Origin of the sequence: Collimonas sp., from assembly GCF_035566375.1 — a bacterium.
Taxonomy (GTDB): domain Bacteria; phylum Pseudomonadota; class Gammaproteobacteria; order Burkholderiales; family Burkholderiaceae_D; genus Collimonas.
Genome location: NZ_DATMRK010000042.1, coordinates 1 through 49885, shown reverse-complemented (window position 1 = coordinate 49885; position 49885 = coordinate 1). Strand labels below are relative to the sequence as shown.

Here is a 49885-nt window from a genome sequence, read left to right as displayed (position 1 = left end):
GCAATTCCATTCTGTTTACCCCAATCAAGCATTGCCCCCTCTTTTTCAGTTGCAGGAACTTGATCGTCTTCCATGTCATCAGCAGTCGGCTGCACAAAAAAATGCAACGTCACAATGGCAGATTTTTCAGATTGGGATTTGGAAGCGAACAGAGGTTTCGCCGTGAACTTTTTCTCATTTATGGAAAAAGCTATATCTTCAAATTGCTCGTTGAATAGCAGCACTGTCGGATCGGATTCCAGCTGAACCCATAGGTCATAGGCACTGTGTCCGTAGCAATACACGCGTCGATGTACCTTACGGGAATATGGAATATAGAGATGGCTACTAAAATTCTCCCGCTGACTGCTAGGCAGTACGCAGAACAATTCTTCAATTAGCTCGGAAGAGTTTCGCCGTGCCATGGATGGTCCGTCAAAAAAACTCGAAACTTCTTCCATTATGTACGTAAATTTTGGTAATTCAAGTTTTACCAAAGTTTACGTACATCACCTCAAATATCTTGACGAATCAATAGCTTACAAGATCATTCCTGTTCGTGGATTTTGGTAAGAACGCGAAAGTCCGTCGAGTTTTAATAACGTCTGTCTAGAACGCGGCGCTCTAAAGTAAATCTATGTCGTTTTGGATAGTAAAGGCATTCGTTGGAGTGAAATCAAGGATCAGGCCTTCCGTGGGCGGTCATGCTTATGGCCACCCACGGCAAGATCAAGGCGCCGCGAGCGCGACATCTGCACCAGCAGCACTAATGTTCCCAGACCAGCAACTCCGGCGCCGGCCAATCCGACGAACGAAATGCCCACCGTGCCGATCGTAGTTGCCCCCAGCAGCGAACCCAAAGCGATGCCCGAATTGAATCCAGCGATATTCAGACCGGCAGCGACCCCGTGGGCTCTTGGCGCATGGACCTCGGCAATACCAATCAATCGAGCTTGCAGCGCGGGCACCGCAGCATAGCTCAGCACTCCAAGCAGAGCGACCAGCACGGCCATGCCCACCGGCGAATACGCTAGCAACCACATACCGAACACCACGCCTGCGATGCCTGCGACGATGATCAGGCTGGCTCGATCAGCGCCGAGGCGATCCGTCATCCGGCCACCCATGATGCTCCCAACCGCTGCCAGTACGCCATAGATGAGCATGAAAATACTGACCGTGCTCATGCTGATGGAGGTGACCTGGACTAGGAGCGGCGCGATATACGTGTATGCGGCAAACGATCCGGCGTAGGCCATAACGGTCACCAAGGTGCCGCCGAGAAGCTTGGGGTTGAGAATTGCGCGCAGTCCGTGAAGCGCGGCGCCGGCTGACGCGTCACCGCCATCCTTAGCCGCTTCCCTCATCCCGAAAAGCAGGCCGAAGAAGCCGAGCATCCCGAACGCAGCAATCGCCATGAAAATGGGGCGCCACGAAAGGACGCTGCCAAGATAGGTCGCGACCGGAACGCCGACGGCTAGCGCCAAGGTTCACCGCCACGCCAAGACCGCAATCCCAAAGGGCCGGTAGCTCCTTCCGCCCTCCCCCTCTTTGGGGGCAATAGATGTCTCAGCCAATTGATGAGAATTTTTGAATTTAGTCACTTTTCCCAGACTTGCTATCCGATTGCGTGCGATTTTCCATCCATTTCAATGGCTAGGTCGACTTGTGGCACTACAGAGATCTATATTTTTCATACGTTTATCATTTTATTTGCTCCTGGCATAGCACGTGCTTGTCGATAAGTAGCAAGGGTGCACGAAAACCTTGCCCAATAAATTAAAAAGGAGACAAATGGATATTCAGCGACGTTATTTCCTGCAGAAAACTGGCAAATACGCAGCCCTGGCGGGAGTTGGCACAATCGTGCCAGAGGCTTTTGCGAGAACGACTCCTAGCGCTGCCATGGGGCACATTTCAATTACGGAAATGTCTCGCCGACTCGCTGTTGGCTCCTTGAGCAGCCGCCAATTAGTTGAGGAAGCACTAGCCGCCATCAGCGATCCAAATGGAGAGGGCTCACGCGCCTTCCTGACCGTCTACGCCGAACAGGCTCGTGCCATAGCGACCGAGATCGATGCGCAGCGTCGTCGTGGAATTGTTGCCTCCCCTATTGCTGGCATACCTATTTCAATCAAAGATCTGCTCGACGAGGCCGGACAAACTACCCTTGGAGGCTCCACTGTTCTGATCGGCCAGCCCCCGGCGTTGGTTGATTCGACCGTAGTGGCTAGATTGCGTAAGGCCGGTGCAGTCATCATCGGGCGCACCAATACGGTCGAATTTGCCTACACAGGGCTGGGTATCAATCCGCACTACGGTACTCCGAAGAATGTTTATGATCGTGCTACCGGCCGCATTCCCGGCGGTTCGACATCAGGCGGCGGTATATCGGTGGCTGACGGCATGGCTGCCGGCGCTATCGGAACCGATACCGGCGGCTCGCTGCGCATTCCTGCCGCGCTTAACGGCTTGGTCGGATTCAAGCCGACGCAACGTCGCGTGCCGCGCGAAGGCGTGATGCCACTATCGACCACCTTGGATTCGGTAGGCCCGATCGCCTGGAGTGTTGCCGACTGTGCGTTGCTGGATGTCGTACTCACAGGCGACGCCGTTCGATTACCTCGCGCGCCCGCATTGCGCGGACTACGCGAACTACGCGGACTACGACTAGCAGTACCAAAGACATTCTTCCAGAATGATTTGTCCGACCCTGTAGCACGTGCATTCACGACAGCGTTGGCGCGGCTGTCGGCGGCGGGAGCAATCATCGTTGAATTGCCGATGACCGAGTTTGCGCAGGCGCCGAACATCAATCCACGAGGCATGATCACGGCTTCAGAGGCCTATGCGTGGCATCGCAAATATATTAAAGACGGGGCAGATAAATACGATCCAAGAGTGCTCGCGCGAATCAAAACTGGCGAGACCATCAGCGCGCCAGACTATGTTGAACTTCTGACGCTGCGGCGCGAATTCATCCTCTCGATTAACCGAGCCGCGGCTGGCTATGATGCGATGCTGATGCCGACAACACCAGATATTGCGCCACCCATCGCCGATGTGATCAAGGATGACGAGAGCTACTATCGCTTTAACGGACGCATGCTACGTAATCCATCGGTGGTCAACTTGTTCGATGGCTGCGCGCTTTCGATACCATGCCACCAGGCGGGCGATGCACCGGTCGGACTCATGATTGCGGGCACTCAAAATACCGATCACCACATTCTCTCGGTAGGACGCGCGGTGGAAGCCGTTGTTTCTCCGTCTCGAAGCTGACGTAAGCCTCCCGGCAAGACCGCTTGGTCGAGCCGGGAAGTACGTAAAGTGCGACGGCACACGAGATGCCTGGCCAGCTGCCGTTCAAACTGACGTAAGCCAGCGATTAATTACACAGACTCAGCCATGCTTGTGACCGCGATCGCCACAACGAGCGCCGTTGTGGTTATCGTCGTTCCAGGACGAGCCTCGAATCAGGCTGCAAAAATTGAGGCGCTTATAGCTGGGATCCTTGAGCGCCAGCACGTCGGCCTTGACGTTACCAAAGGTCGTCTCGGGCTTGTGAATCGTGCCTTTTGCGAATGCGTCGATAATGCCTTCTTTAAATTTCGAGCCGCGAGGGTGCGCTTGCACCACTTGATTTCGCTGATCTTCGGTGAAATCGTCGTACGCGATTCCTAGCACGTCCATTTCAACACCTGCCGTTACCAGAGCCACAACGGATTTCTTGTATTGTGGAATCCCCGGCGTTGTGTGCAGCGCGATGGCATCCCATACCTGTTCAATGTCGTGCTCAGCAACGCCATACCCCGCCAGGAAGTCGCGGGCGGCATTCGCACCATCTACTTCGAAACGGGCGTGTTTGCTGCTATATGCATCCATTAACCCCATGTCATGGAACATTGCCCCCACGTAGAGCAGCTCCGGGTTGTACTTTAACTGTTTGCGCTCACCGGTTAGTGCCCCAAATAAAAACACACGGGTCGAGTGATGAAACAACAAGTCGGATTCAATGTCTCGAACAAGTTGCGTTGCTTCCCGCGCCATCTTGCTGTCGGGGATCTTGATACCGGCGATCATGGTGTGCATTACATTCTCCAGGTTGGGCTTCGCCGATTGCAGGATCGGTCGAAGCAAGGTCGGTGCGTGCCGAGGTGACGACAACGCTGTGTCGGACTGACATGCAAACTATCCAAGCCACTTTAAATGGCGCCCGGTTTCGAGACAATGCAAAGCATGCGTTGTACACTGCCAGGCGTACGGCATATCCTGCCATCGCGACTTTTCTTTCCGTGCAAGCTGGACTAAGGAAATTGCTCCCCAAAGGCGTTTTCGATGCACACTCTGGCTATTGCTATCTTTCCGGGCGTCCAGGCACTCGATGTTGCCGGGCCTGTCGATGTCTTCGCCGAAGCGAACAGCTTCGTTGCCCCTGGCGATGGGTATGCGATTACTTTGGTGAGCGCCGCCGAAGGCGTTGTACGTGCCTCGAACGGAATGCGCATGTTGGCGGACACGACTTTCGCCGAGGCGAACGCGCGCTACGACACGGCGTTAGTAGCCGGGGGGCCGGCCCTCCCAAGCGAAAGCCCGGATGCACGCTTAACCGCATGGCTGACCAACGTCGCAGCGCGTTGTGAGCGCTATGGATCGATATGCACAGGTGCCTTCGCCCTTGGATACGCCGGACTACTCGATGGACGCCATGTGACTACACATTGGCAAAATGCGCCTCAGCTGGCGCAACAATTCCCTCTCGCCCGAGTCGAACTCGACCGCATTTATATTCGCGACGGCAGCCTGCTGACATCAGCGGGGGTGACCGCGGGCATCGATGCATCGCTTACGATGGTGGCTGAAGATCACGGACCGCAGATAGCACTCGCGGTTGCGAAGCGCCTGCTTGTCTTTGCGCAGCGCCGAGGTGGGCAATCCCAGTTCAGTCCGTACCTCAGTGCCCCGCCAGATGATGCGTCGCCCATCACTAAAGTACAAACGTACGTCATGGAGAATATAAGCGAAAGCTTCACCGTCGCCAGACTCGCCGACGTCGCTGGCATGAGCGCGCGTAATTTTGCGCGCACCTTTGTCCAGCTGACTAGCGTTACGCCGCATGAATTCGTCGAACGTGCACGGGTCGATACAGCTCGCAATCTGCTTGAGAGCACCGACACGGCGCTAAAGGCGATAGCATACGACTGCGGTTTCGGTACAGCCGACCGTATGCGCATCGTGTTTAAAAAACGTCTTGGCGTCTCGCCCAATGAATTTCGGATGAGCTTTCGGAAAATATAGCTCTCGCTGCATTTCGTCCTTACCAACCGCCGCCGAGCGCCCTGAATGTCGCGACGGCTGCGCGTGCATCGTCAGCATGTGCTTGTGTCAGCTGATCTTTCGCCGCCAGCTTTACGTACGGGTAATCGACGCACCGCCATCGATCAATGAAGCCGTACCGGTGATAAAAGAAGAGTCATCCGAGGCCAGGTACAACACCGAACGCGCCAACTCCTCCGGCTGCGCTGCGCGTTTCAGTGCATGCAGGTTGGTGATGAACGCTTGCGATTCGGCGGTATTGTTCATGTCGCGATACATTTGTGTGTCAACTGCGCCCGGTAAAATCGCATTGACACGAATTCCTTGCGGGCCGTATTCGGCCGCCAGCGCCTGGGTTAGTCCGATCAGGCCGGATTTGCTGGCTGCATAGGCTGCCACCCCGGGAAATGCAAAGCTGTAGCCAACAAAGGTAGAAGTGAAAATGATAGAACCGGCGCCGGTTTTCAGCATCGCCGGGATTTGATGCTTGGCACCCAGAAAACCACTAGTGAGATTGGTGTTTAGCGCCGTAGTCCAGCCCTGTTCCGAGACGCCGGTAGTTGGCCCCATTTCGCCCAGGATGCCGGCATTGTTGAAAGCCACGTCGAGACGCCCGAATTTTGCCAATGCCAGTTCAACCAGGGCTTGTGCATAGCTTTCGCTGGTGACATCGCCTGCCAGGGCGACAGCAACGCCACCCTCTGCTGTGATTTCGGCAACCAGACTATCGAGTTCAGCCTGACGCCTTGCTGCCACCACCAGTTTGGCGCCCTCGCTGGCAAACAGCTTTGCTGTGGCGCGACCAATCCCTGCGCTTGCGCCTGTGATGATGGCGACTTTTCCATTTAATCGATTCACGATGTTACTCCTAAGAAATTATTCATTGATAAATTGGTAATTGGCTTACTGACTGATTGGGCTGTAACGCGTTAGGTCGGCCCGTGGAAACACTATATGACTCACAAATGCATTCATCAATACTATAAAAATGCATAATACGTTCAGTATTTATGAATCAACTGACGGGAAGAAAACGATGGATCGCATGCGCGCCCTTGAGGTATTTGTTGAGGTGGTACGAAAGAATGGTTTTGCCCGCGCGGCTGACGCCTTGGAGACCTCCCCTGCCAACGTGACACGTTATATCCGCGATCTGGAATCCCATTTAGGGACCAGGCTGCTCAATCGCAGCTCACAGAAAATGTCACTGACTGAAAGTGGCGAAGCGCTGTTTGAACGAGCCAAGGTACTCCTTGAAGAAGTCGCTGAAATCGAACTGATTGCATCATCGGCCACAATGAAACCGCGCGGAGTGCTCCGTATCAATGCGCCGCTAAGTTTCGGAATTCTTCATCTGGCGCCGCTCTGGCCGCAATTTTCGCTCCGGTATCCCGAAGTGGAGCTGAATATCGCATTGATTGACCGCGTAGTGGATATCGTTGAGGAAGGCTATGACTTGGCGATTCGTATCTCACGTACCGGTTCGAGCTCCTATGCGGCGCGCAAACTCGCCACCTCACATAACATCGTCTGTGCCTCCCCTGCCTATCTGCGCAAGCACGGGACGCCGGCAATTCCATCTGATCTGACCGGCCACGCTTGCATCGGATACAGCTACGCTGCGACCGCCGACGAATGGAGCTTCATGGACGTCGATGGCAAGGCCAGCTCCGTAAAAGTGTCATGCGTCATGCACACCAACAATGGCGATACTGCCCGCTCGGCGGCGCTGGCAGGGCTAGGTATCATCTGGCAACCCAGCTTCCTGATCGGCGCCGACCTGAGAGCCGGGCGACTTATACCGCTGCTGCCGGACTATCGCTTGCCGGACATTGATGTCCTGGCCGTCTATCCGAGCCGCCGCCATCTCAGCGCGAAAGTGCGCGTAATGGTCGATTTCCTTGCTGACGCCTTCAAAGGTATCCCGCCGTGGGACGTCAATACCTAGTTCGGCACTTTGGCAACCAGACTTGTTCCGAGGAGCTTCGCGCACGTCGGCAGTGACTTCGCGAATCAGTTCTTACAAGTCGATTTTTTCGTCAAACTTGCAGAGCCCGCGGGAAAGCTGATCGACGATCTGCTGTGGTGGACTGCCGCGTTGAAGACCGCGCGTGGGCGGTCTTGACAGACATGGCTAAGCGACAAGACCTGGCGACCGATCTGGTGTTGACTTACTATGATGGATACGAACTATCTTAATGCTGCGTTTCATTAGGTATGGCCATCACCATGACCCCACCGCGCTTGCTGCGTATAACCGATGCCGACGGCGTCAGGATTGAAGTCAGCGGCACCTGGCTGTTGCGCGTCATCTTGCCGGATGTCGCCACTTTGCGGCCGCAATTGGCGCAATACGCTAAGGATGCCGATGCCCGCTGGGACTTGCGCTCTATCCAGCAACTGGACGCCGCCGGCGCGCTGTTTCTGTGGCGCATGTGGGGCCGGCGCCGCCCGGACATCCTGCTCAAGCCGGAATACGAAGAGATGTTCGCCAATCTGGCTGCCAAGCCATTTGTACCCCCGCCGCCGCTGCCGCACGATCGGCTTGCGCTACTGGTGGAACTTGGCAGGGGCTTATTGTCGTTCTGCAAGAACCTGCGCGCCGTCACGATCCTGGCTGGCAATCTGCTGTTAGACGGCCTGTATCTGCTGCGCCACCCAAGCGATATCCCGTGGCGCGAAATTTCCGCCAACATCCATCGCACCGGCAGCCAGGCGCTGGCCATCACCGCACTGGTCGGATTCCTGGTCGGCGTGGTGCTGAGCTATCTGTCGGCTATCCAATTGAAAAACTACGGCGCCGATGTCTTCATCATCAATATCCTGGGCTTAGGCATTGTGCGCGAACTGGGGCCGATACTAGCCGCCATCCTGGTTGCCGGACGTTCGGGTTCTTCGATGACGGCGCAACTCGGTGTCATGCGCGTCACCCGCGAACTCGATGCCTTGTCAGCCATGGGCATTTCCCATACCCAGCGCCTGGTGCTGCCAAAGATCGTGGCGCTGGCCATCACCCTGCCCCTGCTGATCATCTGGAGCGATATGGCCGCCTTGCTCGGCGGCATTTTGTCGGCCTACTTGCAGCTGGGGATAGGCTACCAGCAATTCCTGCACGGCCTGCCCGCTGCCGTGCCGATCGCAAACCTGTGGCTAGGTCTGTGCAAAGGATCCGTATTCGGCATGCTGGTAGCATTAATCGCCTGCCACTACGGCTTGCAAATTCAGCCAAACACGGAGAGCCTGGGCGCCAGCACCACGGATTCGGTGGTTACTTCGATCACTATCGTGATCATCGTGGACGCGATTTTTGCAGTGATTTTTTCGAATGTGGGTTTTTAAATGCGAGCCGGATCAGGGAGCATCAGTCGTCTGAAATTCGTCAGAAATTCGTTAAAAATTCGTTAAAAATTCGTTAAAAACAATCATGCAGGATCTAACGTGAACACAACAGGCAACGTCATCGACATCAGCGCCGTATGGACCCAGTACGGCAATACCGTCATCCACCGCGATCTGAGCTTGAGTGTGAATTACGGCGAAGTGATGGCGATCATCGGCGGTTCCGGCAGCGGCAAGACCACCCTGCTGCGCCTCATGCTAGGCCTCGAAGCCCCCAGCCGCGGCGCCATCAGTGTATTCGGCGTGCCGCTGCAAGGCTGCGCGGTCGCCGACTTGCGCCAGACCCGCAACCGCTGGGGCGTCCTGTTCCAGGAGGGGGCACTGTTCTCGGCACTGAGCGTATTCGACAACGTCGCACTGCCGCTGCGCGAACTCAAGGCGGTGCCAGAAGAGGTGATCCGTGAACTGGTCATGATGAAACTCGACCTGGTACAGATCGACGCCATGAGCGCCAACAAGATGCCGGCAGAACTGTCGGGCGGCATGGTCAAGCGCGTCGCCCTTGCCCGCGCGCTGGCGCTCAATCCCGAACTGCTGTTCCTCGACGAACCCACCGCCGGCCTTGACCCCGAACGCAGCCACGGTTTCGTGCAACTGATCGAATCGTTGCGGCGCGCGCTGAACCTCACTGTGGTGATGGTGACGCACGATGTCGACACCCTGCTGGCCCTGTCCGATCGGGTCGCCGTCCTCGCCAACCAGCAACTGCTGACGGTAGGCCCGCTGTGGGACATCGTGCATCACTCCGATCCGTTCGTGCAGAATTTCTTCCTCGGCCACATCAAGCGCTGCGAACAGGAAAACGTCAGGGATTTCCGCGACAAACTGGCCGTCGGCCGGCAGGTTGCGTAGGACACAGTAGGACACAAGGAGAGATTCCATGGAAAACCGCGCCCATGCCCTGTCCGCCGGCCTGTTCCTGGTGCTGCTCTGCATCGGATTGATATTCGTTGCGATCAGACTGAACGGCGATACCGGCGATCAACAGGATTACCTGCTTCTATCCAGGACGCCAGTGTCGGGCCTGAACCGCAATGCCCCGGTGCGCTTGCGCGGCGTCGATGTCGGCAAGGTAAAGGATATCCAGTTTTCGCCGACCGACCCGCATTTGATCCTGGTCAGGATCGGTGTCGACAAGGGAACCCCGATTAACCAGGGCACCTATGCGCAACTGAGCTATCTCGGCGTTACCGGGCTTTCCTACGTACAACTGGACGACGACGGCAGCAAGCCGGAAAAGCTCGCACTCAATCCCGATGAAATCGGCCGTATCGAAATGCGGCCCTCGTTTTTCGACCAGGTCGGCAATTCAGGACAGGAACTGCTGCGCGATACCGGCCAGGCGGCCAAGCGGCTGAACCAACTGCTTAATGACGACAATCTGCAACAGTTGTCGCAGACGATTGCTAACCTTCAGACTGCTTCGGGCCGGATCGCCGAGCTCGCCGCCGCACTGCAACCGACGCTCAACAAGCTTCCCGCCATCAGCGCCCGCACCGACAAAGCCCTGGCGCGCATGGATCCCTTGCTTGCCAACTTGAACGATCTCACGCAAGAAGTCCGGGCGCGCGTGGATACCCTGGATCGCATCGGCAGCACAGCTGATAATCTGGGCCAAACCAGCCAGGATTTACAGGATACGCTGCCGCAACTGCATATCATGATCAACGATTTTTCGCATAGTTCCCATGTGCTGGATCGCGTGCTGTCGGACGTCCAGCAACAACCGCAGAGCCTGTTATTTGGACGCAAGCCGGCGCGGCCAGGGCCGGGTGAAAATGGATTTTCGCTACCGGCAGAGGCACATTGATTTTCTACACCATTTCAAGCTGTGGCCGATTCAATTTCGAACGGTTCAATGTCGCCCGGGCGTCGCAGCATCTTGTTGACCTCATCCAGATGGAGTTCCTCCAGGACGATCATTTCCCGGGCATATTCTTCCAGCAATACCGACTGGCCCTCGGCCATCTTCAACAGATCGTAATAGGCCGCGAGCGCGGTCTTTTCAAGCTCCAGGCTTTCACGCAGGATATCGCCGATATCGTGCTTCGCCGTTTCCAGCAACGGCCCGATCTTCAGCGACGGATGGCCGCCCAGCAGCGTCACCATTTCTCCGGCCTTGTGGGCATGTGCAAGTCCTTCCACCGCGTTGTCCTTGAGCCATGAAACGATCGGTATGCGGTTGTATCCATAGACCATCAATGAGTAATGCGTATAGCGCACCACGCCAGCCAATTCGAGTTCCATGATGCGATTCAGCGCATCAATTGTCTGCCGCTTCTCAGCATAGTTCATCTCATTCATGTTATTCCTCGTGTTGATTGAAACTGCTTGCTGGACGATCTTCAGGCGTACGCCTCATTTGCCTCATTTTGCGCCGAGCAGTTTGGCAGTTTTTGCGACATCTTCCGGTTTCACCCACAGCAGCGCGCCATAACGGCCGTCGCCGCCGACCACCGCATCCATCGCGGTCACTTTTATGCCGGCGTCGGCGAGTTTCTGCAGCCCATCCAGGAGTGCTCCGGTACGGTCCTTACCCTGTATCAGGAAACCAGTCTTTTTAGGATTCACGGCCCAGCCGGCCTTCTTGGCGACGCTGACGAATTTCTTCGCATCTGCGGGGATAAAATCCACCTGCGCCCGCTGGCCGCGCGGAAAACCGGTAAACGCGAGCAGGTTGACGCCGCCGTCAGCCAGAACGGAAAGCACCTTCACGCCCTCGCCTGCCTTGCTGGAAATAGCCATTGAGAAGTAACTGACCTTGCTTACGGAATCAGCCATTTTGTCCTCCTTGCTGCCATCGCAGTCATCAACAAATGATTATTCAATTCAGGCTTAGCAAAGATTAAGATGAATAGCAAGGCGTTCTTTAAACCATTCCGTCCGAGGAGGCAAAACCATGATCATGATGCTTAATTCCCCAGCGTTTTCAGAAGGCGGCTTGATTCCCAAGCGCTACACCTGTGAAGGCGAGGATATTTCCCCTGAACTGGTATGGAGCGGGGTGCCGTCGGCGGCGCGTAGTCTGGTCCTGATCGTCGATGACCCGGATGCGCCCGACCCGGCGGCGCCACAAACCACCTGGGTGCACTGGGTGCTCTACAATATCCCGCCTGAGACGGACGGACTCGCGGCAGCTGTGCCCGAGGCGAAATTGCCGGCCGGTACCAAGGATGGTTTGAACGACTGGAATCGCACCGGCTACGGCGGCCCTTGTCCGCCGATCGGGCGCCATCGCTATTTTCACAAGCTGTACGCCTTGGACATCGTACTCCCAGACCTCGGCAAACCGACCAAGGCGATACTGGAAAAGGCCATGGCGCCCCATATTATCGCCAGCGCCACGGTGATCGGCAGCTACCAGAAGGAGAACTAAGAATAGTTATTGCAGCTGCCATTGTTGGCAAGCATTATTGAGCCAGTCCCATTGCTGGATATTGGTCGTGTCGGCCGTGCCACAGTTGGAAACATCCAACACCTTTCCGCTATTGCGCGAGGTCAAGCGGAACCAGGGAGCTGTGGTCGTTGTTACCTGCCATTGCTGACTGGTGCTACTGCTGCAGGTATTTTGGATCACGTTGCCGCCATTGGCTGTGGAAGATCCGCTGACATCCAGGCACATGCCACTGTGCTCGCTATAAACACTGGAGTATCCGTTGCCCAAGTCCACCATTTGCCAATTCTGCCAAGCAAACCCATTGCACGTGTAGAGGTCGACATTGCTACCCGCACTGGTATTGGGTTGCTGAACGTCCACGCACTTGCTGCTGTTTTGGTTGACGAGTTTTTTATAAGAACTCAGGGCATTTCCGCTGTAACCCGCTGCAACGATATTGACCTGCACGGCGTTTTCGGTTGCATCGGAAGGCTTGCCTGTTGTCATTGCGCCTTCATAGAAATTACCGACTGCCACCTTGCTGTTGTCGCCGCCAATACCCAAAATAATGGCACCTTCTTTGTGGAAAGGCACATATCCTGACGTAGTAGGTAGCGGCCCCGCATAATCGGTTTTTAACGCGCCAGTTTGGGCATCGCCATCCCTAATGGAATAGGTCGTGGCGTCTTGTTTGATCATGGCCGTGACAAAAGTGGTATTGCGGCCAGTATTATTCGTATTGCTTCCGTTGCCGCCCAGGAATAGACCATTCTCAAGGTCTGCCATGACCCAGGGGCCAGATCCGGTACATGCGAACCAGCACAGAGTGCCAAAGTAGACCGCATTCATGTGTCCATTGCCGGTATCAAGGTTATTTGTCTCGGCATTACCATAATCAAAGCAGCAACCATTATTCACATGGGTAGCACTGGTAACCATGTATGCGCCTTCTGATGCGCTGCCGGTTGCAATGCCTGTGGTGTTGTTACGCCGATACCCGACGCCCGCGGAGATATAGACCGCATACGCAGACTTTCCGCCAATCGTCACCTTCAATGCGGTGGCACTGCCTGTGATGTCTGCGCTACCGTTCCCCCCGGCCGGCGCAACAGTCAAGTGATTTCCATTTGCGGTCTGGTCATAGATCGTTTCAATGGTACATACAGAACCTGCACAGAAAGTATCTTGTGCAGCAGCATTGGCAATACCACCGGCTGTTAAGGTGCCAATATCCATGGTGGCGCCATTAGATGCGCGCTTGACCTGATACAGCTTTCCGTTATACGCCCCAAACAAGGCTCGCACTGTGCTGTGGGCCGCGGAGCACGGCGTACCTCCCGCAGCGTAAATATCACAAGTACTTGTGGCGGCCGAAGCCTTTTGCAACAAGCCCACGCTGAAAACTACGATAAACGCCAAAAGCATTAAAAAGCGATTAATTGTACTTACGGCATGCCTACTCAACGGGCGGTGCCCATTCAACCCCAACTGCACGCAATGATTTTTCATTTCAGTCTCCATAGTTATTGTCTCCATAGTTATTTACTTTGATACCATGTCTCTCGACACGCCATTACTTCTAAACCCGCAAAATCCATTGCGGCAAAAACGTATTGTGTTAAGTGCCTAATAATGTGAGCGTCAACGAAGTGAGCCGATGCCGGCAAACCCGCCATACCCCGGCTTGAGCGGACCGCGTCAGCTTGGTCTCAGGTGAGCGAAATACCCTTGTGTCGCCCACGGGTCATACACCATCGGCGGAAGCCGGGGACGGCCGAGAAATCTGTTTCTCCGCTTCGATTCCGCCACTGATCGACCTGCGCGAGATCCGGGCTTCTGCGTGGTCAAGCGCATCTAAATATTCACCGGTAGCGGTTTTTTTCCGGCTCTGCACCAGATTCGACAGATCGGTGCTTGCTTGGCTGTCACCCCGCTCTGCTAGCGTTTCGAGCTGCCTGACCAGACTTGCCGCGTCGGCGTTGATCTTGGTGCATTCAGACGATGCCGCATTCGGTTGCTGGATTCCCTGGCATGGCCATACCAGATCTAGCTTGGCGCGCAAGATCTTCGCGTCTCCATCCGCGGTAGGGACCAACGGTTCCGGATCATTCAAACAGGTCGAGGCGCCCCGCCCATATGGGTTGCTCAGCACCATGTCGGCGCAACGCAGCTTGCCTTGTGCCGCAACATCTGACGAATCGGCCATTGCCTGGAACTTGGCATCGGACGGCGGTGATGACATGGTGCCGTCCGACTGCCGGGCGCCTATCAGTAGGTAAAAGCACAGGCACGCCGCGGCAATCATGCAGCATCCCGCGAATACTTTTTGAGCAACAGACATTTCTTCTTTTCCTTCTTTGCTGAGCTTCCAGTGACCACCTACACCGAACAATTAACGCTGGAGAGGGCATTCAGTTCGGGCGCTAGGATCAACTCCACACAAGCCCGACTATCGCCGTCGCTCAAATCAATTGCTCCTGGCCAATATTAGCAATCATCGTTTCAGGAAACCAATCACATGTTGCGTCGGATTGATATCTATTTTCTTATTGGTAGTGTCTTCTGTGATCCTTAAACGGATCGGTAATTCGGTCGAAGGCCGCGCTCGCTTCGTGTTGGAAGTGTTGCGCGCGATGGTGGCAGAGGCTGGCGCCGACCGCGTTGGCGTCAAGATTTCGCCGGAGATGAACTACAACAGCATCACCGATGCGGCGCCTCAGCAGACTTACACCTATCTGGTCGAGAAGCTGCGCGAATTGGGCTTGGCTCCCGACTTCCACGATGCGGTGCTCGCCACCGGGCGCAAGAAACTGATCATGGCGGGCGTGACCACCGATGTTTGCCTTATCTTCCCGGCAATTGACGCTGCGCTCGAAGGCTTTGCCGTGCAGGCCGTGATGGATGCCTCGGGATCGCCCAGCGATCTTTCCGAAGAATTTTCCCGTCAACGGATGCACGATGCGGGCGTTGTGCTCACCGCCACCAATACGCTCGTTGCAGAAATCGCGAAGGATTGGTCGACGCCCGCCGGTCAACAGCTGATCGGTTTGTTATTCAGCGATGTGTTTCCGGCCCTTGGCGCCGGCATTGCCTGAACCACGCTGGCCACGCTGATTGCCAGCTACCAGAAGGGAATGGGAAGTTAAACACCATTCAGTTCAGCGCGGCCAGCCGCAAAACAGACCGGAAAGATTGTTTTTGCTGGCGTTCCGCGCTATCTTCATGAGTTTGGCGGCTACTCACCCCGCAGTGGAGATAGATAATGGACAATACTACCCGGTCGGAACGATCACGCAGCGTCATCATCCAGGCGGCCCTTGCCATCATTGCGCGCGACGGTCCGCGTCGGCTTACGCTGGATGCTATCGCGCGCGAAGCCGGTATCAGCAAAGGCGGGCTGATGCACCAGTTCCGCTCGAAAGAGGCGGTACTGAAGGCATTACTGGAATACCAGGCCGAATACTTCGAGAAATTCTCTCAGGACTACATGGCTCAGCTCGGGGTCGCCTCAGCCGAACCCAATCTGTCGACACAAATCGCGGTATCCCGCGAAGCTATCACTACCGAACAGTCAGTTGTCTCCGCAATTCTCGGCGCCATCAGCGAAGAACCGGGGCTGCTGTCCGAATCCAAAGAGAGAGACGCCAAGAAGCTCGAATCCATCAAGGCTGAGGCGGTTGACCCTGAGTTGGCGATTCTGCGCTTGTATGCAGCCAAAGGATTGCTTCTGAGCGCCCTGTTTGGACTATGCTCGCTTACGGACGAAGAACGCCTGCGCTTGTTTGAGCGGCTGCTTGACAGCCGGCAATGGCTGGCCGCCGCTAAAGACTAGAACAACGTTCCTGGTACCACTCCCCCTTTGCGCCTCAATAGCGCAGTCAGGTCTGAAAAATTTCTCACGAATAAACCGACCAGACGGTTTGCAAATGTGAGATTCGGTGCTATATTCACTCCCGCAGTAAGAAGCGTCCCCTGGAAAAATCTGAAAAGGAATTGAAATGCACATATCCATCAAGGCCAGCCGGCTAGTGCTGGCCGCAATCTTCTGCGTCGCTCTGGCAGCTTGTGGCACCACGCAGCCGATTGCGTACTCGGGGATCGCGTCGTCATCTAAGCTGACGCCCAATCCAAAAGACGATACCGGGCGTATTCCCTACAGTTATTCGACTCCCGTGGAATGGCGGAAATACAACGCGATCATCATTGATCCGGTCACGGTTTACAGAGGTCCGGATCAACAATTCGGGGACATGTCAGAAACAGACAAGGCTGCTCTTGCCGGCTACATGCAAACGCAGTTCACTGAAAAGCTGAGGCCACGCTTTGCGCCGGGCAGCAATCCGGCGCCAAACACCTTGCGCGTGAAACTGACGCTGACTGGCGCCGGTACCAACACTGCCGTGGCATCGACGGTAACCCGCTTTGATTTGGCTGGAATGCCTTACAACGTTGTCCAATCCATACGTGGGAAAGAAGGGGTTTTCATGGGCTCAGTCAGCTATTCAGTCGAAATCTATGATTCGACGAGTAACCAACTCCTGAAGGCGTTCGTCACAAAGCAGTATCCCAATGCAATGAATATTGCAGCGACCTTCGGTTCGCTCCATGCCGCCAAAACCGGCATCGATAAAGGCGCAGATGCGCTGGTTGCCGACCTGAAATAAGCGACGCGATAAGCGACTCAATAAGCGGTTGAATTAGTAGATAAACATGCCATGACAAACCATGACATTGCGCGCGATGCGTCGGCTTCGGGTGCTGAGCTCCAGCACCTGATCGCCTGCGATTACTGCGACGCCGTCTACCAGCTCCAGCGCGCCGACCTTGCCGAAGGCGAGCGCGCGCAGTGCCGGCGTTGCGGCAGCACGCTATACCGCGAGAGTGCGCGCGTCTATCATCGCCTGCTGCCCTTGGTGGTGACCGCGCTCATCCTGTTCTTGGTGTCCAACGCCTTCCCCATTGTCGAGATGGAGCTCAAGGGCATCCGCACGCAAACCACCTTATGGGGAGCGGTGGACGCACTCTACGCAGATCACATGGTGTTGGTGGCTCTGCTGGTGTTTGCGACCACCATCCTGTTCCCTCTGGCAGAGATGCTGATGATGCTCTACCTGCTGGTGCTGATGGCGCGCCATCGTTTGCCAGCAGGCTTCGAGCACATCATGCGCGCCATCCAGCGCACCCGGCCGTGGGGCATGATCGAGGTTTATCTGCTTGGCGTGGTGGTGACGCTGGTCAAGCTTTCCAGCATCGCGGATATCGTGCCAGGCGTTGCACTGTGGTCGTTCAGCGTACTGGTGGTGGTGCTGGCGGCCATGCTGTCGTTCGATCCGCGCGAGCTGTGGCACTACGTAAAGAGGGAGCCGCCGCGATGAGCGCAGCGCTGCCTGCTGCATCGACCACGGTATCGACCGCGGCGTCGATGCGGCTGCTGTCTTGCCACGCCTGCGGCCTGCTCAGCACGCGCGCGCTCGAGGGTTTGCACTGCCCGCGCTGCGGCACCGCTTTGCACCGTCGAAAGCTCAATAGCCTGGCGCGCAGCTGGGCCTTTCTGATCGCTGCAATGATCCTCTACATTCCCGCCAATCTGCTGCCAATGATGACCGCGCAATCCATCCTCGGGACCACGCACGACACGATTCTCTCCGGCGTCGTCTTTTTCTGGATTTCCGGTTCCAAGGCGTTGGCCATCCTGGTGCTGATTGCCAGCGTGGTGGTGCCGCTGCTAAAGATGATGGCTTTGACGATGCTGCTGCTTGCAGTGCATTTTCGCTGCACCTGGCGCATCCGGCAGCAGACCCGGCTGTATCGCCTGCTGGAAGTGATCGGACGCTGGTCGATGCTCGATATCTTCGTCGTCGCCATGCTGGCCGCGCTGGTGCGCGCCGGCAAGCTGGCCACCATCACCCCTGGACCCGGGGCTCTGGCTTTCGCCGCCGTGGTAGTACTCACCATGCTCGCTTCCCTGAGTTTCGATCCCCGCTTGCTGTGGGATGCGCTGGACGCAAACAATGACTGACCTGAACTCTTCAAATCCTCCGCCACAGCCTGCGCCAACCCGCCCGAAACTACGTAAGCGCGCACGCTGGCTGCCCTCGCTGGTCTGGCTGATACCGATTGTCGCCGCGGTGGTCGGTCTATCGCTGTTGCTACACACGCTAGCCGAACGCGGCCCCGAGATCAGCGTGACCTTCCGTACTGCCGAAGGGCTGACGCCCGGCGCCACCCCAGTGCGCTATAAGGCAGTAGACATCGGCGTGGTCAAGTCCCTGCGCCTGGCGCCGGACCGCTCTCACGTGATCGCCAGCATAGCGCTGACCAAGGACGCCGAGAGTTTTTTGGCCAAGGACACACGCTTCTGGGTAGTGCGCCCGCGCCTTGCCCTCTCGGGCATTTCAGGCCTGGAGACGCTGCTGTCCGGCGCCTATATCGGCGTCGACGCCGGCAAGTCGGAGACCCGCGTCCACACTTTCACCGGGCTGGAAGTGCCGGCGGCGGTAGCCAACGATGCCTCCGGCAAGCAATTCGTATTGCGCGCCGCCGACCTCGGCTCGCTCGACATCGGTTCCCCGCTCTACTACCGCCGTGTGCGGGTAGGCCAGGTAGTGGCTTACCAGCTTGAACCCAACGGCCGCGATCTTTCCTTGCGGGTGTTCGTCGACAAGCCTTACGACAAGCTGGTCACCACCAACACGCGTTTCTGGCACGCCAGCGGCATAGACATCAAGTTCGACGCTGGCGGCCTCAAACTCAATACGCAGGCGCTTGCCACCGTACTGCTTGGCGGCGTGGCCTTTCAGGATCCTGATGATTCCAAGCTTGCCGCGGCGGCCAGCGAAAGCACGCAATTCGTACTCGCCAGCGACCAGAGCGAGGCGATGAAAGCCCCTGAAGAACTGAAACCCGCACTTGCCGTACTCAATTTTGACCAGTCCGTGCGCGGCCTGGCGCCGGGTGCGCCGCTGGACTTCCGCGGCATCGTGGTGGGCCAGGTACGCTCGATCGGGATCGAATACCAGCGCGACAAGAAAACCTTCCGTTTTCCCGTGGTAGTGGAACTTTATCCGTCTCGCATGGGTTTCAGCCCGCGCGACCTGGAGGATAAACAGCAGGCATACAAAATCGCAGAAACCATGAACCGACGCGGCATGCGGGCGCAGCTGCGCAACGGCAACCTGTTGACCGGCCAGCTGTATGTGGCGTTTGATTTTTTCCCCAAGGCGCCGCCGGTCAAAATCAGCGTCGACGGCCCCATGCCCGAACTGGCCACCACCCCCGGCGCGCTTGACGAGCTTCAGAGCAAACTCGGCAGCATCGTAAGCAAGCTCGACAAGGTGCCGTTCGAGCAAATCGGCCAGGACCTGCGTAGCTCGATGGCGGCGCTGGACAAAATGCTGAATAACGCCGACAAGTTGGTGACACAGGTCAACGGCGATCTGGTGCCGCAGTTCACAGCCGCACTGAAGGACGCACATCAGACTATGCAGGCGGCTAACGACACGCTGGCCCCGGATGCGCCACTGCAGCAGGACGCGCGCCGCATGATGCAGGAGCTGACGCGTAGCGCCGCCTCCCTGCGCGGCTTGACCGATTATCTGGAACGCCATCCCGAAGCCCTGGTGCGCGGGAAAATGGATACGGAGAAACCATGAACCGCCCACCCAATCTGTCTGCGCTGTCTGCGCAACTGATACTCGTCGCCGCCATGCTGGCTGGCTGCGCCTCGCCCGAGCCGCGTTATTACACGCTGGCGTCGAGGCCAGCCATAGGTGCTGCCGCCGCGCCCGCCGCCATCCAGGGCCAGGAACCGGTATTGATCGAAGTATCTCCCGTTCTGGTGCCGGAGCGTCTCAACCGCAGCAATTTACTGCTGGACCAGGGTGGCGGCAGGCTCAGGCTGATGGAACTGGATCGCTGGTCGGCGCCGCTTCCCGATGAGTTGCGCGAGGCGCTGTCGCAACAGCTGCAAGCCAGCCTGGGCGCCGTCGACACCTACCGCCAGGCTAGCTCCGGCGGGCTCCCGGCATACCGCGTCAGCGTTGACGTGGTGCGCATGGACGCCGAGCCCGGCGCACGCGCTAGCGCCGTCATCAACTGGACGGTGCTGCGATTCCGGGATCGCAAAGCGAGGTCCGGCCGCACGCAGGCGGAGTTGCCAACGCCGGGTGGAGTCGATAGCGTGGTGGCCGCCTACCAGCAGGTGGTCAGCAACACCGCTGGCGATATCGCGGCGGCAATACGCACGCTGCAACCACTGTCACACACTCCCTAGATAGCGTTCAACCAAACGACTCCAGTACGCCGCGCCGACGGTGACATTCTCATCGTTGAAATCGTAAGCGGCGTTGTGCAGCATTGGCTTGCCGACGCCATTGCCAAGCCGGACGAAGCAGCCGGGACGTTGCTGCAGAAAGTAGGCAAAATCCTCGCTGCCGGCGATCGCTGGAAACGGCGTTATCACATTTTCCGGCCCCACCAGTTCCTCGGCGATCGCCACCGCGAATGCTGTTTCCGCATCGGCATTGACCAGCACCGGATAGCCGTGAATATAGTCGATCTCGGCTTGCGCGCCATATCCCTCGACATGTGCGCCGATCAATGCGCGGATTCTCTGTTCCAACTGGCGCCGCACTTCCGGATCGAAGGAACGCACACTCATCTCCAGCGTCGCCTGCTCCGGAATCACGTTGGCGGCATGGCCGGCGTGCAGCGCACCCACGGTAACCACGGCCATCTCTGCCGGATCGATATTGCGCGCAACAATCGTCTGCAAAGCCATTACCAGGCCGCTGGCTACCACCACAGGATCGATAGCCAGATGCGGCCGCGCTGCATGCCCTCCCCGGCCCGAGATGCAAACCTTCACCGTATCGCAGGCGGCCATGAAGGGGCCTGCACGAAACATGAAGGTACCGGTCGGAAAGCCGGGATGATTATGCATGCCGAAAATGGCGTCGCAGGGGAATCTTTCGAACAGGCCGTCGCGCAGCATTTGTTCGGCGCCGCTGTTCGATCCGGCTTCTTCGGCCGGCTGGAAAATCAAATTGACGGTGCCATTGAAATTGCGGCTGCGCGCCAGATACCGGGCCGCGCCCAGCAGCATCGTGGTGTGGCCGTCATGGCCGCATGCGTGCATTTTTCCATCGTGGCAACTGGCGTAGGGCAAGCCGGTTTTTTCGTGGATAGGCAAGGCGTCCATGTCGGCGCGGATGCCTATGCTACGCTGGCCGCCGCCGGCGCTCAGGGTCCCCACCAGGCCGGTGCCGCCTATGTTGCGCGTGACTGCATAACCCCAGGCTTGCAGCTTGGCGGCGACCAGGTCCGAGGTATTGAATTCTTCATACGACAGTTCCGGATGCCGATGGATATGGCGCCGGATCTCGATCAATTCATCCTTTGCATCGTTTAAATCCGCCAATTGACAGTACTGTGCTTCCTGTTTCATCGCTTGCCTCAAAATCCGGTGAAAGATGCAAAATCATAAAAATCAATCGCAAAAAATACTGGTTGCGCACTCTTATTTTCTTTGCGCATGGACTTGCCCGCCCTCTTCGGCCAGATCCCAAAACATGCCCGCCATGATTTGCAGCGATTGGCGCGATACGCTGGCCAGGATATGTTCATCCGGCGCGTGCTGCGAGCAGGCTGGATAGGAATGCGGCACCCATAGCGTAGGCAAGCCCAGCACGTCGGCAAATACGTCATTCGGCAGCGATCCGCCCAGATTTGGCAGCAGCGTCGGCGCACTGCCGGTGGTGCGTTGAATCGAGGCCAGGCCCCAGCGTACCCAGGCATCATCCGGATCGAGACGAGTCGCCTCGAATCGGGTGCCGGAGGGCTGCACCTCGACATCGTCGTAACCATGCGCATCGAGATGGCTGCGGATATGCGCCAGGAAATTCTTGCTGTCGCTGCCGACGACATAACGGATCTGACAATGCGCGAAAGCATGGCCGGGGATCGCATTCACCGGCGCTTCCGGATTGCCGGTCTTCATCGCCAGCACCTCCAGCGTATTCCAGCCGAATACCCGTTCCGCCGGCGACAGGCCGGGTTCGCCCCAATCGCTGTCAACTTCCGGGTCGCCCGCAGCGCCGCCGACCTCGACCCCGTCAAGCGCATCACGCACGCTCTGCGGCAAGCTGTCGGGCAACAGTTGGGCGACGCGGATGCATCCTTTTGCATCGACCAGGCTGGCAATCGCATTAGCCAGACGCACGCCGGGATTGCGCAGCAGGCCGCCCCAGTTGCCGGAGTGATGCGCGCCATCGCGCAGCTTGACCCTCAAATCGAAATTGCAGCCGCCGCGCGAGCCCAGGAACATGGTCGGCTTGGCGGCGGCGACGCGCGGACCGTCGGAGGCGATGAAGACATCGGCCGCCAGACGTTCAGCGTGCAGCGCGCAGATTTCCTTCAAGCCGGGAGAACCGATCTCTTCACCCATCTCCAGGATCACCTTGACGTTGTAGCCTAGCTTGCCCTGGCGCACCGCCAGCACTTGCGCCAGGGCGGCGAAGTTGATGGTGTGCTGCGCTTTGTTGTCGGCGGCGCCGCGGCCATACCAGCGATCACCCTCGACCACGATTTCCCACGGATTCAGGCCACTGCGCCATTGCTTGTCATAGCCGCGCACGACGTCGCCATGACCATAGGTAAGCACCGTGAACGCAGCGCCCTGCTCGATCCGCTCGGCCAACAGGAATGGGCTAGCGCCGGCTTGCGGGTTGGCGACGATCTGGCAGTTGAAGCCCTGAGCGCTCAGTTCAGGCACAATCTGCTCTTCCAGATACGCCAGCAGGATAGGCGTGCTGCCGGCTTCCTGGCTTTCGGTGCGCACAGCGACGCGGCGCGCCAGCGTGTCCTTGAACCGGCCATCGTCGAAATAGGCGCTGGCCTTGCTGATTGCTTCCGTTCTGCTCATATTTTTCCTCGATTGACGGAGGCATCGGCTATCAACCGATGCCAAAGTTAAAGGTTTTGCAATCCTGCGGCATGCATCTACTGCATGACGATATCCGGGATGCCGAGGCCGGGCTCGGGCGATAGTGCCGACGCCAGCAACATCCGCGTATACGGGTGCTGCGCCAGCGAAAATATCTTTTCGCGGGTTTCCAGTTCGACGATGCTGCCCTGATGCATCACCGCGACCCGGTCCACCAGATGCTCGACCACGCCGAGATCGTGGCTGATGAACAGATAGGTCAAGCCGAATTCCCGCTTCAGGTCGAGCAGCAGGTTGAGTATCTGTGCTTGCACCGAGACATCGAGCGCGGATGTCGGTTCGTCGCAAATCAGAATGCCGGGCCGCAGGATCAGCGCACGCGCGATCGCTACGCGCTGGCGCTGTCCACCAGACAACTGGTTCGGGTATTGATGGTGAGTACGTTCCGGCATGCCGACCAGATCCAGCATGTCGCGCAGCTTGCGGCCTTGCTCGGCAGCGCTGCCGATACGATGCAGCTTGAGCGGCAGGCCGACAATTTGCGCTACCGTCTTGCGCGGATTCAGCGAGGAATACGGATCCTGGAATATTGGCTGGATATGGCGCGCCAAGGCCAGCCGTTGCGCCGGATCGATTTCCTTGCCATGGACCAGCACATTGCCGGAACTCGGTGCGAGCAGGCCCAGCAGCATTTTGGCCAGCGTACTCTTGCCGCAGCCGGATTCGCCGACCAGCCCCAGCGTCTCGCCGCGGTACAGGCGCAGCGAGACATCATTGACCGCTGTGATTTCAGCGTCGGCCTGGAACAGGCCGCGCTTAAGTTTGAAAACCCGGCTTAGCGCGCACAATTCCAGCGCGATCTCGTTGTTGCCACCGCGCCCTTCATCAGTACGGTTCATGCCGCTACCTCCGCGCCATGCGCATGAATGCTGTTGCAGCGCGCATAGTGCCCATCCTGGATTTCAACATTCGGCGGCAACTGCTCGCAGGCATCGTGCGCCTGCGGACAACGGTTGCGAAAAGCGCAGCCCTGCACTGCTCCGACCAGGCTCGGCACCACGCCGGGTATAGCCGCCAGGTGGCTGCCAGGCGGCGTCTTGCCGCGCACCGGAATGCAGTTGAGCAAGCCGCGCGTGTATGGATGACTTGGACGGGCGAACAATTGCGCCACCGGCGCCGTTTCCACGATCTCGCCGGCGTACATCACCGCAACCCGATCGGCGATGCGCGCCACCACGCCCAGGTCATGCGTGATGAACACCACGGCGCTGCCGAATTCCCTTTGCAATTCTCTTATCATCCGTAGAATCTGCGCCTGTATCGTGACATCCAGCGCGGTAGTCGGCTCGTCGGCGATGATCAGGTCCGGTTCGCACATCAGGGCCATCGCGATCATCACGCGCTGGCGCAAACCGCCTGACAACTGGTGCGGATACTGCCGCAGGCGGTCCTCGGCGTTCTTGATGCCGGTGCGATGCAACAGGTAGATCGCCCGTTCGCGGGCTTCCGCATACGAGACCTGGCGATGCTGGAGCAAGGCTTCGCACAACTGGTTTCCCAGCGTATAGGAAGGATTGAGCGAGGTCATCGGATCCTGGAAAATCATGGCCATGCGCTGGCCGCGCAGGTCCGCCATCCTGCGCTCGGGCAGCTGCTGCAAATCGACGCCGTCGAAACGGATGTGGGCGGCGCTACGCAGCGCCTTGCGCGGCAACAAGCCCATCAGCGCCAGCGAGGTCATCGATTTGCCGCATCCTGATTCGCCTACCAGGCATAACATCTCGCCGCGCCTGACCTGGAAATCGATGCCGCGCACCGCGTGCAGCATGCCATGTTCGGTGGGCAGATCGACACGCAGGTCTTTTACATCAAGCAATATGCTCATGCCAGGCTCCTTGTTGCGCTCGCGCTGACTGCGGGCGCCGATTCAATTGCGGCCATCGGGTGCATTCATGTCGCGCAGGCCGTCGCCGACCAGGTTGATCGCTAATACCAGCAATATCAGCGCGATCCCGGGGATCAGGATGACCCAGGGCTGGAAAAACATGTAAGCCTTGCCCTCGGCTACCATCAAGCCCCAGGAAGGAGTTGGCGGCTGCACCCCGAGGCCGAGGAACGACAGCGTCGCCTCCAGCAGGATGGCGTGCGCCATTTCCAGCGTCGCCACCACGATCAGCGCGCTCATGATATTCGGCAGGATTTCACGCAGCAGGATGTAAGGCGTGGATGCGCCCAGCACCCGGGCCGCAGCGATGAATTCGGCGTCGCGCAATTGCTGGGTGGTGGAGCGCGTGACCACCGCGAAGCGATCCCATAGCAGCAGGCCCAGCAGCACGATCACCACCTTGAGCGAACCGCCGACCAGCGACGCCATCGCCAGCGCCACCAGCACCACCGGCAGCGCCAGCCGGGTGGTGATGATGTAGCTGATCACGGCGTCGACGCGGCCGCCGAAATAACCGGCCAGCACGCCCAGCGTGGTTCCTACCAGGCCCGAAATCAAGGCTGCCGAAAAGCCGATCAGCAGCGATACGCGAGCGCCGAATATCAGCCGGCTCAGATAATCGCGCCCGAGCTTGTCGGTGCCGAGCGCATGCAGCCAGCTGCCATTGGCGTGCCAGACCGGCGGAATCAGGCGCTGCGTCACATCCTGGCTGTAAGGATCGTGCGGCGCCAGCCAGGGCGCCGCCAGCGCTGTCAGTACGATCAGGGCAAGCATTGCCGCTCCCAGCGTCAAGCCGTGATGGTCAAGGAATCTACGCAACTTGCGGCGCCATAACGGCCGTGGAGTTGACGCCGGGGCAACCTGCGAAGTGGCGGCGGATGGCATTGCAGCCGAAATCAAAGGCGACGACATAAGATTTCCTTAGCGAGTGCGGATGCGTGGATCAAGCACGGCGTTGATGACGTCGGCCAGGAAAGTCAGTGCGATATAGAACACCGCGATGATCAGCACCACCGCTTGCACCACCGGGTAATCGTTGCGGGAAATCGCATCCCACGCCAGTTGCCCCAGACCTTGCAGCGAATACACTGACTCGATCACCACCGAGCCGCCCAGCATGAAACCCATTTCCACCGCCGCCAGGGCCACCACTGGAATCACCGCGTTGCGCAGCGCATGCTTGAGAATCACGCGGCTCTTGCTCAAGCCCTTGGCTCTGGCGGTGCGTATGTAATCCGAATCCAGCACGTCAAGCATGCCGGCGCGCGTCAGCCGCATCATGGCCGGCGTCGCGTAATAACCCAGTGCGACGGCGGGCAGCACGAAATGCTGCCAGGTGGTGTTGCCCGCCACCGGCAGCCAGTGCAAGCCAACCGCAAAGATTACGATCAAGGTCAGGCCGAACCAGAAGCTGGGCATGGCTTGGCCGATCACCGCAATCAGCAAGGCCAGCCGATCCAGCCATGTGTCGCGGAAAACCGCCGCCAGCACGCCCAGCGGAATCGCCACGAATACCGCCAGCAGCAAGGCGATGCCGCCTAGCTTGAGGGTGATCGGCAGACGCTCGGCAACCAGCTCCATCACGGAACTCTGGAAATAGTAGGAGCGCCCGAAGTCGAGCCGCACCGCGTTCCACAGCCAGTCGGCAAACTGCGCCGTGAGCGGGCGATCCAGGCCGTACTGCGTGCGTATCGCTTCGACCTGCGCTGCGCTCGCTTCCGGCCCGGCGATGGCGGTGGCCAGATCGCCGGACAGATGCAGCAGCATGAAGCTGACCACCGATACCGTGACGGCGACGCTCAACGCAATCGTTAAACGACGTAGGATGTAGATCAGCATGATGATGGCTGCCTCTGGCTGGTTTGAAATGGCTTGAGTCGATCCGGGACAAGCAAGGCTTATTTCCAGCTGGCCTCGTAAAAGCGCGGCAATTCATCCGGGTAGCCCTGGAATTTCAGGGCTGAGGTGTAGGCATAATTGGTGGAATAGGAAAACAGCGGAGCCGCCAGCGCCTGCTGCGAAATGCGCTGCAGGGCCTTGCTATAGTTTTCCTTGCGTACCGCGGCGTCGAGCGAGGAATCGGCTACATCCAGCCAGCTTTTCACTTGTGCGTCCTTGCTGACATCGTCGGCGCCGCCCTTGAACCAGACGCCGGTGAAGGCCGATGTGTCGTTCACTGAAAACGAACCCCATGCCTGAAAGGTCATCGGCGTCTTGCCGGCGCGGTACTCGGTTTGCAAGGCGGCAAATTTCATGTAGTGCAAGCGAGCATTGATGCCGATCTTGTGCAGATCGCCGATCAGGGCTTCCGCATATTCCCGTTCGCGATAAGCATAAATCTCTGTGTCGAATCCTTTCGGATAGCCGGCTTCGGCCAGCAAGGCCTTGGCCTTGGCCGGATTGTATTCATATTTGACGACGGCCTTGGTTTCGCAGCCGAACTGGGCACGGAAACAGGTCGCATACACCGGCTGGCTGCCGCCACGCACCAGGCTGCCGGCCAGGCCGTTGCGGTTGACGGCGTAATTCACCGCCTGCCGCACGCGTACATCTTTGAACGGCGAATTCGCTGCCGAGCTGCCGAGGCTATCCATGGTAAGGAAGCCGATGCGCATGGTCTCGCCGCTCTGCACTGTGATATTGGGCATGCTTCGCATGGCGTCGGCCTGGTCGGCGGCGACCCGCCAGATCCAGTCGATGGCGCCGGTCATCAGTTGCGCAACCCGGGTTTCGGGATCGGGTATCACGACGAATTTCAGGTTGCCAATCTTCGGCTGTCCTTGCGGGCTGTCCTTGAAGTAAGCGCTGTTCTTCACCATGCTGACACCCTGCCCCGGGGTGACGCTGGTGATGCGGTAAGGGCCAGTGCCTATCGGCGCCTTGCTGAATCCTTCCACGCCGACCTTCTTGAAATAAGCCGCTGGATAGATCGGCGTCGGACCGGACAGGTATTCAAGCGCGGCCGGGAACGGCTGTTTCAGGTTGATTCGTACCCGATACTCGCCGAGCTTCTCGGCGCTTTTTATCCAATCGGTATTCTGGCGCGTCACCACCTTCGATTCTGGAGAAGCCACGTAGTTGAAGGTAAATACCACGTCGTCGGCGCTGAATTTGTCGCCGTTGTGGAACGTGACGCCCGGGCGCAAATCCAGCACCAGCGCCGTCGGCGATTCCCATTTCCAGGAAGTCGCCAGCTGCGGTTTGTATTCGTTGGTTTTTGGATCGCGGTATATCAGCGTATCCCACGCCAGGTGCGCAATGATGACGCCTTCGCGCATATTGTTGTGATAAGGACCGATATTCTCGATCTCGCTGTCGGATGCGTAGACCAGCGTATCGTTGGCCTTGCCGGCCAGCGCCTGTGCGGTGCAGGCAGCGCCGGCGGCAAACAGGATACAACGCAGCCATGTAGTGGAAATTTTCATCACAAACATCCTTGTCGAGATTTTTTCTGGAAAAACCGTGGCGTCGAATCGATACTAGGCCACAATACTGCTTGCAACAACTATCAAATTTCTAACTCTGCGTTGCTGAAAATAGAACGCAACAGAACGCAATAAAAGTTGAAGATGAGGTCATTTCCATGAAATCGCATCAATTGCAAGAAACCTCGTTGCGCTATTTTCTCGAAGTCGTGCGTTGCGGCTCGATCAGCGAAGCGTCGCAGCGCTTGAACGTGGCGAGTTCGGCGATCAGCCGCCAGATCAGCGGCCTGGAGCAGATTCTGGATACCGTGCTGTTCGAGCGCCGCCCGCGCGGCATGGTGCTCAGCGCCGGCGGCGAAGTGCTGGCCGCGCATGCGCTCAAGGCAGCGTTGGAAGCCGACCGCGTGGTAGCCGATCTGCTATCGCTCAAAGGATTGAAGAGCGGCAGGATCAGGATCGCCAGCACGGAAGGCTTCGCCATCGATTTCCTGCCGCGCCTGATCGCGGATTTCCAGGAAAAATATCCGGCGATCGTGTTCCAGCTGTATGTCGGGCCGCCGGCCAGCGTTTCGCGCCAGGTGCGCGAGGGCAATGCCGATATCGGCCTCACCTTCAGCCGCATCCCGGAGCCGAATATCAAGGTCGTGCATCAGCAGCCGGCGCCGGTCATGGCCGTCATGCGCAAAGACCATCCGCTGAGTCAGTTCAAGCAAGTGTCGCTATCGCAACTGGCCGCCTATCCGATCGCCCTGCCCGAACCGAACACTACCTTGCGGCAATTGTTCGACCTTGCCTGCAATCGCCAGCAGTTGCTGTTCGAGCCGATGCTGACTAGTAATTATGTCGAGGCTTTATACAATTTTGTAATGTACAGCGGCGGCGTCTCGATTTCCGGCGAGGTATCGGTGCGCTACCGGATCGCAGAGGGAAAAATGATCATGCTGCCGATCCGCGATCGCGGGCTGGACGGGCGCCAGGTCGAAGTCCAAACCTTGATCGGGCGCACCCTGCCGCGCGTGGTCGATATATTCCTGGATTACCTGGTGAATCATCTGCGGTCGCAGTGAAATGCGTTCTAGATCGGCAACTGGGTAGTTGAGAGAACCTGTTTGAGCACCATGAATGTGCGAATCTGCCGCACCCCCGGCAAATACAGCAACTGCTCCGCGTGGAGGCGGTTGTAACTGTCGTTGTCCTTGGTCCGCAACAGCATGAAGTAGTCGAACTCTCCGGTCACCACATGGCACTCGAGGCAGCCCGAGACTTTCTGCGCCGCCCGCTCGAAATCGGCAAACGATTCCGGTGTTGACCGATCCAGCACCACGCCGATCATCACCAAGGTGCCGGCATCCAGTGCGCGTGGATCGAGCAGCGCCACGATCCCTTTGATCAGCCCCAGTTCCTTGAGCCGCTCGACCCGTCGCAGACATGCGGGAGCGCTCAGATTCACCTTGGCCGCCAGCGCGACATTGGAGACCGAGGCGTCGCGCTGCAAGGCCCTGAGGATGGCGCGGTCGGTGCGATCCATGGTTTCACCGGTGGCGGCAGCTGGCGACGCCTTTGCACGCAATTTTGTTGCTTTCATATGCATTTATACAAAATAAAAGGTGATTCTGATTTTTATACTCAGATTTTAAATCTGAATAATGGCAGAAACTTGCAACCATGTTTCTTGCGATTGATTCTAATATGGATTCAGTTTCAACATCAATGAAAGCCGGGTTTGAGCATGCCCGCCTTGTTTGCCAGCTTTGATGCGTGGATACCTACCCCAACCCCAGGAGCCGTTGCCATGAACCTGAAAAAATTTCCCCGCCATTCCCTGACGTTTGGTCCGACCCCGATCCAGCCACTGAAGCGGCTCAGCGCGCACTTGGGCGGCAAGGTCGAGCTCTACGCCAAGCGCGAAGACTGCAATAGCGGCCTGGCCTTTGGCGGCAACAAAACCCGCAAACTCGAATACCTGATTCCCGAAGCGCTGGAAGGCGGCTACGATACGCTGGTCTCCATCGGCGGCATCCAGTCGAACCAGACGCGCCAGGTCGCAGCGGTGGCCGCCCACCTGGGTCTCAAGTGCGTGCTGGTGCAAGAAAACTGGGTGAATTATTCGGACGCGGTGTATGACCGGGTCGGCAATATCGAAATGTCGCGCATCCTCGGCGCCGACGTCCGGCTGGATAACGCCGGCTTCGACATCGGCATCCGCCAAAGCTGGGAACAGGCGATGGAAGATGTGCGCAAGGCCGGCGGCAAACCGTTCCCGATCCCGGCTGGTTGCTCCGAGCACCCGCGCGGCGGCTTGGGATTCGTCGGTTTTGCCGAAGAAGTCCGGCAGCAGGAAGCTGAGCTCGGTTTTAAATTCGACTACATCGTCACCTGCTCGGTCACCGGCAGCACGCAAGCCGGCATGCTGGTGGGCTTCGCGGCGGACGGCCGTGCTGACCGCGTGATCGGCATCGACGCCTCGGCCAAGCCGCAGCAAACCTTCGAGCAGATTCTGCGGATCGCGAAAAACACCGCCGAGCTGGTCGAACTGGGGCGTGACATCACTGCCAGGGACGTGGTACTGGATACGCGTTTCGGCGGCCCCGAATACGGCTTGCCGAACGACGGCACGCTGGACGCCATCCGCCTGTGCGCGCGCATGGAAGGTATGCTGACTGACCCGGTCTACGAAGGCAAATCGATGCACGGCATGATAGAGAAAGTGCGGCTGGGCGAATTTCCGACGGGTTCCAAGGTGCTGTACGCCCACCTGGGCGGCGTACCTGCGCTTAACGCCTATAGCTTCCTCTTTCGCAACGGTTGAGCAACGGTTGAAAACGCCGGTTCTCCGCTTAAATGCCGCGTTCCTTGCTCAAACGTGCCGGACTGAGCGCGGCAGCGTCGACCCCGTGCGCCAGTATGTGATCCGGAATCGGCATGCCGCGCAGCATCGCGGCATAGGCCTCGCCGGCTGCGGGCGCTGACTGGATGCCATAGCCGCCCTGCCCGGCAGCCCAAAAAAATCCCGCCAGCGTTTGATCGAAACCGGCAACCAGGCTGCCGTCAGCAACGAACGAGCGCAAACCGGCCCAGACATGGCTGGGCCGGCGTACATTGAGCGTCGTCATGTTTTGTATGTGATCGATCGCAATCGCGATATCCAGCTCTTCGGCCTGGACATCGTGCGGCGCCACCGGATCGGCGTTGGCGGGAGAGCCCAGCAGCATGCCTGCGTCCGGCTTGACATAGAAGGATTCATCGACTCGCATGAATAACGGCCAGGACGAGGCATTGATGCCGGCCGGCGGCTGGAAAGTGAATGCCGAGCGCCGCTTCGGCACCAGTCCGATAAGACCGGCGCCGGCCATCTGGCCGAGGACGTCAGCCCAGGCGCCAGCGGCATTGACCACTACCGGCGCACGGAACATGCCTTGGGTTGTGCTGATTTCCCAGGCCTGGCTCTGATACGCCAAGGCCTGCACTTCCGCATCGCAGACCAGTTTTGCGCCGGCCGCCTTGGCTCCCCGCAAGAAACCCTGGTGCAAGGCGTGCACATCGATATCGGCAGCATCCGCCTCATACACCGCAGCCGCAACCTGTTCGCGGCGCAATACCGGCACCCGCCGGCAAGCCTGATCCGCATCGAGACGTTCGACCTTATCCGAGACGGAACGTACGATCGCTTCGTGCTCGTCCAGTTCCGTCAGTTGATCCGGCGTTGCGAACATCAAGGCGCCGCGTGGCGTAAGCAGTGGATGACCGGTAAATCCTGGCGGCGGATGGTCGAAGAAAGCGCGGCTGGCGCAGGTCAGGGCTCGCACCTGCGGCGGCCCGTAGCTTTCCATGTACAGCGCCGCCGACCGGCCGGTGCTGTGATAGCCGGGATGCGATTCGCGTTCAAGAATGATCACGCGTGCGTGCGGCGCCAGCCAATAGGCGATCGATGCGCCGGCAATGCCGGCGCCGATGATGATGTAGTCCGCTTGCATCTCGTGGTCCATGCAACAGTCCTCTCATTTCATACCTAGTGCCGCCCTACACTGCGGGTCTGGTTCCGGAAGCGGATGCGCTTCCCTGCGGCGCACTCTGCGGCGGATGGGTGACGATCGACTTCAATCCGGCATCGGTCGTTGTCAATGCCGCCAGATCGGGCCGCGGCCGGCGCAATTCCGGGCGGTTCTCAAACAAGCGCTCAAACGCGCTGGCGCATGCCAGCAAGTGGCTATCCGCCCGGAACGCGCCGATCAGTTGCAGGCCGAACGGCATGTTCTTGTGGTCGCGGCCGCAGGGCATCGACAGCGCCGGGTTGGTTGCCAGTGTAACCACATAAGTGAGCGACAGCCAGCGATAGTAATTTTCGAGCGCAACGCCGTTGACCTGTTTCAAATACAAATCGGACCAGGGGAAAGGCGACACCGGCGTGGTTGGCGAGAGTATCAAGTCATAGTCGGCAAACATCGCTTGAAAACGACGGAACAAGCGCGTCTGCTCGGCTTGCGCCCAGGCACAGTCGGCTAGCGTCATGGCGGCGCCCAGCTCGTAGTTGGCGCGGGTATTCGGCCCGAGCGAAGCGGGATCGCGCTTATAGGCCGCCTCGTAACCGGCGACAAAACTCGTGGCCCGGATCACGTCAAAGCAGCGATGCGCATCGCCCAGATCGAAGGCCACTGGCGTGCATTCCTTGACGAACGGGCGCAGCGCGGCGATCTTGCTGCGAAACACCTGGCGTATGTCGTCGTCGACTTCGCACACGCCGAAGTCTTCGGTATAGCCGATGCGCAGTTCGGATAAATCGATATCCGGCAGCGCGCTGAAGGCATCCGCAGCGATCGGATAACTGAGCGGATCCGCCGCATGCATGCCGGCGCTGGCCTGCAGCTGAAGCAATACATCGGCCATGCTCCTGCCCATCGGCCCGACCACCGAGATCGGGGTCCAGCCCAGCAATTTCCGCTCGCTGGGAACCAGGCCGGGAGAAGGCCGGAATCCCACCACGCCGCATTTGGCGGCCGGGATGCGCAGCGAACCGCCGGTGTCGGAACCACTGCACAAAGGCAGCATGTCCACCGCCAGTGCCGCCGCCGAGCCGCCGGAAGAACCGCCCGCATTCAGGCCCGGATTGAAAGGGTTGCCGGTGGCGCCCCATACGGTATTTCTGGTATTCGCCCCTGCTCCCAATTCTGGCACATTGGTTTTGCCGGCCACAATCGCCCCTGCGGCACGCAAGCGCGCCACCAGTGCGTTGTCTTTGGCTGGAATGTTATGGCGATAGAGCGGCGAGCCGTAAGTGGTCAGCAAGCCTGCGGTCTCTTCGAGATCCTTGATGCCGATCGGCAATCCATGCAACAGCCCCAGCCGCCGTCCTTGCAGCACCGCTGTCTCGGCGGCGGCGGCTTCGCTGCGGGCGCGCTCGAAACAGGTGGCGGTAACGGCGTTGATATACGGATTGATCGCTTCTATCCTGGCGATGCAGGCATCCAGCAATTCCACCGGCGATATTTCCTTCGAGCCGATCAGGCGGCGCAGTTCGACCGCACTTTTTTCAACGATATTTTTTTCAAGCATGGGATTCTCCGGCATGGTTCGCGGCCTCAAGCTGCCGCCCGTTGTTGGTTAAATCTGGTGTTAAATCTGCAGTTGCGTCTGTTGTTGCGTCTGTGGCGCTCTTGTCGGTCCGGATAAACAGGCTGACGATGACCGAAAAGCATGCGGCTGCAATCAAGAAGCCGAAGGCGTAGTTGTAGTTGCTGAATGCGCTGACCAGGAAGCCTATCGCCAGCGGCGAAATGAAACCTGCCGATTGGCCGCCGAGATTGACCATGCCGATACTGCTGCCCACCAGGCGCTCCGGAAATATCTTGGTCGGCAAGGCGATGCAGGTCGCCAGCACGAAGGATTTAAAAAAATAGACGATGCATTGGTAAGTTATAACGCCGGCAACGCTGTCTGCCGTGTACATGAAATACAGGAAAACTGCAGTCAATACCGAGCTGGCGATCAGCAGGTAGCGCTCCCTGCCATCGAAAAACCGCACCATCAGCCAGCCGCCGATCGCCGTCGAGATGCCGGCAAGCACATAGGGCAAAGGCAGAAGCAAGCCTACCGATTTCAAATCCAGCCCGCGCTGCGTCATCAGATAGGTCGGCATCCAGGAATCCAGGCCCTTGTTGACGATGCTAAGCCCGAACCACACCGCGACGATTTTCCACATCAAGGGTGTCTTCAGCAGCTTGCGGAAGGCTGCCTGGTCTATCCTTTTGTTCTCGGCGGCCGCCACGCTACCCTTGCCTTGCTCTCTGGCCCTGGCCGGCTTGATGAAGAACCAGTACGCCGCGCTGAAGATTAATCCGGCAATGCCCATATAGTGGAACACGTTGCGCCAGCCGAAATGAATAATCATCGGCGCAATGATCAGCGGCGCCAGCATGCTGCCGACGTAGTTGGACGACATCAGCAGCGACGACATCTTCGGCCGCTCTTGCTTTGAAAAAACTTCTGCCACGCCCTTGACGCTGGCGGCAGGGAATGCGCCCTCGCCCAGGCCGAAAACGAATCTGATCAGCACCAGGCTGGCCATGGACCAGGCGCTGCCGGTGACGCCGGTGAATATCGACCATAGCAAGATCGAAATGACGATTACCGGTTTGGAGCCGAAGCGATCCGCCAGCCAGCCTCCGGGCAGCTGCATCAGCGAATAGCCAAGAAAGAAACTGCTCAGCAGCATGCCCAGTTGGGCCGGCTGCAGGTGGAAATCGCCGCCGATATGAGTGACGGCGAAAGTAATTGCGGCCCGGTCGATATACGAAACACACCATCCCAGGTAGAGCAGCGCCAGCACCACGTACTTGTGACCGTCTTTCCCCAATGCCGCATTCATGCCTGAATCCTCCGGATATCGATAGATACAAAGCTGCAAAACACAAAGATCATGCTAAGGCGGGCCTAGGTTTGCAACAAGTACAATGTTTCGAACAAACGTTTGCCGTTTCGGCAAACCATAAATAAAATGGCAGCATGATAAAAACCAGGGTTTTGCAGGAAACCGGTGTGCGCTACTTTCTTGAAGTAGTGAGAAGAGGCTCGATCACCGAGGCTGCGGCTACGCTCAACGTCGCCTCTTCCGCTATCAGCAGACAGATCGCCAGGCTGGAGAGCGAGCTCGATACAGTGTTGTTCGACCGCGTTGCGCGCGGCATGAAGCCGAATGCGGCCGGCGAACTACTGGCAGCCTATGCCTTGCGCATGCAGCTTGAAACCGAGCGCATCGGCAATGAGATCCTGGCCTTGAAAGGGCTCCAGCGCGGCGAGGTCAAGCTGGTCAGCACCGCCGGTTTTGCGGTGGACTTCCTGCCCGCCGCAATCGCAGATTTCAGAAGCAGCCATAGCGGCATCAATTTTCATTTGTCGGTCGGTTCCGCCGCGCATGTCACCCGCCTCTTGCGCGAAGGCGAGGCGGACATAGGGCTGACCTTTGCGCTGGCGCCGGAGCAAGACATCAAGGTCGAATACAGCCAAAGCGCGCCTATCCTGGCCGTGATGAGCCCCGGGCATCCGCTGGCGGCAAGAAAGCAGGTGGCTTTGTCCGAACTGGTCGCCTACCCGATTGCGCTGCCGCACAAGAAAATCACGATGCGAAGGCTGATCGACGCCTGCTGCAGCAAAAAAAACCTGTTGATCGAACCGGTATTCAGCAGCGATTCGATCAATGCAAAATTGAGTTTTGTCATGGCTGGCGGCGGCATAGCGTTTTCCGCCGAATTGCCGATTCGAAAATTGCTGATGAATGGACAACTGGCGGCCGTGCCGATTAAAGACCGGGATATGAATGCTCTGCATATGGAAATCCAGTCGCTGGCCGGACGCACGCTGTCGCAAGCCGCAAAAGCGTTCTTGAACAGCTTGATAGTCAAGGCGCCGACACCGGGATAGTGACCTCTTTGCGGCTTCGATTGCTGCCGCCGTCTTGCTTTACATCACGTCAGGCTATGGATTAATCGGCAGCGCCGTTTTGTATTTCACCTGCTTCAATGCAAAGCTGGAACGGATATTCTTGATGCCCGGAATCTTTGTCAGGTGATCCAGGATAAAGCGCTCCAGCGCCTGGATATCCGGCACCACGATGCGTAGCAGATAATCCTCATCGCCGGTCATCAGGTACACCTCCATCACCTGCTCGAAGTGGCTGACGGCTTTCTCGAAGCGCGCCAGCGCGGCGGACTCCTGTTTTTCCAGGCTGACCTGGATGAAGACATTCATTTTCAAGCCAAGCGCGGGCGGATCGACCAGCGCAACGTAACCAGAAATCACCCGTTCGGCTTCCAGGTTCTTGACCCGCGCCAGCGTCGGCGAGGCCGACAGATTGATCTTCTTCGCCAGGTCGATATTGCTGATATTGGAGTTTTCCTGCAGCGCCATCAAAATACGCAAATCCGTCGAGTCGAGATCCATATGCAGTATAAAAATCTGATTGATTAATAATCAAAGCATTTTATGCTTAATTAACTGGAATCGGCAGCTCGTTTAGGTTACCCATGCTGCAGCTTTGCCGCTATCTTATGCTGATAAATCCAACGGCAAGGAACAAGGACCATGGAAATGTCATCCATCAACAATCTGAACGATCCATTCGACAGCGATGCGCAGGAAACAGAGGAATGGCTGGCCGCGCTGCAGGCAAGCATGCAAGCCGCCGGTCCTGAGCGCGCCCGTTACCTGTTGTCGCGCCTGAGTGCCGCCGCCCAGGCGTGGGGCGTCAAATGGCGCGATGCGCGCAATACGCCCTACGCCAACACCATCCGTGCCGAAGACGAACCGCCGTTTCCGGGCGGCGCCGACGCGCTCTCTATCGAACAGCGCCTGGCCAGCCTGATGCGCTGGAATGCACTGGCAATGGTGGTGCGCGCCAACCGCGCCTACGGCGAGCTGGGCGGCCATATCGCCAGCTACGCGTCAGCGGCCGATCTGTTCGAAGTCGGATTCAACCATTTCTTCCGCGCCCGCACCGACTCTTTCGGCGGCGACCTGGTCTATTTCCAGGCGCATTCGGCGCCCGGCATTTATGCCCGCGCCTTCCTGGAGGGCACGCTGACGGAAAAGGAGCTGTCGTTCTACCGGCAGGAAATCGAAGCCAAGAAACATGGCGCGCAAGGCCTGTCTTCGTATCCGCATCCGTGGCTGATGGAAAATTTCTGGCAGTTCCCCACCGGCTCGATGGGACTGGGCCCGATCAGCGCCATCTACCAGGCCCGCTTCATGCGCTACCTGGAACACCGCGGCTTGCTGGCGCCGCAGGAGCGCAAGGTCTGGGGCGTGTTCGGTGACGGCGAGATGGACGAGCCGGAATCGCTGGCGGCGCTTAGCCTGGCCTCGCGCGAAACGCTGGATAACCTGGTGTTCGTGGTCAACTGCAATCTGCAACGGCTGGACGGCCCGGTGCGCGGCAACGGCCATATTGTCGATGAGCTGGAAACGGTGTTTGCCGGCTGCGGCTGGAATGTCATCAAGCTGCTCTGGGGTTCGGACTGGGATCCGCTGTTCGCACGCGACACAGCGGGCGACCTGCTCAATGCGCTGAACCGGACGGTAGACGGCCAGTTGCAGACCTTCGCCGCCAACGACGGCGCCTTCAATCGGGCCCGTTTCTTTGGACAAAATCCGGCCTTGCAGGCAATCGGCGCCACGCTGACGGATGACGAGATCGATCGCCTGCATCGCGGCGGCCACGACATGAAAAAAATCCATGCGGCTTACCTCGCCGCGGCAAATCATCGGGGCCAGCCGACAGTGATCCTGGCGCAAACCAAGAAAGGCTTTGGCATGGGCGCCGCCGGACAAGGCAAGATGACCACCCATCAACAAAAAAAACTCGACGCCGGCACCCTGCTCGAATTCCGCGACCGCTTCCGCCTGCCGATTTCCGATGCGGACTGCGAAGCGCTGGCGTTCTACAAGCCGGCCGACGGCAGCCCTGAAATGCGCCATCTGCTGCAACGGCGCGCAGCGTTGGGTGGCTTCATGCCGCGCCGCAGTGCATCGCAGACAAAGATTGCTGCGCCCGAGATTACGTCTTACGCGAAATTCGCACTGGACGCCGATGGCAAGGAAATGTCGAGCACGATGGCGCTGGTGCGCATGCTGGGTGCGCTCTTGAAAGACGACAGCATCGGCAAGCACATCGTGCCGATAGTGGCCGACGAAGCGCGCACTTTCGGCATGGCAAATCTGTTCAAGCAGGTTGGCATCTATTCGTCGCAGGGCCAGTTGTACGAGCCTGAGGACATCGGTTCGATCCTGTCCTACCGTGAAGCCAAGGATGGCCAGATCCTGGAAGAAGGTATTTCGGAAGCCGGTGCGATTTCTTCCTGGACTGCCGCCGCCACCAGCTATTCAGTACATGGCTTACCGATGCTGCCGTTCTATATTTATTACTCGATGTTCGGCTTCCAGCGCATCGGCGACCTGATCTGGGCCGCCGCCGATCAGCGCGCGCGCGGCTTCCTGATCGGCGCCACCTCCGGCCGCACCACCCTGGCCGGCGAAGGCTTGCAGCATCAGGACGGTTCCAGCCACGTGATCGCCGCAACGGTGCCTAACTGCGTTTCATACGATCCGGCGTATGCCTATGAATTGGCGGCGATCGTACAGGACGGCATGCGCCGCATGCTCGGCAACAGCGAAGACGTCTTCTATTACATTACCGTAACCAATGAAAACCAGGCGCAACCCAGCATGCCGCAAGGCGTCGAGGAAGGCATCAAGCGCGGCATGTACTGCCTGCTGCCGCAAGAAAATGCTGATGTGCGCCTGTTGGCAGCCGGCCCGATCCTGAAGGAGGCGATAGGCGCGGCTGCTTTGTTGAAGGAAAAACTTGGCATCAAGGCCGAAGTCTGGAGTGTCACCAGTTATACGGAACTGGCGCGCGATGGTGTCGCGGCCGAGCGCAATCGGCGCCATTCCGGCTCATCCGAAGAGGCTTACGTCAGCCGCCAACTGGGACATGGCGGCGCGCCGGTTATCGCCGCCAGCGACTATGTCCGCAGCACTCCCGAAAGCATCCGCGCGTATGTGCCGGCGCGCTACGTCACCTTGGGCACGGATGGCTTCGGGCGCAGCGATACACGGGCCAACTTGCGGGATTTTTTCGAAGTCGATGCGAACTGGATTGCCTTTACCGCATTTAGCGAACTGCCTGGCGGAAAAGATGAGGCGCAGCTGAAAAATTTTGCAGAGTCGCTTGGTTTGGATTTGAGCAAACCGCAGTCGATCACAGAGTAAAAAGAAAACTCAGTCCTTGGCCAGATGCGGCAGGTACTCCTGCAAAACCTCTTCGACTGCCATAGCTTGCAGGGCGTCTCGCCGGCGCTTGAGCGGGTCTCGCTCCGGCCGCGTGCTCATCCACTGCTTGAAGCGGATAAATGTCCTTGGCTCAAGAGTATTCATGCGCGCCATATCGCCATTAGTGGCGACGATAACGGCGGAAAATTGAGGCGAATCAAGCAACACCTGGGCGCGTGGCGCTTGCGCCACCCAAAAGTCTTCGTCGTCATCACTCAGCCGGATGGGATGCGGATCATCGGCAATTTGCTCGCGCCGGATAATGTCGACCTCAAAGCCGTCCTGGTTGACGGCGGTGTATCTCTGCGAATTCCGAATGCGGAAAGTCGGGTCGACTTTCCGCAGCACGCCCAACATCGAACTGTCGACCTGGCTCAAAGCAGTAGCGAACGCGACCCGCTTGCGAACGTCCCATAGCAGGTCGATGTCGCGCGTAGCTACGGCATCATCGTCGAAGGTCACGCCCGCAGCCGATTCATACGCGTACAGCGCATGAGTGCCGACCACACGGAAGTGTTCTCCCAGGCTGGTCGCGGCCAGGCGATTCAGGATTTCCACGATGAGCGGCGCAACGCGTCCGACCCTGAGCGCGCGATTCATCCTCTTGTGCTTGACCAGTGCCGCTTTCAAGCCGGCTAGCCGTTGTTCGGCCAACTCTTTCCGCTCGCGGAAGCTGGCGTAAATAGCCTCTGTCTCGGGCGACCGTGGTCCCAGGCTCTTCTCGCTGCCAGAAGCGCTGGTACGCACCAGATAGGCTTCGCCAGGAGCAGACGCGGGGCCTTTGTGCCAGTACATGCCGCCGCGCACTTTAGCCGCCTCTGCCAGTGCCTCTTCGTAAGCTTCAAAAGTGGAGACCGCGTCGATATACTGACGCATGGCGTCGGCTGGTCGCTCTAACACGGGGGTTCTTTCGGTATGTTTTGTGATTATTCTACTTTATGCCGAAACAATATAAAAATCAATTACTTACTTATAAAAACAGGCTATTTTTTCGGTGCAACTTCTTCAGCATCACGGTTGGGCGGCAAAGCCGCGGCTGCTCTTGCACGTCAAACCGCTACATGCAGACAGATGGACGATAATGACGCGGTTGCTCAGCCGCAGCAAAGTATTTAGCCGCGATACCGGCTTAACCCCAAGGAGTACTACCAATGATCACATGCTATCTACGCTACATCATCGATCCGGACAAACTGGCAGAGTTCGAAACCTATGCAAAGATGTGGATTCCGCTGGTTGAAAAATTTGACGGCACCCATCATGGGTATTTGATGCCGAGCGAAGGAAGCAGCAACGTGGCGCTCGCCTTCTTCTCCTTCAGTTCTCTCGCCGCTTATGAGAAATACCGGATCGCCGCCGCATCTGATCCGGAGTGCCAGGCTGCAATGGACTACTACAAAGAAACCAAGTGCTTCATCAGCTATGAGCGTTCATTCTTTCGGCCGGTCTTTCGCTAGATCAGCCACAGTTGAACCATCTTCTGCAGGAAATATTCTCAAGCAACCGCCTCCGGGCCCACTATCGCAGGGGGCAAGGCGAATCCAGCCGGAAGCATAAGCTGTACTAGTTCAAACTTGGCCTGACAGGAAGTGTCAGGTCAAACCTAGATCCATCTACAGCCCAACACGTAAGCAGTCGCAAAAAGCGCAGATGGTGGTAAAAAAATATCGCGACTACTACAAATAACTTGAGTCACGCCCTCCGCATTTGTCATTCTCTGACATTCTTTATCTGTTAAATACTAGAAAGCAACGGTTCGTTCCATTATTATGGAAGCGTCAGGCAATTGTTACCTGCGGCGCGCACCAAAATGACTCGCCGCTCGGGTTGTTGCACATTTTTGGAACAAATTTGTTTTAGCGAATAACCGTTTTATCGATCATATGCGCATCGCCATTCTTGACGACGACCCCAGTCAATTACAGTTTGCTGTCAAAGCTCTCACACCTGCCGGCCATAGCTGCTATGTGTTTACCGAAGGACGCGCGCTGATTCATCGCTTGCAGCGGGAAACTTTCGATCTTGTGAGCCTGGACTGGAATGTCGTCGACATGCCGGGCGACCTGGTGCTGGCCTGGATCCGGCAAAACTGCGATGCAAATCTTCCCGTGCTTTTCATGACCAGCCGCTCGCGTGAAGCCGATATCATCTCCGCCTTGAACGCCGGCGCCGACGACTATGTCACCAAGCCGGTCGCAGCCGCCATGCTCCTCGCGCGCGTAGCAACCTTGTTGCGCCGGACCTACCGGCAGGAGTTGCCCGCCGCCAATCAGGAGTTCGGCGAGTATCTATTTAATTTGCAGGAAGGCCGTTTATTTTGTCGCGGCAAGATGATAGCGCTATCACAAAAGGAATTTCAGGTCGCCTTACTGTTTTTTCGCAATCTGGCTCGGCCATTGTCCCGCGCACATATCATCGAGACGGTATGGAAGCATTTGACCGACATCCCCACCAGAACGCTCGATACCCACGTCTCAGCAGTACGCGTCAAACTGGATTTAAAGCCACAAAACGGCTACTGCATCGTGCCGATTTACGGCTACGGCTACCGGCTCGAAAAGCTTGAGGTACCCGCCGCGTGAATGATTGCATCCGGCTTGCGACGTCCGAGGTGCCTCGAACGAGAGCGATTGCATGCGTGCTGACATTCGTCGCCGCTGTGTCGACAGGGTTTCCCGCACAGGCGCAGAACGACCGCGCCACGACGACGGTCGACTACACGGTGCGCGTCAACGATACCCTCTACGACCTCGCCTCATACTATCTGACCGACCCAGGGTGCTGGACGGTACTCAAGAAACTCAACCGCGTCGCGGATCCCAAGCATCTGCAACCGAATTCGACGCTGCGTATACCGTTAGCATTACTCAAACAATCGCTGCTCGCCGCACGAGCGATCGCGGTAAGCGGTTCAGTTGAGCGCACCTTAGGTCAGGGGCCATTCCTGCCGTTGAATTTCGACGCCGCGCTTACCGAGGGTGATCACGTCCGCACCGGGCCTAATTCGTTCGCCACCATCCAGCTATCGGACGGCTCGCATGTCACGCTGCACGCAAATACCACAATCTTGATCAAGCATCTGCGCGCCACGGTTTTGAACGGCATTGTCGACCGCCAGTTTGAACTTAATCAGGGCGAAGTCGAGACCAAGGTCACGCCGCTGAAACCGCAAGACCGCTACAACATCATTTCACCATCCGTCATTGCGGGCGTGCGCGGCACCGAGTTCCGGGTGGTTTATGGCGACGGCGCCGGAGCGGGCAACACCGCAGTCGAGGTACTCGAGGGCAAGGTCGCAGCGCAAGGACCAAATGCTCCGCCGGTGCTGGTGCCACAGCAATTCGGCGTGATTTCCGATTCCGCTGGAAATGTTGGCGCCCCTATCCAGATGCTCCCTGCTCCCTCGCTGGCGGAACCAGGCCAGGTACAGAAAGGTTTGCAAATCGTCTTCGAGATTGCAGCGATGCCCGAGGCGCGCGCTTACCGGGCCACGATTGCGACGGATGCCGGCTTCCTCCATATCGTCAACGAGATCCGCGCGGAGAGTCCGCGCGCCCTCTTCGACGACATGCCTTCCGGCAGCTATTTTGTCCGTTTATCGGCAATCGATCGCAATGGCATTGAAGGGTTGTCGCAAATCTACAGCTTTCGACGCGCCAGGCCATCCGAGGCAAGCGCCGCCGCAACCCGTACCGCCAATTTCGAATTCCGCTGGACTGAAGATGCACATGCCGGCGCCGGAGCCGGAGCACAGCAGACCTATCGCTTCGTACTGGCAACCAACTCTCAACTGCATGACCCGATGCTCGATCAAACGGCATTGGCCGGCACGCGCCTGGTCCTGTCCGATCTGAAGCCGGGAAAATATTTCTGGAGCGTGGCGGCCGCGGTGTCGCCGAACAATGGCGAGTCCCATGAAAAACCGGCGTCGATACGGTCGTTCACGGTGGGTCAATAAAACACTTCGTCTCACACTACCCTATCCCATGTTCACCTGGCCCCCCCGCGAACTGCGCCGCACCAAAGATAATCGCTTCCTGCGCGAGTGGCTGCTGCTGGGCTGCGCCGGAACGGTTTTTGTCATTCTGCTGGTGACGTATCATCTGACCAATTCCGCCGGCAATCTTGTCTACGACTGGTTGTTGCAGCATCAGTCGCGCCCGTCCAACCCGGATATCCTCATCGTCACCATCGATAACAACAGCCTGGCGCAGCTCGGCAGATGGCCGTGGTCCAGGCTGCATCATGCGGAGGCGCTACGACGCATTGCAGCGGGGAGCCCTCGTGCGGTGATGTATAACGTGCTGTTTACCGAGCCCTCCGCCGAGGACGCAGTTCTCACGCAAGCGATGTCGCTGGCGCCTGTCTATCTGCCGATGGTGGTCGAGTCCGGTCAGACCAACCCGCTTTCCGGACATGCGCTGCTGCCGGTGGCGCCGTTGCGCGCCGCCGCAGCCGGAGTCGGGCACATCAATCTCGAGACAGATCGGGATGGCATTGTGCGCAACATTGCGCTGTTCGAAGGGAACAGCCGACAACTTTGGCCGCAATTCACATTACCGGTCTATTGGGCGGAACGCGGCAGGCAAGCAGCGCTACCGACGGCAGCCGCCGCCGGACAAACCGAGCAGGCGCCTTCGGCCTTTCCTCCTTTGCTACGCACCGGCGGGATGTTGATCCCGTTCGCCGATCCGGACGCGTCTTATGCACACGTATCGTTCATCGATGTGTTGCGTGGCCGGGTGCCGTCCGAGTTTTTCCACAACAAATTCGTACTGGTAGGGGCCACCGCGGACGGCTTGCTGGAACACATCGCTACCGCGGTCTCCAGTCACAACGGCGCGATGGCAGGCATCGATATACACGCCAACATTCTCGACGCCCTTCTATCCGGCCGCTATATCGAGAGTGTCGCGTCCTGGCAGACCACCCTTTGTTCATTGTTGCCGCTGGCACTGCTATTTACGGGTTTTCTGTTCCTGACGCCCAGCCAATCCATCCTGCTTCTGCTGACACTGGTGCTCGCCACCTTGGGCGGCAGCGGCCTGCTCCTGCTGTATGGCGGCATCTGGATTACGCCTGTTCCGGCACTTGTCGTACTGGCAGCCATTTATCCGCTATGGAGCTGGCGCCGGCTTGAAGTCGCCATGTCGTTTATCGGCGCAGAACTTGAGCAACTCGCCGAGGAACCGCAACTGGCGCTGAATCGCCGCATTACCGGCACCTCGTCCGCTGGACACGAACTCGAACACAATATCTCGCTGATACGAGAAGCAGCCCGGCAAGTGCGGGACTTGAAGCGTTTCGTCTGGGATAGTTTGAACAGTCTGCCGGACCCGGTCCTGGTTGCCGATCGCAGCGGCTGCGTGCGTCTGGTCAATCAGCCGGCCCGCGACTGCCTGGCGGCGCCCGGCGGCGGCGAGCTGGAAGGCTGCGCGCTGGCGGAACTGCTGAGCACGCTTAAGTTCGTACGATTCATCGGCAGCGAATCGGGTGTCGAGCGCTGCCTGCAGTGGCCGTATCTGCTCGATCCGTCCCGCATCGAAGATTGCGCGGCGATGGAACAAGGCGTCGAGGTTCAAAGCGCGGCAGGACACCAATATGTTCTCAAATATGCGCGCTGTATGAGTGTGGCCGGCGACCTGATCGGCTGGATCGCCAGCCTGAGCAATGTCACCACCCTGCACGCGGCGCAAAGTCAGCGCGACGAAATGCTGCATCTTCTGTCGCACGATATGCGCTCGCCGCAAGCATCTATCGTTGCGTTGATAGAGCTCGAGCGTCCCGCCGTGGATATTCCGAGTGTCGGCCTGGCGTTTGACCGGATTGAGCGTTATGCCCGCCGGGCGCTGGCGCTGGCCGACAGCTTCGTCCAGCTCGCCGCCGCCGAAACCCAGGATTACACCTTCGAAATTGTTAATCTTTCCGATCTCTTGAATAGCGCCGTCGATGAAGTCTGGCCGCTTGCGAACGCCAGGAAAATCCAATTGGCCTGCGACATTACCGATAGTGAATTTCTGATCAAGGCCGAATGCTCGATGATTGCGCGCGCGCTGGTGAATCTTCTGAGCAATGCGATCAAATACAGCCCGCCGCATACGCGTATCGAATGCCTGCTGTCGATCAACAAGGGCTTGCCGGAACAGGTCGAGTGCATCATCCGCGACCAAGGCTACGGCATCGCGCACGAACACAAAATGCGTCTGTTCGAACGTTTTCACCGTTTCCGCAGCGTCGGACAGCCGGACAGCGACGGCGTCGGCCTCGGCCTGACCTTTGTCAAAACGGTCGTGGTCCGACATGGCGGCAGCATACATTGCGAGAGTGCGCCAGGTCACGGCACCACGATGACTATCTTTCTGCCTATTGCGGTTTGCGCCGAATTGTCAGGCCAGAATCCAGCGGTCCTGACAGGTTAGCGACACTTGCTCGCCGTCTGAGAATGGTGGAACATCCCCAACCCGCTAACCAATCAACTAAAAGGAGTAGTCAATATGGCTAAGCGCAATTCTACGCGAGACAGCAACATGACAATGCCCTTGCCCGGTTGCGCTTAACCAACGCAGCTAACTGGGGTCAGAGTGAACTTTCTGCGCGCTTTTTTGCAGAAACTTCAATCTGACCCCACTTAGCGGGCCACGGAGTACGGCCTCATCGTTAAAAAGAACAAAACCGCGCTGTGCGCTCTGTCTTTCTCAGAATCCGTCATGTGTGGTCAGAGTCAAGTTGGCGATGAAGCACTGCAGAAATTGACTAACCCCGTTGACTCTGACCCCAGATCACTCTTGCCGTGGCGATGTCATGATGGTCGTGGCTTATGCATGTCCTATTGGCGTTTCTCGCCAAGCACATCGATGGTCACGCGGCGATCCGGTTGCAAACAGCGTACCGCCTCGCTGCTGCGGCCTGCCGGACATCCGCTTGCGACCGGCTCTGCACTACCTACTCCGGTGGCGGCCAGCGGATTGCTCGGCAAGCCGCGCGACACGAGATAGTCGCGCACCGTCAGCGCTCGCGCCAGCGACAATTCCTGGTTGTAGGCGTCGGAGCCGATGCGGTCGGTGTGGCCGATGATCTTGATCGATGTCAGCTTGCGGTACGCCGAATTCAAGCGCGCGGCAATATCGTCCAATGCCGTGCGGCCGCCCGGCAGCATGTCGTTGAGAGATGACTTGTCGAAGGCAAACAGGACATCCTCGTTGATCGTGAAATGCTCGGAAACTGTCGGGCCTGGAAGCTCCGGCGCAACTGCCGGCGCAGGTGTGACCAGCGCCTCGCACTCGCGTTCCTTCCAGTGCGTGCTCTGCACCAACAGTTTGTCGTCGTACTGGATCTGGTACTGACAGGTGATGAACTCGTTACCCTTGCCGGTGCGGAAATTGAAGATGTAGTTCCATTTCCTCACATGGAAGATGCCTTCCGAAAAGTGCGGCTGCTCCAGCAGCGCATAGACCTGGTCCTTCGACAGGCCCGGCATCATCTGCCGCAGATTGTTGAGATTCACGAACGTGCCTTCCTTGAGCCATGCCTCGCTCCGATCCGGAAACGCTACGACATCGTCCGCAAGAACAGACGTTGCCGCAATCAGTAGTCCAGACAATATAGCAATGTGGCGATTTTTCATTTCTCTATCCTGTAGTTATGTCGTTCGTGATGTCGTTCAGTTGAGAATTCCAGACACCCCGACCCGGGCAGCTATGCCACCTGCGGTTGTACCGGAGACGCCGCCACTGAGACTCCAGCGCCCGTTGTCCGCAGTGCGGCGCAGCGACACACCAATCGCATTCTGGTTTTGGTAATAGCCATATCCCGCGGAGTAGGTGATCTTGCCTGCCACATACGGGGCGCTTTCCATCGACATGGACGCTGCGACGCCTGCGTAAGCCTTCTTGGCAACGTCATTGATATTGTTCTGCAACTGCATGGCTATTCCGTTTGTGTATTGCTTAGCCTGCTGTACCGCGCCGTTCAGACTAGTATTGAGTTGAGAAACGTTGACTGCGTCCGTGGCGGCAGTACCGGCTTCGACGTTATGTATCGCCACGGGGCTGCTCGCGCCGTTACCCATCGTGACACTGCTGTAGTTAGTTGAGCCATCAGTATTGGTGTCGTAATGCACCCCTCCTGACTGTACAGCTTGCAATTGGCGTACGTTGACAGCATCCGTCGCCTGGGTTCCACCTGCCACATTGGTGATTTGACGTTCGTTGCCGGCGCTGCCGACCGAGACTGCGCCTTGCGTCGATGACACCGCCGTATTAGAGAACGATTCCTTTGCACCGCTCAAGCCTGCACGATCCGCCGTCGAACCGGCGCCGATTGCGACACCGTTGCTAGCCGTGACGCTGGTGCCGGCGCCAATCGCAACCGAATTCGTGCCAGAGGCGACAGTGTTCTTGCCTAAAGCAATCGCATCGCTTCCAGTTGCACCGTCATTGTTGACGTTGCCGCCGCCGCTCGAATTGACGCTGTAATATTTTGGCTGAGCAGCTGTGATTACAGTAGTCAGGTTGCTGATAGCGCTGTTGGTCGCAAACAGCTGGCTGCCATTCACGGCATCAGTGCTGGTCGCAGTCAGCTGTCCGGCGGCGACATTCTGGATCTGCCGTTCATTTCCGGTAGATCCGACACTCACCGCCCCCACCGGCGCACCGCCGGCGAAGGCATATGCAGTGCCGCGGATGGTGGTGCCGGCGGATGCCACGGCTGCGCTTGTAGTCGAGGCATTGCCGATTGCCACGCTATTACCGGTGCTGGCTATTGCGCCTTGACCTAACGCCGTGCTGTTGGCAGCTGTTGCCTGGGCTCCCTGGCCGAGTGCGGTCGTGTTGGCTTGACTTGCCACAGTTCCTTGACCTGCGGCGGTTGAGTTTTGGCCGGTTGCTACGGCATTGGTGCCCATGCCCAGTGAGTTGCTTCCTGCCGCCCCGACAGACCCGGTAAACGTCTTCCCTTCGCTGGAAGCAATCGGAAACTGATTAGCGTTGACGACGGTTGTCAGGTTATTGATTGCGGTGCCCAGGCCGCTCGCTACTGAATACAGCTGTGAGCCGTTGACAGCATCGGTTGAGGTGGCCGTGATCCGGCCCGCCGCGACGTTGGTGATTTGACGTTCCGTTCCGGCTGCCCCTACCGATACGGTGGAAGCCGGGGTGGCGCCGGCAAAGCCGCCATAGGTCGTGCCATTAACGGTGCTGCTGGCAGTAGGATTCGCAGCCGCTGCCGCACTGTTGTTACCCAGCACCACCGAACCGTCCAGCCCCGCAGCTACGGTCACATTGCTACCCAATACAAAGGTGTTGTTGGAGGCAATGCTGTTGTTGTTGCCGACGGAGAAGCTGCCGGTACCGGTAATGGTGGTTGGATCGCCGATCGCTACGCTGCTGGCGCCGCTGACGACATTGCCGGTGCCGATGCTGATACTGTTGGCGCCGGACGCCTGCGCGCCATTGCCGATAGCAATCGACGATCCTCCCGACGCCGCAGCGGAATTACCCATGGCGACATCGTTCGCCGCCGAGGCCGAGGATCCGACACCCGCTGCCAGGGCGTTCAGCCCGGTGGCGCCATTGTCATTGTAGTTTCCGCCTTGGGTGCCACCGTCGTTGACACTGTAGTAGTGCCCCTTGTTCGCAGCAATTGCCAGATTGGTCGCGTTCAGCTGGCTGCCATTTACCGCATCCGTGCTGGTCGTGCTCAATTGCCCTGCTGCCACATTGGTGATCGTCCGCTCGTTACCCACGCTACCGACGCTCACGGTGCTGGCCGGTGTTGTGCCGGCAAAGTTATAGGCAGTGCCGTTAATGGTCACACCTGTCGTCGGCACCACAGCGGCCGTCGTGCTGCCCGCACCTAGAGCCACTGCTCCCGCATTGGTAGCTGACGACCCGCGCCCCAGCGCCATTGCATCGGTGGCGCTGGCACTCGCAGTGGGTCCGACGGCAACGCTGTCGGTACCGGTAGCGGCGCTATCGGCCAACGTCGAATTGGCATGGAAATACTTGATGCCACCACCATTGTTGATGTTGTTGATCGCAGTGGTATTGCTGGTCACCTGCTGGTTGGTCGCAAACAGCTGCGAGCCGTTGACTGCATCCGTGCTTGTACCACTCAGTTGACCGGCTGCCACATTGGTGATCTGACGGTCGTTGCCTGCGCTGCCCACACTGACGACGCCGATTGGC

General features: G+C 58.2%; 44 protein-coding genes and 1 pseudogene. 22 read left to right on the top strand and 23 right to left on the bottom strand.

Annotated elements, in window-relative coordinates; translation table 11 throughout:
* Positions 1-404: pseudogene (locus tag VNZ60_RS13210) on the bottom strand (hypothetical protein); the annotation flags it as partial.
* A 258-nt stretch (positions 405-662) separates the two neighbouring features.
* Positions 663-1466, bottom strand: a complete 804-nt coding sequence (locus VNZ60_RS13205; protein ID WP_325659841.1) for an MFS transporter — start codon at positions 1464-1466, stop codon at positions 663-665.
* A gap of 418 nt (positions 1467-1884) precedes the next feature.
* Between VNZ60_RS13205 and VNZ60_RS13200 the strand changes: the two genes are divergently transcribed.
* Complete coding sequence (locus VNZ60_RS13200; RefSeq protein WP_325659846.1) at positions 1885-3261, top strand: amidase; 1377 nt, start codon at positions 1885-1887, stop codon at positions 3259-3261.
* A 120-nt stretch (positions 3262-3381) separates the two neighbouring features.
* On the opposite strand, the gene VNZ60_RS13195 is transcribed toward VNZ60_RS13200, so the two are convergent.
* Positions 3382-4071 carry an HD domain-containing protein gene (locus VNZ60_RS13195; RefSeq protein WP_325391037.1) on the bottom strand — a complete coding sequence of 230 codons (690 nt, stop codon included), beginning with the start codon at positions 4069-4071 and terminating at the stop codon, positions 3382-3384.
* Between the two features lie 246 nt (positions 4072-4317).
* On the opposite strand from VNZ60_RS13195, the gene VNZ60_RS13190 reads away from it, so the two are divergent.
* Positions 4318-5277 carry a GlxA family transcriptional regulator gene (locus VNZ60_RS13190; protein WP_325391040.1) on the top strand — a complete coding sequence of 320 codons (960 nt, stop codon included), beginning with the start codon at positions 4318-4320 and terminating at the stop codon, positions 5275-5277.
* A 111-nt stretch (positions 5278-5388) separates the two neighbouring features.
* Here the strand turns inward: VNZ60_RS13190 and VNZ60_RS13185 are convergent, their stop codons facing one another.
* On the bottom strand, positions 5389-6153 hold the full coding sequence (locus tag VNZ60_RS13185) for an SDR family oxidoreductase (protein ID WP_325659839.1): 765 nt from the start codon (positions 6151-6153) through the stop codon (positions 5389-5391).
* A 178-nt stretch (positions 6154-6331) separates the two neighbouring features.
* Here VNZ60_RS13185 and VNZ60_RS13180 point away from each other — a divergent pair, with 178 nt between their 5' ends.
* From VNZ60_RS13180 to VNZ60_RS13165, 4 genes are all read left to right on the top strand, one after another.
* Positions 6332-7243, top strand: coding sequence for a LysR family transcriptional regulator (locus VNZ60_RS13180; protein WP_325659837.1), 912 nt, complete (start codon positions 6332-6334; stop codon positions 7241-7243).
* Positions 7244-7524: 281 nt separating this feature from the next.
* Entirely contained in the window at positions 7525-8634 is a 1110-nt protein-coding gene (locus VNZ60_RS13175; RefSeq protein WP_325659835.1) for an MlaE family ABC transporter permease, read from the top strand.
* 99 nt (positions 8635-8733) lie between these two features.
* Positions 8734-9546, top strand: coding sequence for an ABC transporter ATP-binding protein (locus tag VNZ60_RS13170; protein WP_325659833.1), 813 nt, complete (start codon positions 8734-8736; stop codon positions 9544-9546).
* Positions 9547-9574: 28 nt separating this feature from the next.
* The gene (locus tag VNZ60_RS13165; protein WP_325659831.1) at positions 9575-10504 is read left to right on the top strand and encodes an MlaD family protein; all 930 of its coding nucleotides are present in this window, start codon (positions 9575-9577) and stop codon (positions 10502-10504) included.
* Between the two features lie 14 nt (positions 10505-10518).
* Here VNZ60_RS13165 and VNZ60_RS13160 read toward each other — a convergent pair whose 3' ends face one another.
* Both VNZ60_RS13160 and VNZ60_RS13155 read right to left on the bottom strand, forming a co-directional pair.
* Entirely contained in the window at positions 10519-10989 is a 471-nt protein-coding gene (locus VNZ60_RS13160; RefSeq protein ID WP_414648832.1) for a ferritin-like domain-containing protein, read from the bottom strand.
* A 72-nt stretch (positions 10990-11061) separates the two neighbouring features.
* A complete protein-coding gene (locus VNZ60_RS13155; RefSeq protein WP_325659827.1) occupies positions 11062-11475 on the bottom strand; it encodes a hypothetical protein in 414 nt (137 codons plus the stop codon).
* 118 nt (positions 11476-11593) lie between these two features.
* Here VNZ60_RS13155 and VNZ60_RS13150 point away from each other — a divergent pair, with 118 nt between their 5' ends.
* On the top strand, positions 11594-12070 hold the full coding sequence (locus VNZ60_RS13150) for a YbhB/YbcL family Raf kinase inhibitor-like protein (protein WP_325659825.1): 477 nt from the start codon (positions 11594-11596) through the stop codon (positions 12068-12070).
* 6 nt (positions 12071-12076) lie between these two features.
* On the opposite strand, the gene VNZ60_RS13145 is transcribed toward VNZ60_RS13150, so the two are convergent.
* Together VNZ60_RS13145 and VNZ60_RS13140 are read right to left on the bottom strand one after the other, a co-directional pair.
* The gene (locus VNZ60_RS13145; protein ID WP_325659823.1) at positions 12077-13591 is read right to left on the bottom strand and encodes an arabinofuranosidase catalytic domain-containing protein; all 1515 of its coding nucleotides are present in this window, start codon (positions 13589-13591) and stop codon (positions 12077-12079) included.
* A gap of 223 nt (positions 13592-13814) precedes the next feature.
* Positions 13815-14411, bottom strand: coding sequence for a hypothetical protein (locus VNZ60_RS13140; RefSeq protein ID WP_325659821.1), 597 nt, complete (start codon positions 14409-14411; stop codon positions 13815-13817).
* A 214-nt stretch (positions 14412-14625) separates the two neighbouring features.
* Here VNZ60_RS13140 and VNZ60_RS13135 point away from each other — a divergent pair, with 214 nt between their 5' ends.
* The 7 genes from VNZ60_RS13135 to VNZ60_RS13105 all read left to right on the top strand — a co-directional run bounded on the left by VNZ60_RS13135 (position 14626) and on the right by VNZ60_RS13105 (position 20342).
* The gene (locus tag VNZ60_RS13135; protein WP_325659819.1) at positions 14626-15165 is read left to right on the top strand and encodes an isochorismatase family protein; all 540 of its coding nucleotides are present in this window, start codon (positions 14626-14628) and stop codon (positions 15163-15165) included.
* 164 nt (positions 15166-15329) lie between these two features.
* Positions 15330-15902 carry a TetR/AcrR family transcriptional regulator gene (locus VNZ60_RS13130; RefSeq protein WP_325659845.1) on the top strand — a complete coding sequence of 191 codons (573 nt, stop codon included), beginning with the start codon at positions 15330-15332 and terminating at the stop codon, positions 15900-15902.
* A 166-nt stretch (positions 15903-16068) separates the two neighbouring features.
* Positions 16069-16734 (top strand): DUF3313 domain-containing protein, encoded by a 666-nt coding sequence (locus tag VNZ60_RS13125; RefSeq protein WP_325659817.1) that lies wholly within the window; start codon positions 16069-16071, stop codon positions 16732-16734.
* A gap of 51 nt (positions 16735-16785) precedes the next feature.
* Positions 16786-17445, top strand: coding sequence for a paraquat-inducible protein A (locus VNZ60_RS13120; RefSeq protein WP_325659815.1), 660 nt, complete (start codon positions 16786-16788; stop codon positions 17443-17445).
* Entirely contained in the window at positions 17442-18089 is a 648-nt protein-coding gene (locus VNZ60_RS13115) for a paraquat-inducible protein A (protein WP_325659813.1), read from the top strand. Before VNZ60_RS13120 ends, VNZ60_RS13115 begins: the two co-directional genes overlap by 4 nt.
* Entirely contained in the window at positions 18082-19722 is a 1641-nt protein-coding gene (locus VNZ60_RS13110; RefSeq protein ID WP_325659812.1) for a PqiB family protein, read from the top strand. The genes VNZ60_RS13115 and VNZ60_RS13110 overlap by 8 nt, the downstream gene beginning before the upstream one ends.
* Complete coding sequence (locus VNZ60_RS13105; RefSeq protein ID WP_325659810.1) at positions 19719-20342, top strand: PqiC family protein; 624 nt, start codon at positions 19719-19721, stop codon at positions 20340-20342. Before VNZ60_RS13110 ends, VNZ60_RS13105 begins: the two co-directional genes overlap by 4 nt.
* Here VNZ60_RS13105 and VNZ60_RS13100 read toward each other — a convergent pair.
* The 7 genes from VNZ60_RS13100 to VNZ60_RS13070 form a co-directional block, all read right to left on the bottom strand.
* Positions 20328-21515 (bottom strand): M20 aminoacylase family protein, encoded by a 1188-nt coding sequence (locus VNZ60_RS13100; RefSeq protein ID WP_325659808.1) that lies wholly within the window; start codon positions 21513-21515, stop codon positions 20328-20330. The two genes, VNZ60_RS13105 and VNZ60_RS13100, sit on opposite strands and share 15 nt — an antisense overlap.
* A gap of 72 nt (positions 21516-21587) precedes the next feature.
* Complete coding sequence (locus tag VNZ60_RS13095; RefSeq protein WP_325659806.1) at positions 21588-22991, bottom strand: M20 family metallopeptidase; 1404 nt, start codon at positions 22989-22991, stop codon at positions 21588-21590.
* 77 nt (positions 22992-23068) lie between these two features.
* On the bottom strand, positions 23069-23911 hold the full coding sequence (locus tag VNZ60_RS13090; protein WP_325659805.1) for an ATP-binding cassette domain-containing protein: 843 nt from the start codon (positions 23909-23911) through the stop codon (positions 23069-23071).
* Entirely contained in the window at positions 23908-24897 is a 990-nt protein-coding gene (locus tag VNZ60_RS13085; protein WP_325659803.1) for an ABC transporter ATP-binding protein, read from the bottom strand. Before VNZ60_RS13085 ends, VNZ60_RS13090 begins: the two co-directional genes overlap by 4 nt.
* A gap of 42 nt (positions 24898-24939) precedes the next feature.
* On the bottom strand, positions 24940-25842 hold the full coding sequence (locus VNZ60_RS13080) for an ABC transporter permease (protein ID WP_325659843.1): 903 nt from the start codon (positions 25840-25842) through the stop codon (positions 24940-24942).
* 36 nt (positions 25843-25878) lie between these two features.
* A complete protein-coding gene (locus VNZ60_RS13075; RefSeq protein WP_325659801.1) occupies positions 25879-26796 on the bottom strand; it encodes an ABC transporter permease in 918 nt (305 codons plus the stop codon).
* 59 nt (positions 26797-26855) lie between these two features.
* Entirely contained in the window at positions 26856-28382 is a 1527-nt protein-coding gene (locus VNZ60_RS13070) for an ABC transporter substrate-binding protein (protein ID WP_325659799.1), read from the bottom strand.
* 158 nt (positions 28383-28540) lie between these two features.
* On the opposite strand from VNZ60_RS13070, the gene VNZ60_RS13065 reads away from it, so the two are divergent.
* Positions 28541-29449 (top strand): LysR family transcriptional regulator, encoded by a 909-nt coding sequence (locus tag VNZ60_RS13065; RefSeq protein ID WP_325659797.1) that lies wholly within the window; start codon positions 28541-28543, stop codon positions 29447-29449.
* 8 nt (positions 29450-29457) lie between these two features.
* Here the strand turns inward: VNZ60_RS13065 and VNZ60_RS13060 are convergent, their stop codons facing one another.
* Positions 29458-29973 carry an Lrp/AsnC family transcriptional regulator gene (locus VNZ60_RS13060; RefSeq protein ID WP_414648830.1) on the bottom strand — a complete coding sequence of 172 codons (516 nt, stop codon included), beginning with the start codon at positions 29971-29973 and terminating at the stop codon, positions 29458-29460.
* Positions 29974-30174: 201 nt separating this feature from the next.
* On the opposite strand from VNZ60_RS13060, the gene VNZ60_RS13055 reads away from it, so the two are divergent.
* Positions 30175-31191: a 1-aminocyclopropane-1-carboxylate deaminase gene (locus tag VNZ60_RS13055; RefSeq protein ID WP_325659793.1), complete on the top strand. Its 1017-nt coding sequence runs from the start codon at positions 30175-30177 to the stop codon at positions 31189-31191.
* A gap of 28 nt (positions 31192-31219) precedes the next feature.
* On the opposite strand, the gene VNZ60_RS13050 is transcribed toward VNZ60_RS13055, so the two are convergent.
* From VNZ60_RS13050 to VNZ60_RS13040, 3 genes are read right to left on the bottom strand one after another with little or no spacing between them, the layout of a single operon-like run.
* Positions 31220-32368 carry an NAD(P)/FAD-dependent oxidoreductase gene (locus VNZ60_RS13050; RefSeq protein ID WP_325659791.1) on the bottom strand — a complete coding sequence of 383 codons (1149 nt, stop codon included), beginning with the start codon at positions 32366-32368 and terminating at the stop codon, positions 31220-31222.
* A 34-nt stretch (positions 32369-32402) separates the two neighbouring features.
* The gene (locus tag VNZ60_RS13045) at positions 32403-33932 is read right to left on the bottom strand and encodes an amidase (RefSeq protein ID WP_325659789.1); all 1530 of its coding nucleotides are present in this window, start codon (positions 33930-33932) and stop codon (positions 32403-32405) included.
* Positions 33925-35244 carry an MFS transporter gene (locus VNZ60_RS13040; RefSeq protein ID WP_325659788.1) on the bottom strand — a complete coding sequence of 440 codons (1320 nt, stop codon included), beginning with the start codon at positions 35242-35244 and terminating at the stop codon, positions 33925-33927. The genes VNZ60_RS13045 and VNZ60_RS13040 overlap by 8 nt, the downstream gene beginning before the upstream one ends.
* Before the next feature lie 137 nt (positions 35245-35381).
* On the opposite strand from VNZ60_RS13040, the gene VNZ60_RS13035 reads away from it, so the two are divergent.
* On the top strand, positions 35382-36296 hold the full coding sequence (locus VNZ60_RS13035; protein WP_325659786.1) for a LysR family transcriptional regulator: 915 nt from the start codon (positions 35382-35384) through the stop codon (positions 36294-36296).
* 54 nt (positions 36297-36350) lie between these two features.
* On the opposite strand, the gene VNZ60_RS13030 is transcribed toward VNZ60_RS13035, so the two are convergent.
* Positions 36351-36815, bottom strand: a complete 465-nt coding sequence (locus tag VNZ60_RS13030; RefSeq protein ID WP_325659784.1) for an Lrp/AsnC family transcriptional regulator — start codon at positions 36813-36815, stop codon at positions 36351-36353.
* 141 nt (positions 36816-36956) lie between these two features.
* Here VNZ60_RS13030 and mdeB point away from each other — a divergent pair, with 141 nt between their 5' ends.
* A complete protein-coding gene (mdeB, locus tag VNZ60_RS13025; RefSeq protein ID WP_325659782.1) occupies positions 36957-39641 on the top strand; it encodes an alpha-ketoglutarate dehydrogenase in 2685 nt (894 codons plus the stop codon).
* 9 nt (positions 39642-39650) lie between these two features.
* Here mdeB and VNZ60_RS13020 read toward each other — a convergent pair whose 3' ends face one another.
* Entirely contained in the window at positions 39651-40601 is a 951-nt protein-coding gene (locus VNZ60_RS13020; protein WP_325659780.1) for a GSU2403 family nucleotidyltransferase fold protein, read from the bottom strand.
* Between the two features lie 251 nt (positions 40602-40852).
* On the opposite strand from VNZ60_RS13020, the gene VNZ60_RS13015 reads away from it, so the two are divergent.
* The 4 genes from VNZ60_RS13015 to VNZ60_RS13000 all read left to right on the top strand — a co-directional run bounded on the left by VNZ60_RS13015 (position 40853) and on the right by VNZ60_RS13000 (position 46120).
* Positions 40853-41158: an NIPSNAP family protein gene (locus VNZ60_RS13015; RefSeq protein WP_325659778.1), complete on the top strand. Its 306-nt coding sequence runs from the start codon at positions 40853-40855 to the stop codon at positions 41156-41158.
* A gap of 426 nt (positions 41159-41584) precedes the next feature.
* Entirely contained in the window at positions 41585-42283 is a 699-nt protein-coding gene (locus VNZ60_RS13010; protein ID WP_325659776.1) for a response regulator transcription factor, read from the top strand.
* 56 nt (positions 42284-42339) lie between these two features.
* The gene (locus VNZ60_RS13005) at positions 42340-43659 is read left to right on the top strand and encodes a FecR family protein (protein ID WP_325659774.1); all 1320 of its coding nucleotides are present in this window, start codon (positions 42340-42342) and stop codon (positions 43657-43659) included.
* 28 nt (positions 43660-43687) lie between these two features.
* Positions 43688-46120: a CHASE2 domain-containing protein gene (locus tag VNZ60_RS13000; RefSeq protein ID WP_325659772.1), complete on the top strand. Its 2433-nt coding sequence runs from the start codon at positions 43688-43690 to the stop codon at positions 46118-46120.
* A gap of 407 nt (positions 46121-46527) precedes the next feature.
* Here VNZ60_RS13000 and VNZ60_RS12995 read toward each other — a convergent pair whose 3' ends face one another.
* Together VNZ60_RS12995 and VNZ60_RS12990 are read right to left on the bottom strand one after the other, a co-directional pair.
* Entirely contained in the window at positions 46528-47325 is a 798-nt protein-coding gene (locus tag VNZ60_RS12995; RefSeq protein ID WP_325659770.1) for an OmpA family protein, read from the bottom strand.
* A gap of 36 nt (positions 47326-47361) precedes the next feature.
* Positions 47362-49885: YadA family autotransporter adhesin (locus VNZ60_RS12990; RefSeq protein ID WP_325659768.1), on the bottom strand; the 2524-nt coding region annotated here is incomplete at its 5' end.

Bases quoted from the DNA above. Each gene is read 5' to 3' on its own strand.
- VNZ60_RS13140 (WP_325659821.1), bottom strand. From the start codon at position 14,411: ATGTCTGTTGCTCAAAAAGTATTCGCGGGATGCTGCATGATTGCCGCG.
- VNZ60_RS13040 (WP_325659788.1), bottom strand. From the start codon at position 35,244: ATGAATGCGGCATTGGGGAAAGACGGTCACAAGTACGTGGTGCTGGCG.
- VNZ60_RS13065 (WP_325659797.1), top strand. From the start codon at position 28,541: ATGAAATCGCATCAATTGCAAGAAACCTCGTTGCGCTATTTTCTCGAA.
- VNZ60_RS13090 (WP_325659805.1), bottom strand. From the start codon at position 23,911: ATGAACCGTACTGATGAAGGGCGCGGTGGCAACAACGAGATCGCGCTG.
- VNZ60_RS13110 (WP_325659812.1), top strand. From the start codon at position 18,082: ATGACTGACCTGAACTCTTCAAATCCTCCGCCACAGCCTGCGCCAACC.
- mdeB (WP_325659782.1), top strand. From the start codon at position 36,957: ATGGAAATGTCATCCATCAACAATCTGAACGATCCATTCGACAGCGAT.
- VNZ60_RS13015 (WP_325659778.1), top strand. From the start codon at position 40,853: ATGATCACATGCTATCTACGCTACATCATCGATCCGGACAAACTGGCA.
- VNZ60_RS13000 (WP_325659772.1), top strand. From the start codon at position 43,688: ATGTTCACCTGGCCCCCCCGCGAACTGCGCCGCACCAAAGATAATCGC.
- VNZ60_RS13060 (WP_414648830.1), bottom strand. From the start codon at position 29,973: ATGCATATGAAAGCAACAAAATTGCGTGCAAAGGCGTCGCCAGCTGCC.
- VNZ60_RS13190 (WP_325391040.1), top strand. From the start codon at position 4,318: ATGCACACTCTGGCTATTGCTATCTTTCCGGGCGTCCAGGCACTCGAT.
- VNZ60_RS13085 (WP_325659803.1), bottom strand. From the start codon at position 24,897: ATGAGCATATTGCTTGATGTAAAAGACCTGCGTGTCGATCTGCCCACC.
- VNZ60_RS13035 (WP_325659786.1), top strand. From the start codon at position 35,382: ATGATAAAAACCAGGGTTTTGCAGGAAACCGGTGTGCGCTACTTTCTT.
- VNZ60_RS13155 (WP_325659827.1), bottom strand. From the start codon at position 11,475: ATGGCTGATTCCGTAAGCAAGGTCAGTTACTTCTCAATGGCTATTTCC.
- VNZ60_RS13095 (WP_325659806.1), bottom strand. From the start codon at position 22,991: ATGAGCAGAACGGAAGCAATCAGCAAGGCCAGCGCCTATTTCGACGAT.
- VNZ60_RS13160 (WP_414648832.1), bottom strand. From the start codon at position 10,989: ATGAACTATGCTGAGAAGCGGCAGACAATTGATGCGCTGAATCGCATC.
- VNZ60_RS13100 (WP_325659808.1), bottom strand. From the start codon at position 21,515: ATGAAACAGGAAGCACAGTACTGTCAATTGGCGGATTTAAACGATGCA.
- VNZ60_RS13010 (WP_325659776.1), top strand. From the start codon at position 41,585: ATGCGCATCGCCATTCTTGACGACGACCCCAGTCAATTACAGTTTGCT.
- VNZ60_RS13165 (WP_325659831.1), top strand. From the start codon at position 9,575: ATGGAAAACCGCGCCCATGCCCTGTCCGCCGGCCTGTTCCTGGTGCTG.
- VNZ60_RS13045 (WP_325659789.1), bottom strand. From the start codon at position 33,932: ATGCTTGAAAAAAATATCGTTGAAAAAAGTGCGGTCGAACTGCGCCGC.
- VNZ60_RS13030 (WP_325659784.1), bottom strand. From the start codon at position 36,815: ATGGATCTCGACTCGACGGATTTGCGTATTTTGATGGCGCTGCAGGAA.
- VNZ60_RS13070 (WP_325659799.1), bottom strand. From the start codon at position 28,382: ATGAAAATTTCCACTACATGGCTGCGTTGTATCCTGTTTGCCGCCGGC.
- VNZ60_RS13120 (WP_325659815.1), top strand. From the start codon at position 16,786: ATGACAAACCATGACATTGCGCGCGATGCGTCGGCTTCGGGTGCTGAG.
- VNZ60_RS13175 (WP_325659835.1), top strand. From the start codon at position 7,525: ATGACCCCACCGCGCTTGCTGCGTATAACCGATGCCGACGGCGTCAGG.
- VNZ60_RS13075 (WP_325659801.1), bottom strand. From the start codon at position 26,796: ATGCTGATCTACATCCTACGTCGTTTAACGATTGCGTTGAGCGTCGCC.
- VNZ60_RS13105 (WP_325659810.1), top strand. From the start codon at position 19,719: ATGAACCGCCCACCCAATCTGTCTGCGCTGTCTGCGCAACTGATACTC.
- VNZ60_RS13125 (WP_325659817.1), top strand. From the start codon at position 16,069: ATGCACATATCCATCAAGGCCAGCCGGCTAGTGCTGGCCGCAATCTTC.
- VNZ60_RS13180 (WP_325659837.1), top strand. From the start codon at position 6,332: ATGGATCGCATGCGCGCCCTTGAGGTATTTGTTGAGGTGGTACGAAAG.
- VNZ60_RS13200 (WP_325659846.1), top strand. From the start codon at position 1,885: ATGGGGCACATTTCAATTACGGAAATGTCTCGCCGACTCGCTGTTGGC.
- VNZ60_RS13150 (WP_325659825.1), top strand. From the start codon at position 11,594: ATGATCATGATGCTTAATTCCCCAGCGTTTTCAGAAGGCGGCTTGATT.
- VNZ60_RS13050 (WP_325659791.1), bottom strand. From the start codon at position 32,368: ATGGACCACGAGATGCAAGCGGACTACATCATCATCGGCGCCGGCATT.
- VNZ60_RS13080 (WP_325659843.1), bottom strand. From the start codon at position 25,842: ATGCCATCCGCCGCCACTTCGCAGGTTGCCCCGGCGTCAACTCCACGG.
- VNZ60_RS12995 (WP_325659770.1), bottom strand. From the start codon at position 47,325: ATGAAAAATCGCCACATTGCTATATTGTCTGGACTACTGATTGCGGCA.
- VNZ60_RS13195 (WP_325391037.1), bottom strand. From the start codon at position 4,071: ATGCACACCATGATCGCCGGTATCAAGATCCCCGACAGCAAGATGGCG.
- VNZ60_RS13055 (WP_325659793.1), top strand. From the start codon at position 30,175: ATGAACCTGAAAAAATTTCCCCGCCATTCCCTGACGTTTGGTCCGACC.
- VNZ60_RS13145 (WP_325659823.1), bottom strand. From the start codon at position 13,591: ATGGAGACTGAAATGAAAAATCATTGCGTGCAGTTGGGGTTGAATGGG.
- VNZ60_RS13115 (WP_325659813.1), top strand. From the start codon at position 17,442: ATGAGCGCAGCGCTGCCTGCTGCATCGACCACGGTATCGACCGCGGCG.